52 protein-coding genes, 1 pseudogene and 1 riboswitch (1 of these 54 only partly in view) are annotated in these 55,481 nt (G+C 71.1%); of the genes and pseudogenes, 17 read left to right on the top strand and 36 right to left on the bottom strand.

Annotated elements, in window-relative coordinates; all coding sequences use genetic code 11:
* Positions 1 to 152 precede the first annotated feature (152 nt).
* The 3 genes from ACGFRB_RS00960 to ACGFRB_RS00950 all read right to left on the bottom strand — a co-directional run bounded on the left by ACGFRB_RS00960 (position 153) and on the right by ACGFRB_RS00950 (position 2,204).
* Entirely contained in the window at positions 153 to 584 is a 432-nt protein-coding gene (locus tag ACGFRB_RS00960) for a hypothetical protein (protein WP_363002137.1), read from the bottom strand.
* A gap of 437 nt (positions 585 to 1,021) precedes the next feature.
* Positions 1,022 to 1,687 carry a hypothetical protein gene (locus tag ACGFRB_RS00955; RefSeq protein ID WP_393237277.1) on the bottom strand — a complete coding sequence of 222 codons (666 nt, stop codon included), beginning with the start codon at positions 1,685 to 1,687 and terminating at the stop codon, positions 1,022 to 1,024.
* Between the two features lie 298 nt (positions 1,688 to 1,985).
* The gene (locus ACGFRB_RS00950) at positions 1,986 to 2,204 is read right to left on the bottom strand and encodes a type II toxin-antitoxin system HicB family antitoxin (protein WP_393237274.1); all 219 of its coding nucleotides are present in this window, start codon (positions 2,202 to 2,204) and stop codon (positions 1,986 to 1,988) included.
* Positions 2,205 to 2,587: 383 nt separating this feature from the next.
* Here ACGFRB_RS00950 and ACGFRB_RS00945 point away from each other — a divergent pair, with 383 nt between their 5' ends.
* On the top strand, positions 2,588 to 2,872 hold the full coding sequence (locus ACGFRB_RS00945; RefSeq protein WP_393237271.1) for a hypothetical protein: 285 nt from the start codon (positions 2,588 to 2,590) through the stop codon (positions 2,870 to 2,872).
* Between the two features lie 117 nt (positions 2,873 to 2,989).
* On the opposite strand, the gene ACGFRB_RS00940 is transcribed toward ACGFRB_RS00945, so the two are convergent.
* Entirely contained in the window at positions 2,990 to 3,553 is a 564-nt protein-coding gene (locus ACGFRB_RS00940) for a GNAT family N-acetyltransferase (protein ID WP_393237268.1), read from the bottom strand.
* A 204-nt stretch (positions 3,554 to 3,757) separates the two neighbouring features.
* On the opposite strand from ACGFRB_RS00940, the gene tpx reads away from it, so the two are divergent.
* Positions 3,758 to 4,261: a thiol peroxidase gene (gene tpx / locus ACGFRB_RS00935; protein WP_361235310.1), complete on the top strand. Its 504-nt coding sequence runs from the start codon at positions 3,758 to 3,760 to the stop codon at positions 4,259 to 4,261.
* A 149-nt stretch (positions 4,262 to 4,410) separates the two neighbouring features.
* Here tpx and ACGFRB_RS00930 read toward each other — a convergent pair whose 3' ends face one another.
* The gene (locus ACGFRB_RS00930) at positions 4,411 to 5,208 is read right to left on the bottom strand and encodes a nucleotidyltransferase domain-containing protein (protein ID WP_393237264.1); all 798 of its coding nucleotides are present in this window, start codon (positions 5,206 to 5,208) and stop codon (positions 4,411 to 4,413) included.
* 269 nt (positions 5,209 to 5,477) lie between these two features.
* On the opposite strand from ACGFRB_RS00930, the gene ACGFRB_RS00925 reads away from it, so the two are divergent.
* Positions 5,478 to 6,866 carry an FAD-binding oxidoreductase gene (locus ACGFRB_RS00925; RefSeq protein ID WP_393237261.1) on the top strand — a complete coding sequence of 463 codons (1,389 nt, stop codon included), beginning with the start codon at positions 5,478 to 5,480 and terminating at the stop codon, positions 6,864 to 6,866.
* Positions 6,867 to 6,967: 101 nt separating this feature from the next.
* On the opposite strand, the gene ACGFRB_RS00920 is transcribed toward ACGFRB_RS00925, so the two are convergent.
* On the bottom strand, positions 6,968 to 7,747 hold the full coding sequence (locus tag ACGFRB_RS00920; RefSeq protein ID WP_393237258.1) for an NAD(P)H-dependent oxidoreductase: 780 nt from the start codon (positions 7,745 to 7,747) through the stop codon (positions 6,968 to 6,970).
* A gap of 212 nt (positions 7,748 to 7,959) precedes the next feature.
* Here ACGFRB_RS00920 and ACGFRB_RS00915 point away from each other — a divergent pair, with 212 nt between their 5' ends.
* Positions 7,960 to 8,841 carry a helix-turn-helix transcriptional regulator gene (locus tag ACGFRB_RS00915; RefSeq protein WP_393237255.1) on the top strand — a complete coding sequence of 294 codons (882 nt, stop codon included), beginning with the start codon at positions 7,960 to 7,962 and terminating at the stop codon, positions 8,839 to 8,841.
* Between the two features lie 51 nt (positions 8,842 to 8,892).
* Here ACGFRB_RS00915 and ACGFRB_RS00910 read toward each other — a convergent pair whose 3' ends face one another.
* The 19 genes and pseudogenes from ACGFRB_RS00910 to ACGFRB_RS00820 form a co-directional block, all read right to left on the bottom strand.
* Positions 8,893 to 9,465, bottom strand: a complete 573-nt coding sequence (locus ACGFRB_RS00910) for a dihydrofolate reductase family protein (RefSeq protein WP_393237253.1) — start codon at positions 9,463 to 9,465, stop codon at positions 8,893 to 8,895.
* A 166-nt stretch (positions 9,466 to 9,631) separates the two neighbouring features.
* Positions 9,632 to 10,426: pseudogene (locus tag ACGFRB_RS00905) on the bottom strand (LysE/ArgO family amino acid transporter).
* Positions 10,423 to 10,776 (bottom strand): DUF2087 domain-containing protein, encoded by a 354-nt coding sequence (locus ACGFRB_RS00900; RefSeq protein WP_393237250.1) that lies wholly within the window; start codon positions 10,774 to 10,776, stop codon positions 10,423 to 10,425. Before ACGFRB_RS00900 ends, ACGFRB_RS00905 begins: the two are co-directional and overlap by 4 nt.
* A gap of 77 nt (positions 10,777 to 10,853) precedes the next feature.
* Positions 10,854 to 11,141, bottom strand: a complete 288-nt coding sequence (locus tag ACGFRB_RS00895) for a hypothetical protein (RefSeq protein WP_363002119.1) — start codon at positions 11,139 to 11,141, stop codon at positions 10,854 to 10,856.
* Positions 11,142 to 11,326: 185 nt separating this feature from the next.
* Entirely contained in the window at positions 11,327 to 12,151 is an 825-nt protein-coding gene (locus ACGFRB_RS00890; RefSeq protein ID WP_393237247.1) for an AMP-binding protein, read from the bottom strand.
* A gap of 198 nt (positions 12,152 to 12,349) precedes the next feature.
* On the bottom strand, positions 12,350 to 13,087 hold the full coding sequence (locus ACGFRB_RS00885) for a maleylpyruvate isomerase family mycothiol-dependent enzyme (protein WP_363002115.1): 738 nt from the start codon (positions 13,085 to 13,087) through the stop codon (positions 12,350 to 12,352).
* A gap of 4 nt (positions 13,088 to 13,091) precedes the next feature.
* Positions 13,092 to 14,501: an adenosylhomocysteinase gene (gene ahcY / locus ACGFRB_RS00880; protein ID WP_393237244.1), complete on the bottom strand. Its 1,410-nt coding sequence runs from the start codon at positions 14,499 to 14,501 to the stop codon at positions 13,092 to 13,094.
* The gene (gene metF, locus ACGFRB_RS00875; RefSeq protein WP_393237241.1) at positions 14,494 to 15,462 is read right to left on the bottom strand and encodes a methylenetetrahydrofolate reductase [NAD(P)H]; all 969 of its coding nucleotides are present in this window, start codon (positions 15,460 to 15,462) and stop codon (positions 14,494 to 14,496) included. Before metF ends, ahcY begins: the two co-directional genes overlap by 8 nt.
* Positions 15,459 to 18,953 (bottom strand): methionine synthase, encoded by a 3,495-nt coding sequence (gene metH / locus ACGFRB_RS00870; protein WP_393238182.1) that lies wholly within the window; start codon positions 18,951 to 18,953, stop codon positions 15,459 to 15,461. The genes metF and metH overlap by 4 nt, the downstream gene beginning before the upstream one ends.
* 133 nt (positions 18,954 to 19,086) lie before the next feature.
* Positions 19,087 to 20,070, bottom strand: a complete 984-nt coding sequence (locus ACGFRB_RS00865) for a carbohydrate kinase family protein (RefSeq protein ID WP_363002107.1) — start codon at positions 20,068 to 20,070, stop codon at positions 19,087 to 19,089.
* 16 nt (positions 20,071 to 20,086) lie between these two features.
* On the bottom strand, positions 20,087 to 21,295 hold the full coding sequence (metK, locus tag ACGFRB_RS00860) for a methionine adenosyltransferase (protein ID WP_393237238.1): 1,209 nt from the start codon (positions 21,293 to 21,295) through the stop codon (positions 20,087 to 20,089).
* Entirely contained in the window at positions 21,292 to 21,549 is a 258-nt protein-coding gene (locus ACGFRB_RS00855) for an acyl carrier protein (RefSeq protein ID WP_363002103.1), read from the bottom strand. Before ACGFRB_RS00855 ends, metK begins: the two co-directional genes overlap by 4 nt.
* A 12-nt stretch (positions 21,550 to 21,561) precedes the next feature.
* Complete coding sequence (gene acpS, locus ACGFRB_RS00850) at positions 21,562 to 22,098, bottom strand: holo-ACP synthase (protein ID WP_393237235.1); 537 nt, start codon at positions 22,096 to 22,098, stop codon at positions 21,562 to 21,564.
* 1 nt (position 22,099) lies between these two features.
* Entirely contained in the window at positions 22,100 to 22,987 is an 888-nt protein-coding gene (locus ACGFRB_RS00845) for a hypothetical protein (RefSeq protein ID WP_363002099.1), read from the bottom strand.
* A 46-nt stretch (positions 22,988 to 23,033) separates the two neighbouring features.
* Positions 23,034 to 23,927, bottom strand: a complete 894-nt coding sequence (locus ACGFRB_RS00840; protein ID WP_363002097.1) for a diiron oxygenase — start codon at positions 23,925 to 23,927, stop codon at positions 23,034 to 23,036.
* Positions 23,928 to 24,058: 131 nt separating this feature from the next.
* Complete coding sequence (locus tag ACGFRB_RS00835) at positions 24,059 to 25,102, bottom strand: methyltransferase domain-containing protein (RefSeq protein WP_393237231.1); 1,044 nt, start codon at positions 25,100 to 25,102, stop codon at positions 24,059 to 24,061.
* Positions 25,099 to 25,941, bottom strand: coding sequence for an SAM-dependent methyltransferase (locus ACGFRB_RS00830; protein WP_361235251.1), 843 nt, complete (start codon positions 25,939 to 25,941; stop codon positions 25,099 to 25,101). The genes ACGFRB_RS00835 and ACGFRB_RS00830 overlap by 4 nt, the downstream gene beginning before the upstream one ends.
* A 190-nt stretch (positions 25,942 to 26,131) precedes the next feature.
* Positions 26,132 to 26,737, bottom strand: coding sequence for a MaoC family dehydratase (locus ACGFRB_RS00825; RefSeq protein WP_393237228.1), 606 nt, complete (start codon positions 26,735 to 26,737; stop codon positions 26,132 to 26,134).
* 120 nt (positions 26,738 to 26,857) lie between these two features.
* A complete protein-coding gene (locus ACGFRB_RS00820; RefSeq protein WP_393237225.1) occupies positions 26,858 to 28,030 on the bottom strand; it encodes a trans-sulfuration enzyme family protein in 1,173 nt (390 codons plus the stop codon).
* 265 nt (positions 28,031 to 28,295) lie between these two features.
* Here ACGFRB_RS00820 and ACGFRB_RS00815 point away from each other — a divergent pair, with 265 nt between their 5' ends.
* Positions 28,296 to 29,555 carry an SLC13 family permease gene (locus ACGFRB_RS00815; protein ID WP_393237222.1) on the top strand — a complete coding sequence of 420 codons (1,260 nt, stop codon included), beginning with the start codon at positions 28,296 to 28,298 and terminating at the stop codon, positions 29,553 to 29,555.
* A gap of 4 nt (positions 29,556 to 29,559) precedes the next feature.
* Positions 29,560 to 30,069, top strand: a complete 510-nt coding sequence (locus ACGFRB_RS00810; protein WP_363002087.1) for a universal stress protein — start codon at positions 29,560 to 29,562, stop codon at positions 30,067 to 30,069.
* 182 nt (positions 30,070 to 30,251) lie between these two features.
* Here ACGFRB_RS00810 and ACGFRB_RS00805 read toward each other — a convergent pair whose 3' ends face one another.
* On the bottom strand, positions 30,252 to 31,697 hold the full coding sequence (locus ACGFRB_RS00805; RefSeq protein ID WP_393237219.1) for an MFS transporter: 1,446 nt from the start codon (positions 31,695 to 31,697) through the stop codon (positions 30,252 to 30,254).
* 339 nt (positions 31,698 to 32,036) lie between these two features.
* Between ACGFRB_RS00805 and ACGFRB_RS00800 the strand changes: the two genes are divergently transcribed.
* Positions 32,037 to 32,735 (top strand): hypothetical protein, encoded by a 699-nt coding sequence (locus tag ACGFRB_RS00800; RefSeq protein WP_393237216.1) that lies wholly within the window; start codon positions 32,037 to 32,039, stop codon positions 32,733 to 32,735.
* A gap of 51 nt (positions 32,736 to 32,786) precedes the next feature.
* Here the strand turns inward: ACGFRB_RS00800 and ACGFRB_RS00795 are convergent, their stop codons facing one another.
* Entirely contained in the window at positions 32,787 to 33,116 is a 330-nt protein-coding gene (locus tag ACGFRB_RS00795; protein ID WP_363002081.1) for a hypothetical protein, read from the bottom strand.
* 272 nt (positions 33,117 to 33,388) lie between these two features.
* Entirely contained in the window at positions 33,389 to 34,006 is a 618-nt protein-coding gene (locus ACGFRB_RS00790) for a TetR/AcrR family transcriptional regulator (RefSeq protein ID WP_393237213.1), read from the bottom strand.
* A 71-nt stretch (positions 34,007 to 34,077) separates the two neighbouring features.
* On the opposite strand from ACGFRB_RS00790, the gene ACGFRB_RS00785 reads away from it, so the two are divergent.
* The 3 genes from ACGFRB_RS00785 (at position 34,078) to ACGFRB_RS00775 (ending at position 36,084) form a co-directional block, all read left to right on the top strand.
* Entirely contained in the window at positions 34,078 to 34,275 is a 198-nt protein-coding gene (locus tag ACGFRB_RS00785; protein WP_361235207.1) for a hypothetical protein, read from the top strand.
* Positions 34,272 to 34,532, top strand: a complete 261-nt coding sequence (locus ACGFRB_RS00780; protein ID WP_393237210.1) for a hypothetical protein — start codon at positions 34,272 to 34,274, stop codon at positions 34,530 to 34,532. Before ACGFRB_RS00785 ends, ACGFRB_RS00780 begins: the two co-directional genes overlap by 4 nt.
* A gap of 325 nt (positions 34,533 to 34,857) precedes the next feature.
* Positions 34,858 to 36,084 carry a Cmx/CmrA family chloramphenicol efflux MFS transporter gene (locus ACGFRB_RS00775; protein ID WP_393238179.1) on the top strand — a complete coding sequence of 409 codons (1,227 nt, stop codon included), beginning with the start codon at positions 34,858 to 34,860 and terminating at the stop codon, positions 36,082 to 36,084.
* A gap of 245 nt (positions 36,085 to 36,329) precedes the next feature.
* On the opposite strand, the gene ACGFRB_RS00770 is transcribed toward ACGFRB_RS00775, so the two are convergent.
* The 3 genes from ACGFRB_RS00770 to ACGFRB_RS00760 all read right to left on the bottom strand — a co-directional run bounded on the left by ACGFRB_RS00770 (position 36,330) and on the right by ACGFRB_RS00760 (position 40,559).
* Positions 36,330 to 39,395 (bottom strand): hypothetical protein, encoded by a 3,066-nt coding sequence (locus tag ACGFRB_RS00770; protein WP_393238176.1) that lies wholly within the window; start codon positions 39,393 to 39,395, stop codon positions 36,330 to 36,332.
* A 248-nt stretch (positions 39,396 to 39,643) separates the two neighbouring features.
* Entirely contained in the window at positions 39,644 to 39,955 is a 312-nt protein-coding gene (locus ACGFRB_RS00765) for a DUF4031 domain-containing protein (RefSeq protein ID WP_393237207.1), read from the bottom strand.
* A gap of 247 nt (positions 39,956 to 40,202) precedes the next feature.
* Positions 40,203 to 40,559, bottom strand: coding sequence for a hypothetical protein (locus tag ACGFRB_RS00760; RefSeq protein WP_393237204.1), 357 nt, complete (start codon positions 40,557 to 40,559; stop codon positions 40,203 to 40,205).
* Positions 40,560 to 40,789: 230 nt separating this feature from the next.
* Here ACGFRB_RS00760 and ACGFRB_RS00755 point away from each other — a divergent pair, with 230 nt between their 5' ends.
* The 4 genes from ACGFRB_RS00755 (at position 40,790) to ACGFRB_RS00740 (ending at position 46,159) form a co-directional block, all read left to right on the top strand.
* Entirely contained in the window at positions 40,790 to 41,731 is a 942-nt protein-coding gene (locus ACGFRB_RS00755; protein ID WP_393238173.1) for a MurR/RpiR family transcriptional regulator, read from the top strand.
* Between the two features lie 196 nt (positions 41,732 to 41,927).
* Complete coding sequence (gene murQ, locus ACGFRB_RS00750) at positions 41,928 to 42,869, top strand: N-acetylmuramic acid 6-phosphate etherase (protein ID WP_363002071.1); 942 nt, start codon at positions 41,928 to 41,930, stop codon at positions 42,867 to 42,869.
* 117 nt (positions 42,870 to 42,986) lie between these two features.
* The gene (locus tag ACGFRB_RS00745) at positions 42,987 to 44,651 is read left to right on the top strand and encodes a PTS transporter subunit EIIC (protein ID WP_393237201.1); all 1,665 of its coding nucleotides are present in this window, start codon (positions 42,987 to 42,989) and stop codon (positions 44,649 to 44,651) included.
* Between the two features lie 653 nt (positions 44,652 to 45,304).
* Positions 45,305 to 46,159 carry a class I SAM-dependent methyltransferase gene (locus ACGFRB_RS00740; protein ID WP_393237198.1) on the top strand — a complete coding sequence of 285 codons (855 nt, stop codon included), beginning with the start codon at positions 45,305 to 45,307 and terminating at the stop codon, positions 46,157 to 46,159.
* Here the strand turns inward: ACGFRB_RS00740 and ACGFRB_RS00735 are convergent.
* A complete protein-coding gene (locus ACGFRB_RS00735) occupies positions 46,133 to 46,507 on the bottom strand; it encodes a VOC family protein (protein ID WP_363002065.1) in 375 nt (124 codons plus the stop codon). The genes ACGFRB_RS00740 and ACGFRB_RS00735 overlap by 27 nt on opposite strands.
* A 300-nt stretch (positions 46,508 to 46,807) precedes the next feature.
* Here ACGFRB_RS00735 and ACGFRB_RS00730 point away from each other — a divergent pair, with 300 nt between their 5' ends.
* On the top strand, positions 46,808 to 48,499 hold the full coding sequence (locus ACGFRB_RS00730) for a hypothetical protein (protein WP_393237195.1): 1,692 nt from the start codon (positions 46,808 to 46,810) through the stop codon (positions 48,497 to 48,499).
* Positions 48,489 to 50,234 carry a hypothetical protein gene (locus ACGFRB_RS00725; RefSeq protein WP_393237192.1) on the top strand — a complete coding sequence of 582 codons (1,746 nt, stop codon included), beginning with the start codon at positions 48,489 to 48,491 and terminating at the stop codon, positions 50,232 to 50,234. Before ACGFRB_RS00730 ends, ACGFRB_RS00725 begins: the two co-directional genes overlap by 11 nt.
* A gap of 264 nt (positions 50,235 to 50,498) precedes the next feature.
* On the opposite strand, the gene groL is transcribed toward ACGFRB_RS00725, so the two are convergent.
* From groL to thrC, 4 genes are all read right to left on the bottom strand, one after another.
* Complete coding sequence (gene groL / locus ACGFRB_RS00720; protein WP_363002058.1) at positions 50,499 to 52,121, bottom strand: chaperonin GroEL; 1,623 nt, start codon at positions 52,119 to 52,121, stop codon at positions 50,499 to 50,501.
* A 592-nt stretch (positions 52,122 to 52,713) separates the two neighbouring features.
* Positions 52,714 to 52,917, bottom strand: coding sequence for a cold-shock protein (locus tag ACGFRB_RS00715; RefSeq protein ID WP_015035246.1), 204 nt, complete (start codon positions 52,915 to 52,917; stop codon positions 52,714 to 52,716).
* Between the two features lie 479 nt (positions 52,918 to 53,396).
* Positions 53,397 to 53,675, bottom strand: a complete 279-nt coding sequence (locus ACGFRB_RS00710; protein WP_363002056.1) for a MoaD/ThiS family protein — start codon at positions 53,673 to 53,675, stop codon at positions 53,397 to 53,399.
* 121 nt (positions 53,676 to 53,796) lie between these two features.
* Positions 53,797 to 55,113: a threonine synthase gene (thrC, locus tag ACGFRB_RS00705; protein ID WP_363002054.1), complete on the bottom strand. Its 1,317-nt coding sequence runs from the start codon at positions 55,111 to 55,113 to the stop codon at positions 53,797 to 53,799.
* A gap of 18 nt (positions 55,114 to 55,131) precedes the next feature.
* A riboswitch (SAM riboswitch) is annotated at positions 55,132 to 55,271 on the bottom strand.
* Positions 55,272 to 55,392: 121 nt separating this feature from the next.
* Between thrC and ACGFRB_RS00700 the strand changes: the two genes are divergently transcribed.
* Positions 55,393 to 55,481, top strand: partial view of a glucosyl-3-phosphoglycerate synthase gene (locus ACGFRB_RS00700; RefSeq protein ID WP_393238170.1) — the 5' end (the start) only. The gene runs 856 nt beyond the window's last position; the window shows 89 of its 945 coding nt (coding positions 1–89); the start codon lies at positions 55,393 to 55,395; the stop codon falls past the right edge of the window.

Raw genomic sequence — 55,481 nt, 5'->3', positions numbered from 1 at the left:
GGCGACCAGCCGCGGCCCGTTCGCGTGGTGGTGCGTGGGTGCGTGGTGCGTTCACGCGGGATGCGTCCGCGTGGGATGCGTTCGTGCGTGGTGCGTTCGCGTGGGATGCGTCCGCTCGGCGCCGATCCGAGGGGGACGTCCGCGCGACGCGTCTAGTAGATGGTGAACGAGGTCCCGGTCACGAGGGTGCCGCCGAAGGACGCCGTCGTGTTCGGGCCGAGGGGCTGCTGGCTGCAGGCGCCCGCCCAGCACGCGCCGGCGGTGTAGTCGCCGGTGAAGTAGCCGCTGCGGGAAGGCCAGTTGCCGGTGAACGTACCCGCGCTGCCCCAGAAGCCCTGGTGCGCGTAAGGGATCTGGCCGCTGAGGAAGCAGCCCTCGCCGGTGTTGCAGATGTTGTGGTTGCTGATCGACGGCAGCTTCGAGAGCCCGGCGGTGCCCTTCTCCACCGAGAGGACGCGGCCGGTGGCGGGGTCGAGTTCGACCGTCTTCGGGGTGTCCGAGTTCAGGAGCTGCTGCTCCTGGGCGCTCAGGCCCGCAGCCGGGGTCGAGGTCGGGGCGGCCTCGGCGGCGCCGACCGTGCTCATTCCGAGGGCGGTGGACAGAGCGAGAACCGCTGCGCCAGATGCCAGGCGGCGCGTCAACGTACGCATGACGATGCTTCCCCTTCGTCGATACTCAGGCGAGACCTGCCGTAAAGCGTCAGGAACGTACCAAGGGCTGCGGCCCAACTCCGGCCCTTCGCCTGCCTGTCCGGGGACATTGGCCTGATCGAATACGCGGGTTGTCCGAGCCCGGTCCGACCGCCCCGGCCCGGGCGGGGGCTACGGCGCCGAGTACGCGCCAGCCTGGCCGAAGCGCGGTCAGTGGTCCCGGGCGGCCGGGACGAAACGAATAGATGCCGCCGCCTGCCGCCCCACGGAAGACACGTGGGGAAGGAGGGGAGGTAAGCGTTCAACTGCGGGCCGGATGAAGCCCGTTCGACTGGAAGGTGGGCCCGGGCGCGGCCGCCGGAAGGCCGTCGTCAAAAGCCCGTCCGCGCGCGGCGGCGCTGGACGAGGGTGAAGGCGAGCAGGGCGACCGTCGCCCCGGAGCCCATGGTGACGGCCTCGCCGAAGTAGCGGCCCAGGGCGTCCCGCAGGGAGTCGAGGAGCACGAGCACCGTGATCGTCCCCACGAGGGTCGCCGCGGCTCCGGCGGCCCAGTACGGGGGCTTCCCCCTGCCCCACCCGACCAGGGCGGGGCAAAGAAGCGGCCAGACGTTGAGGACCGAATCGTCGAAGGCGGCGAAGAGGCCGTACGCGGCGCCGCTGAGCGCCCAGCAGACCGCGGCCACGAACGCCGTCTCACCCCAGGAGACCCCCCGCTCCACCCTCGGCGTCATCACGGGCTCACGGGACAGGCCGGCCCTGAGCGGGTCGATCGGGGCCAGCTTCACGTGGCGCCCGGCGACGGCACCGGGGCGCGGCTCCGCCGCCGGCGGGAACACCCGCCGAACCCAGCGCCGGGGCAGTGCCGAGAACACGAGACCGCCCACCGCCACCACGATCCCCAGCCCCGCGGCGGCGACGCAGGCCCGGCCGACCCAGGCGTAGTGATTCTCGTCCGCCCAGGAACCGAGCCAGGCCGAGCCGAGAGCGAGCACCCCGCCCAGGGCCGCGGCCAGAATGCAAAGAAGTCGCCAAACCATGACCGGATCTTCGCATGGAACGCACATTCGGATCCTTGTGCCCGGTGTACATCGGCCCAGGTCACGCCGGTCGACTAGCTCAAGTGCGTCTTCAGATCGTCCACACTCCAGTCGGCCTGGGGCGGAGGATGGACCGGACCGGACCGGACCGGGTGCGAGGTCGCGGTGAAGCGGAATGACAGCCCTCTCCCCTTTGCGATACTTCGCATGGCTGCCGCGGGTCGAGACGTGATCGAACCCGCCCGTTCCCGTGCCTTGGCCACCACGGCGCCGGAGAGCCCCGTCGGAACGACCGGGCTCATGCGGCGTGACGCACCGCGACGGGAGCAGTGATCACCTCGGTGACCTCGGGTGCGGGAGCGTCTTCGAAAGAGAGCTCCAGCGCCTCGCGGAGGTTGTCCAACGACTCCTCAATGGTCTCGCCCTGTGAGGTGACCTCGACTTGGAGACAACGCGCCACGTACCACGCGCCTTCATGAGTGATCGCGGCTGTCAGACGCAGTGCGTCAGTGGTCATGCCGCCAGTCTGGCACGCATCGTCCGGCCTCGTCCCCGTGGCGGGCCCGGCAGAGGCCGCGACGCGTCGGCCTCACCGCTCCAGGACGTGCAGGTGCCCCTTGAGGGGATAGTCCGGCGGGAACGGCGGCAGGATCGCGGCCGGCCTTCTCGGCGACCCGGCAGGAGCCCGTGTTGTCGACTCCACCGGCGCGGTCGCGACGGCTGGACCTCGCTGCCGGGTACTACTACCCCATGCCGTACCGAACCCCCGCTCCAAACAGCCCTGAAGCCGCCGTCCTCGCGATCTGTCATGCCGCCGCACGCCGTTACGGGAACAGGTTCCTCACAGACCGGGATCTCTGCGTGCTGTTGTCTCCGGTGCCGGCGTCAGGCGACGTGGTCGTGACCCACGACGACGAGGGCTGCTCGCTGTCGGTCAACAGCATGCTGTGGACCTCCTACGCGTTCGGCGTCGACCCTGAATGGCAGGAAGATCTCGCGGAAGCGATCGAGAGCGTGCAGGCGGGAGACGGTGCCGTCCTCCTCGCCAGACAAGGTGATCAGCTGATGCCGGTGGGGCTGCGGGTCGGGGAGCGGACCGTGGTCGACGCGGACGCCGGCGGCCGCCACCTGAAGCTGCGCTTCCGCCCCTGGGGAAGGCGCACCCCGGCCGCCGCCGCACCATGAGCGCGGCTGCTCCGCCCCGGTCGGGCCCGGTCGGGGCGGAGCAGCCGGAGCGGTGCGACGCCGACCGAGGCGATCCGCGTCGCGGCCTGCCGGCCGCCGGACCGCGACGCGTCGGCCTCACCGCTCCAGGACGTGCAGGTGCCCCTTGAGGGGATAGTCCGGCGGGAACGGCGGCAGGATCGCGCCGAGGTCGTAGCCGGCCTTCTCGGCGACCCGGCAGGAGCCCGTGTTGTCGACCTGGTGAAGGAGTTCGAGGCGCTTCAGGCCGTCGCCGCCGAAGGCGGCGAACGCCCAGTCCGTCACCGACGCCAGCGCCCGCCGGGCGACGCCCCGGCCGCGCGCACCGGCCGCCGTCCAGTAGCCGACCTCGGCGGACGCGGACCCCGGGGCGGCACGCTTGAGGGCCGCATTCCCCACCAACTTCCCGTCTCCCGCGCCGACTTCAACCTCCAAGACAGCGAAGGCGAAGCGCTCCCCGGACTGCCGGCCTCGCTCCTGGTCGTGGATCCAGCGGGCCGCGTCGGCCTCGTCGTCCACGGCGATGGTCGTACGGCGGCGCAGCTCGGTGTCCTGGCCGCAGCCGGCCAGGGCGGGAGCGTCCTCGGCCGACCAGGGGCGCAGCAGGAGGGCCGGGGCTGAGGAGGTCGCTGCCGCCGTCAGGTGCGTGGGGATCTCGTTCATCCGGCGAGCGTAGGAAGCGCGCCAGGGGGAAGACAACGTTCCGGGAGAGACATCGTGCCAACGTCGGGCGGGCGAGGCGACCGGCCCGATCGTGTCCTCCCCGCCCCATCCCCGGCCGGGAAGGATCATGAAACCGGCGGAATACGATCGTGGGGTCGACAGCTGTTGACGATGACACCATTCAGTCGTAAAAGGAGACACCTCATGGCGCAGGTCGCGCTCAAGGGCACCCCCGTAACCGTCGACGGCATCCTGCCCGCCCCGGGCACCGACGCGCCGGCGTTCAGCCTGGTCGGCGAGGGCCTCGCGGACAAGACGCTGAAGGACTACGCCGGCCTGCGCAAGGTCCTCAACATCTTCCCGAGCGTGGACACCCCGACGTGCGCCGCCTCCGTGCGCAAGTTCAACGCCGAGGCCGCCGAGCTGGCCGACACGGTCGTGCTGTGCGTCTCCGCCGACCTGCCGTTCGCGCAGGCCCGCTTCTGCGGCTCCGAGGGCCTGGAGAACGTGAAGACGCTCTCCACCCTGCGCGGCCGTGAGTTCCACACCGACTACGGTGTCGCGATCGTCGACGGCCCGATGGCCGGTCTGACCGCCCGCGCCGTTGTCGTCCTCGACGAGAACGACAAGGTTCTGCACGCCGAGCTGGTCTCCGAGATCGCCGACGAGCCGAACTACGAGGCCGCCCTCGGCGCCCTGAAGAAGTAAGCGCGACGCGATAGCGATCGCCGCGCCGGTCCGCCCCTCCCGGACGGCCCGCACGCGCACGCCGACGGCCCGCCCTCGTCCCCTTCCTGGGACCGGGCGGGCCGTCGGCGTATCCCCGTTCGCATGGCGCGGGGCGGCGCGGGGCGCGGTCAGCGGAGCCGGTCGACGACCTCGCGAAGGAACCGTACGGCGAGGTCCTCGGCGTGGTGGCGCCGTTCGACGGGCGCTCCGCCCGCGACGGACCACCGGCGGTAGAGCTCCACGGCGGCGAGCAGCGCCCGCCCGGCGTCGTGAGGGTCGTAGCCGCACAGTGTCGCCCGCAGCTCGCGCGCTTCCGCCGGTGCGACGGTCTCCAGGTGGCGGACGCCGCGCGGCGGCGCGCCCGCGCGGCGCGCGGCCAACGGGCCGAGCACGGTCTCGCGCAGGAAGTTCAGGAAGCCGATGGCCTCGAACAGTTCCCCTCGGCCGAGCTTCGTCGCGCCGTAGTGCGTCCAGACCCAGAACCGGTCCTCGATCCACTGGAGATCGAGTGCCGCCGGCCCGGCCGGAGGGCGTCCGGCGAGGGCGCCCGCCAGGAGGCCGTCCCGGTCCCACAGGATCTCCGGATCCTTCGTCCGTGCGGCGAAGTCGGAGGCCCGGACGAACGTGAAGTCGACATGCAGGAGCGGCGGTCCGACGAGGGACACGATCAGGCGCGGTTCGCCGACGTGCTCCCCGGTGAAACCGGCCACCAGGGGCGCCCAGGAGCCGATCAGCGCGAGCCGCTCCTCCATGACCGCGCGGTGCGCGTCGTCGTCGACGACCACGATCAGATCCACGTCCGAGTAGGCGTCGGGCCGGCCTCCCGCGAGCGACCCGGTGAGCGCCACACCGGCCACGCGCGCGTCCTCCCGGATCCGTGGCAGCGTGTCCGCGAGGAACCGGCTGTGCGGGACGGGAACAACCATCTGCTTTCCTTCCGATCGGAGCAAAGCAGATCAACGTAGCAGTCGGGCGACCGGTCCACCGGTCCGCGCGACACGTCTCGCCGTGCGTCTTCGAGCGCGTGGACCGCGCCGGCCGGCCGCGGGGAGAGGGCGCGGCCGTGGAGAGAGGGCGCGGGCGTGCGGACCCGCAGGGTAAGGGCGGATGACCCGACGCGCTCGCGGAGCGTACGGGACAGGGGGAGACTGAAGACGTAGCGCGGCCGTCCGACAGGGGGTGTCCTGGAGGAGTCATGGACGGCACGACGTACGAGACGCTGCGCGAGCGGATGCGCGGCGAGGTGATCACTCCCGAGGACCGCGGATACGACGGCGCCCGGGAGATCTACAACGCGATGATCGACCGCCGCCCGGCGGCCGTCGCCCGGTGCGCGGACACCACGGACGTGAGAGCGGCGATATGGTTCGCCCGCGACGCAGGCATGGACCTGTCGGTGCGCGGCGGTGGGCACAGCGGCGGTGGTCTGTGTCTGGTGGACGACGCTTTGATGGTGGACCTGTCGGCCCTGCGGTGGGTACGGGTGGACCCCGCGGCCCGGACCGCGACGGTCGGCGGCGGAAGCCTGCTGGGGGACCTGGACCACGAGGCGCACGGCTTCGGGCTCGCGACACCCGCCGGGATCATGTCGACCACCGGGGTCGGCGGACTGACCCTGGGCGGCGGGCACGGCTATCTGACCCGGGCCTACGGACTGACCGTCGACAATCTCCTGGCGGCGGACGTCGTCCTCGCGGACGGCACGGCCGTCACCGCATCGGCGGACGAACACCCTGATCTCTACTGGGCGTTGAGGGGCGGCGGCGGCAACTACGGCGTGGTGACGTCGTTCACGTACGCGCTGCACCCGGTCGACGACGTGGGCTTCGCCGTCACCCTGTGGGAGCCGGATCATCTCGACGCCGTGATGCGCTGGTACCGGGAGTATCTGCCCAGCGCGCCCGAGGAGTTGTACGGATTCTTCGCCCTGCTCGTCGTCCCGCCCGGCCCGCCCTTCCCCGAGGAGATCCACGGGAGGAAGATGTGCGGCGTGGTGTGGTGCCACACCGGCGCGACGGACGAGGAGAGTCTGACGAAGGCGTTCACGGACGTCACCGAACCGGCCCCGCCCGCCTTCCACTTCTCGATGCCCGTGCCGTATCCGGCGCTCCAGACGACGTTCGACGGACTGATCCCGAAGGGGCTCCAGTGGTACTGGCGCGGTGACTTCTTCGACCGGATCACGGACGGCGCGATCGGTGTGCACGGCTCGTTCCTCGACAGCATGCCGACCGACCTGTCCACCATGCACCTCTATCCGGTGGACGGCGCCGCGCACCGCCCCGCCCAGGCGGACACCGCGTGGGCGTACCGGGACGCGATGTGGTCCGGCGTGATCGCCGGCATCAGCCCCGAACCGGCCGACGCGGGCCGGATCCGCGACTGGGCCCGCGGCTACTGGGACGCGCTGCATCCGCACTCGATGGGCGGCGGGTACGTCAACTTCATCGGCGCGGAGGAAGGCCAGGACCGGGTCCGGGCCACCTACCGCGGCCACTACGACCGGCTGGCCGAGGTGAAGGCGACGTACGACCCGGACAACGTCTTCCACCACAACCAGAACATCGCGCCCGCGGCGCACTGACCGCCGGCCGAACAGGGGTCCGGGGCGTGGCCCGCGTCCGGGTACGGCCCGGCTGTCTGGATGCCGGGCCGCCGGGCTCCCTGGCCGCCGCGTCACCCACGTCACCCGCGTACATGCAGCCCGAAGCCCGTACGCCCGGCCGGCTCCAGCCCCTCCTTCAGGAGCAGCGAGGGGATCTCGTAATCGCCGAAGTTCTGTCGGCGGAACGCGATCGGCTCGGCCGACTCCAGGGTGAGCAGGCGCTGTTCCCACGCCTCGGCGACGGCCGGGTACTCCTCGGGAGTCATCCGGTCGGCGCCGTACACCACGAACGGCGGCAGCACCTCGATGCCCGGGTAGTAGAGGATCCCGTGGTGGATCGGGAACAGCAGGTCCTCGATGGGGCCGTTGATCCCGCGCGGCGCGTAGTGCGACGCGGGCCCGCCGACCGTCACCGACAGCAGGGCCCGCCGGCCCGCGAGGGTGCCCTCGCCGAAGCGCTCGCCGTACTTGGTGGCACTGTGTTCGCCGACGCCGTACGCGAAGTGGAAGCTGAACACCCGCTCCACCCAGCCCTTGAGGATCGCGGGCATCGAGTACCACCACAGCGGGAACTGGAGGACGAGGGTGTCCGCCCACAGCAGCTTCTCCTGCTCGGCGCGGACGTCCGGGGTGAGCAGCCCGGCGTCGAAGGCCCGGCCGGAGTCGCGGACCACCTGCAGCGGGCTCGACGCGGCGGGTCCGTAGTCCGCGCCGTCCAGGGCGGCCTTCCAGCCCATCGCGTACAGATCGCTCACCCGTACCTCGTGCCCGGCGTTCTCCAGGGTGGACACGGCAAGGTCCTTCAGCGAGCCGTTGAGGGACGTCGGCTCGGGGTGGGCGTGGACGATCAGCGTCTTCACGGGAAGCTCCTTGGGAGGGGTGGGGCGGGAAGGGACCGGGGAGGCCCTGGCCGGTGGATCGGCACCGGCCCGGGCCTGCCGGACGTCCTCGATCCTGGACGGCGCGGCGCCCGGTGTTCAGGGGCGCCGCTTCCATCGGACCGGACTTCCTGGTATCCGCAGGGCCACCCTCACGCCCAACTCCGCCGCCCCAACGGGCGGATACTGGGCGCATGGACGATCTCGCGGGCTTTCTGCGGACCCGGCGCGGCCGGGTCGACCCGGCGTCCGCCGGTATCCCCACCGACAGCCGCCGCCGGGTGGAAGGGCTGCGCCGGGAGGAAGTGGCGCACCTGTCCGGGGTCAGCGTCGACTACTACGTACGTCTGGAGCAGGGCCGCGCGACCCAGCCCTCCGAGCAGGTCCTCGACGCGCTCGCCCGCGTCTTCGGCCTCGACGAGACCGAACGCGACCACCTCCACCGGCTCGCCCGGCAGCCCCGCCGCCGCGCGAAGGCGCCGGGCGGACGGGTCCGGCCGGAGCTGCTGCGCGTTCTCGACCTGATCCCCGAGGCCCCGGCTCTGATCATGGACCACCGGCTCGACGTGATCGCCGGGAACCGGCTCGCCGGGCTTCTCTTCGGCCGGCCGTCGGCAGGCCTCAACACCGCCCGCCATATCTTCCTCGAAGAAGACGAACGCGGTCTCTACGCCGACTGGGAGGCCTGCACCCTCGATGCCGTCGGGCATCTGCGACTGGCCGCCGGAAAGTTCCCCGATGACCCCCGACTGGCCTCACTCATCGGTGAGTTGGCAATGGGCAGCGAGCGCTTCCGCCGTCTGTGGGCCCGCGCGGACGTCCGCGCCCGCACCCACGGCCGCAAGGCGTACCGGCACCCGCTGATCGGATTGCTCGAACTGCACCAGGAGAACTTCGCGCTGCCCGGCGACTCCGGCCTGGAGATGCTGGTGCTGTCGGCGGCCCCGGGCAGCCCGGCGGCGGACGGGCTGCGTCTCCTCGCGGGCCTGGACGCGCCCGAGACCGAGGGCGGCGCTCCCTCTTCGGCGGCCGACGGCGTCCGCGACCGGCGCGGGTCCGGCTTCCCGCCGGGGTAGGACACCCCGGCCCCTCCCCCGGGCCCCCGGGCCCCGGCCCCGGCCCCGGCCTCAGTGGACGACGTCGAAGACCTGCTTCTGGACGCCGTTCGCGTACGCCTCGTGCTCGACCAGCCGCAGCTTCTGCGCGTCCTTGTCCGTGGCGCTGAAGAGGCGCTTGCCCGCGCCGAGCAGCAGGGGGAAGACGAGCAGGTGGTAGCGGTCGATCAGGCCCGCGTCCGACAGCGCCCGGTTCAGGGACGCGCTGCCGTGGACGATGATCGGGCCGCCTTCGGTCCGCTTCAGCTCGGCGACCTCGTCGAGGGACCGCAGGATCGTGGTCTCGCCCCAGTTCGAGACGAGGTCGTCGTCGGTGAGGGTGGTGGAGACGACGTACTTCGGCATCTCCTTGTAGCCGGCGAAGTCCGCCATGTCCGGCCACACGGGGCTGAACGCCTCGTAACTCGTCCGGCCCAGCAGCATCGCCGAGGCCTCCTCCTGCTCCCGTCCCTTGATCTCGAACGCCTCGGGGAGGAACTCGACGTCCTTGAAGGTCCACCCGGAGTTCCGGTAACCGGGCTCGCCGCCGGGGGCCTCGACGACACCGTCGAGCGAGACGAAGGCGGTGGTGATCAGGGTGCGCATCTGGGTTCCTCGTTCCGTGGGGCGGGGTGGGGCGTGGTGCGGTGCGACCGGCGTACGCGGTGGTCTTTTGATCTTTGGACCGTCGTGAGGACAGAAAATCATCGGCCACTGACATCCGCGCCGTATGTGGCCCTGATCGGACGCCCGCCGCCTACGGCCCCTCCCCCTACACCGCGTCCGCCACGAGACGCGCCGCCAGGATCACGATCAGCGTGCTCGACGCCAGCGCCGTGGCGACGCGGCCGCGCGGGCCCGAGAGGGTGCGGCCGAGGAGGGTGCCGCCGGTGGCGAGGAAGAGTTGCCAGGTCGCGGAGGCGGCGAAGGCCGCCAGGACGAAGACGGTGCGGGTCGGCGTGGTGGACGGGGCGGCGGGGCCCGTGGCGAGGACGAGGGCGGCGAAGTAGATCACCGTCATCGGGTTGAGGAGCGTGATGCCCAGGAAGGTGAGGTACGCGCGGAGCGGGCTCGTCGCGCCGGGGCCGGGGGCGATCCGCGGGGCGCCGCGGTAGGTCCGTACGGCTGTCCAGGCTCCCCGGACGGCGAGGGCCACCAGGACCGCCGCCGACACCCACCGCATCGGGGTCATCACCGGGGTGAGCAGCGGGACCAGGGCCGAGCCGCCCGCGACCGCCACGAGGGCGTAGACGCCGTCGGCGGTGGCGACGCCGAGGGGCTGTCCGGTGGATCAGGGTCGGAAAGGCCGGGGCGTCTGGTGCGGTGCATGGCAAGGCGCTGGAGTGTCTTAATAGCGGAGCTATTCAGGCATTTCGGCAACGCGGCCAGGTGCCGTGCCAGGCGTCACGGCCCCGGCCAAGATCCGCCGGACAGCCCCTAAGGCCGCGCCCGCGCCCGTACGCCAGCCGGAACGGGCTGTGAGGGCGACGAGCAGGGCGCCGACCGCGCCGACGGGGATGGCGATGCCGAAGCCGGCGAGCAGGCCGGCCAGTGCCGCCGCGGTCACGCGACGGTGGGGGTCGTTCCCGCCGGGTCGTCGGTGGTCCGCTGCTGTCGGCGGTAGGCCGAGCCGTCGTTCGTACGGGAGAGCTGGCCGCCGGTGATCAGATAGCGGCGCAGGGCCGGGAAGTCGTCGTGCACGGTCTTCAGGGCCTCGTTGACCTCGCGCTCCGTGTAGGCGCGGTCGGTCTCGAAGAGCGTGGCGGCGAGATGGTCGAGCAGCGCGGCGCGGCGGGCGGGCTTGCGCGGGATGGCCTTCAGCCGGCCGTCGGGCGCGAAGAGGTCGGCGGTGGCAGCCGCGGAGGCGGCGGGCGCGGCCGGGCCTGCGGAGGAATCAGCGGGGGAATCGGTGGACATGGGGTCACCCTGAAGTCGAACGGCCCGGCTCCGCAACACAATTACCCCGGCGGCCACCCGGGCGGCAACCACGGCGGCTACCCGGGCGGCGGGACCACCACTTCCACCGCCTCGTCGATCCTCGTCGTGACCGAGGTCAGGCCCGTCTCCTGGAGGATCGGCAGCGTCTTCCGCGCGAACATCCGGTACGCCTCCTCCGAGTCCCAGAAGTCGATCACCCGCCAGCCGCCCGCGCCGTCCGGGCCCGCCGCATGGGCGAGGAAGCCCGGGGTCGGGAACCACGGCGCTCCGGTGATCTTGTCGAAGGTGTGGCGGTAGCCCTCCTCGTCGACGCCGGGGAATTCGAGGGTGACGATCACGGCCATGGTGCGCTCCTGCACTGCGATGCGTTGCCAGGCGTTCGGGACCGATACGGGGTCGGTACGGGGGTCGGAACGGGGTCGGTGCGGGTCGGGGGCAGAGGGGATCAGCGGGGTCCCGGCGCCACCAGCACAGCACCGGCGCCCCCGCCTCGCACCACGGCAGAGCCGAACGGACTACCCCCGCCGCCCTACCTCCCCAGCCCGGACGGAACCCGCTCCGCCACCTCCCCCGCCTTCGACAGCAGCCTCGGCCGGACGCGCACCCCCTCCGGGAAGGGGTGGTCACCCGCCGCGAAGGAGTAATCGTCGTTCCACTCCCCCATTCCGCTCCACGGATACGCCGGCTCGAAGACGACCCGCGCGCCGACGCCGGGGGCGAGGATCTCCCACCGGCCCGCTTCGAAGTCCATCGGGAGCTTCTGGACGACGGTCGCGCCGGGGCCGAGCTCGTGCTCGGCGGACACCCACCCCAACTGGGCCACGATCGAGCGGTGTTCGGTGGCCAGACCCACCACCCGATCGCCGAAGGCTGACGGGTAGACGACATAGGCGAGTTGGGAGGAGTCCGACACGACGTCGGCCAGGGGCCGTTCCGCGCCGGCCGTGCGCCACGCGTACTGCACGGCGTCCTTGAAGGTGACCACGGTGGTGCCGGGCGGGGCGAGTTCGTCGACGCGGGCCCGGAACACCTCCTGGGTGACGACGACCTGGGCGCCGCTGTCCTCGATCACCCGGCGCAGCCGCTCGCCGGAGCGTTCCGGGGAGAGCGGGACGTACGCCCCGCCGGACAGCACCACCCCCCACGTGCCGATCGCCAGTTCGAGCGCGGGTTCGAGGCAGATCCCGACCCGCTGATTGGCGACCACGCCGAGGGTGCGCAGATACGCGGCGAGAACCGCGGCCCCCTCGTGGAGTTCGCGGAAGGTCAGATGGTCGCCGCCGAAGACGACCGCGGTCTCGTCGGGGCGCGACGCCACCTGGGCGCGCAGCATTCGGTCGAGCGTGCCGGGCATGAGGTGTCCTCTCGTGGGGAGGAAGCGTCGAGCCCCGGCCCGTCCGGGGGGAGGTGGACGGACCAGGGCTCGACGCCCCGTCGGGAATCGACGGTCGGGGAAACAGCGGTCGGGAAACGGCGGCGGGGAGACAGCGGACGGCGGAAACGACGGCCGGCGGTCGGCGACCGACAGCCGCCACCGCCAACCACCTGCCCCTCAGCGGTAGATGAGCAGTTCCTGCTCCGTCGCCCCGGTCAGCTCGTACCGGGTACGCACCAGCGGCCGGCCCGAGTAGATACGGATCAGCGTCGCCGCGTCCCCGCTGAAGCGGGCCGGGGGCCGCCCTTCGATGGCGTTGCCGAGCGCCACCTCGCCGGGCCGGTCCGCGAGCGCGCAGACCAGTCGCGGGGTCTCCCGCTTGCGGCTGGTCACCGACAGCAGCGGGAGGGCCAGGTCGAGTGCCTGGCCGCAGTACGCGCCGGGTTCGCCGAACGCCTCCCGTACGTCCCCCGCGTGCACCCACTCCCCGAGGGCGACCGCGTCGAGCCGGCCGTCCTCGCGGGCGGCGATGACCGGTCCGGCCTCGGTCATGCCGCGTTCCAGTTCGTCGAGGACCCGGCCGAGCGGCCAGTCCTCGCGTTCCGCAACGTCGTAGGCGTTGGCTTCGGGCAGGAACACGCCCTCCTCCAGCCGGTCCTCGACGATACGGACGAGCGCCGCCGCGCAGTGGGCGAGCACCTGCCGGGCGGTCCAGCCGGGGCAGGCGGTGCGGTTGGCGTACGCGGACTCGGGCGTACGGCGCAGCAACGGCATCAGCAGGTCGCGTTCCGTCCTCAGCAGACGGTCCGGGAGCCAGGGGTCACGGTCGTGACCGACCTCGTCGTCGGCGACGCCGGGGGCGGCCGGGTCCACGAGGACCCGGAGGCCGGCGGCGTCGGAACAGTCGCTGGGCATCGGATCAGTAGCGGTAGTGGTCCGACTTGTACGGGCCCTCGACCGGAACGCCGATGTAGTCGGCCTGCTCCGGGCGCAGGGTCGTCAGCCGTACCCCGAGGGCGTCGAGGTGCAGGCGGGCGACCTTCTCGTCCAGGTGCTTGGGCAGCGTGTAGACGCCGACCGGGTACTCGGACGTCTTCGTGAAGAGTTCGATCTGGGCCAGGGTCTGGTCCGCGAAGGAGTTCGACATCACGAAGGAGGGGTGGCCGGTGGCGTTGCCGAGGTTCAGGAGCCGGCCCTCGGACAGGACGATGACGACCTTGCCGTCCTCGAAGGTCCAGGTGTGGACCTGCGGCTTGACCTCGTCCTTCACGATCCCGGGGATCCTGGCGAGCCCCGCCATGTCGATCTCGTTGTCGAAGTGGCCGATGTTGCCGACGATCGCCTGGTGCTTCATCCGGGCGATGTCGGACGCCATGATGATGTCCTTGTTGCCCGTGGTGGTGATGAAGATGTCCGCGGTCTCGACCACGTCCTCCAGGGTCGCGACCTGGTAGCCGTCCATCGCCGCCTGGAGCGCGCAGATCGGGTCGATCTCGGTGACGATGACCCGGGCGCCCTGGCCGCGCAGCGACTCCGCGCTTCCCTTGCCGACGTCGCCGTAGCCGCAGACCACGGCGGTCTTGCCGCCGATCAGGACGTCCGTCGCCCGGTTGATGCCGTCGATGAGGGAGTGGCGGCAACCGTACTTGTTGTCGAACTTCGACTTCGTCACGGCGTCGTTCACGTTGATCGCGGGGAAGAGCAGCGCCCCGTCGCGGTGCATCTCGTACAGACGGTGGACACCGGTGGTGGTCTCCTCCGTCACGCCGCGGATGCCGTCGGCGATCTTCGCCCAGTCGAGGCCGGTGTCGCGCAGCAGCTCCAGGATGACCCGGAACTCGTCGTTGTCGGCGGTGGCCGGGTCGGGCACGGCGCCCGCCTTCTGGTATTCCACACCCTTGTGGACAAGGAGGGTGGCGTCACCGCCGTCGTCCAGGATCATGTTGGGGCCGTCGGCGTCGGGCCAGGTCAGCGCCTGCTCCGTACACCACCAGTACTCCTCCAGGGTCTCGCCCTTCCAGGCGAAGACCGGGATGCCGGCGGCGGCGATCGCGGCGGCGGCGTGGTCCTGGGTCGAGTAGATGTTGCAGGAGACCCAGCGGACCTCGGCGCCGAGCGCCACCAGCGTCTCGATCAGGACGGCGGTCTGCACGGTCATGTGCAGCGAGCCGGTGATCCGGGCGCCCGCCAGCGGCTGACGCTCGGCGTACTCCCGGCGGATCGACATCAGGCCGGGCATCTCGTGCTCGGCGAGCGTGATCTCCTTGCGGCCGAACGCGGCCAGGGAGATGTCGGCGACCTTGTAGTCGGTGAACGCCGTGTCAGACATGGACGAAGCTCCTTGACGCTTGTGACGCTTGAGACGTTTGGACGGTGCGGTGGATTTCGAGGGCCGCGGTGGACTTGTTGAGGGTGATGTAGTGCAGGCCGGGCGCGCCCTCGGCGAGGAGCCTCAGGCTCATCCGGGTCGCGTGGTCGACGCCGACGCGGTACGCGGTGTCCGGGTCGTCCTTCGCCGCCTCCAGGCGATGCGCCAGGTCCTCGGGGAAGGCGGCGTCGGAGAGTTCGGCGAAGCGCCGGATCTGCCGTACGTCGGTGGCCGGCATGATCTCCGGGATGATCGGGGTGTCGCAGCCGGCCGCGGCGACCCGGTCGCGCAGCCGGAGGTAGTCCTCCGGGTCGAAGAACATCTGGGTGATCGCGTAGTCCGCCCCGGCCCGGCACTTGGCGACGAAGTGCCGGATGTCGCTCTCCCAGTCGGGCGAGCGGGGATGCCGTTCCGGGAAGGCCGCCACGCCGATCCGGAAGTCTCCCAACGACCTTACGAGTTCCACGAGTTCGTAGGCGTACGTGAAGCCGTCCGGGTGCGGGTGCCACGCGCCGCGCGGGTCGCCCGGCGGATCGCCGCGCAGGATCAGCACATCGCGGATCCCGGCATCCGCGTACCGGCCGATGATCGCCCGCAGTTCGGTGACCGTGTGGCCGACGGCGGTCAGATGGGCGACCGGCCGCAGGGTGGTCTCGGCGCCGATCCGCTCGGTGATGGAGACGGTACGGTCGCGCGAGGAGCCGCCCGCGCCGTACGTCACGGAGACGAAGTCCGGCGCGAGGGCCTCCACCCGCCGGATGGCGTTCCACAGGGCCCGCTCGCCCTTGTCGGTCTTCGGCGGGAAGAACTCGAAGGAGAAGGTGGGGCGTTCGGCCGAGGGGAGCGGAATCCCCGACCTTGAGCCGGGGGCAGGGCCGGAGCCGGGGCCGAAGCCGGGGCCGGGACCAGGTCCTTGGGTCATCGTCGTCCTCCCGCGTTGAAGTAACTCGCCTCCGGGTGATGGACGATGAGCGCGTCCGTGGACTGTTCGGGGTGCAGCTGGAACTCCTCCGACAGCTCGACCCCGATCCGCTCGGGCCGCAGCAGCGCGGCGATCTTCGCGCGGTCCTCCAGGTCCGGGCAGGCGGGGTAGCCGAGCGAGTAGCGGCAGCCCTGGTACTCGGTGCGCAGCATCCCGTCGAGGCCGGCCGGATCGGCGCCCGCGATACCCCACTCGGAGCGGACCCGGGCGTGCCAGTACTCGGCCAGGGCCTCGGCCAACTGCACGGACAGACCGTGGAGTTCGAGGTAGTTACGGTAGGAGTCGGCGGCGAACAGCTTCGCCGTCTCCTCCCCGATCCGCGAGCCGACCGTCACGACCTGCATGGCCAGGACGTCGATCTCGTCGGAGTCCTCGTGCCGGAAGAAGTCGGACAGACAAAGGCGGCGGCCCCGCTGTTGGCGGGGGAAGGAGAAGCGGGTCCGCTCGCCTCCGTCCTCGTCCAGGACGATCAGCACGTCGCCCTTGGACACACAGGGGAAGTAGCCGTAGACCACGGCCGCTTCGAGAAGCCGGTCGGTCTGCAACCGGTCCAGCCAGCCGCGCAGCCTCGGCCGGCCCTCCGACTCGATCAGCTCCTTGTCCTTCAGCCCCCACTGGCCCTTGAACAGGGCGTTCTCGTCGAGCCAGGGCGCGTAGTCGACCAGCGGGATGCCCTTGACGACCTTGGTGCCGAGGAACGGCGGTTCGGGTACGGGCAGATCGGTGGCCACGTCGCTGCGTCCGGCCGGCTCCGGCTCCCGTACGTCCAGCAGGGCCGCGACCGGGTCGGTCGCCGAGGTCTCGGACCGCTCGGGGAGCCGGGGGACCCGTCGCTGCTTCAGCTCGGGGAGTACGGCTCCGGGGACGCCCCGCTTCACCGCCATGAGCGCGTCCATCAGCCGCAGGCCCTCGAAGGCGTCGCGGGCGTAGCGGACCTCGCCCTGGTAGATCTCGTGGAGGTCCTGCTCGACGTACGCCCTGGTCAGCGCGGCACCACCGAGGATCACCGGGAAGTCGGCGGCCATCCCCCGGCCGTTCAGCTCCTCCAGGTTCTCCTTCATGATCACGGTGGACTTCACCAGGAGACCGGACATGCCGATCACATCGGCCCGGTGCTCCTCGGCCGCCTGGAGGATCGCCGAGACCGGCTGCTTGATGCCGATGTTCACGACGTTGTAGCCGTTGTTGGACAGGATGATGTCGACGAGGTTCTTGCCGATGTCGTGGACGTCACCGCGCACCGTGGCCAGGACGATCGTCCCCTTGCCGGCCGCGTCCGCCTTCTCCATGTGCGGCTCCAGATAGGCCACCGCGGTCTTCATGACCTCGGCGGACTGGAGCACGAACGGCAGCTGCATCTTTCCGGATCCGAAGAGTTCGCCGACCGTCTTCATGCCGTCGAGCAGCGTCTCGTTGACGATGTCGAGCGCGGGCCGGGAGGTCAGGGCCTCGTCGAGATCGGTCTCCAGGCCGTTCTTCTCGCCGTCGATGATCCGCCGCTTCAGCCGCTCTTCCAACGGCAGCGCCAGCAACTCTTCCGCCTTGCCGGCCTTCAGCGACTTCGTCGTCGCGCCCTCGAAGAGTTCGAGGAGCCGCTGGAGCGGGTCGTAGGCCGGCTCGTCCCCCTGCTGGGGCCGCCTCCGGTCGTAGATCAGATCGAGCGCGACCTCGACCTGTTCCGGCTCCAGCCGGGCGATCGGCAGGATCTTCGACGCGTGCACGATCGCCGAGTCCAGGCCCGCCTTGACGCACTCGTCCAGGAAGACCGAGTTGAGCACGAGTCGCGCGGCCGGGTTGAGCCCGAAGGAGATGTTGGACAGGCCGAGGGTGGTCTGGACGTCGGGGTGGCGCCGCTTGAGCTCCCGGATCGCCTCGATCGTGGCGATGCCGTCCTTCCGCGACTCCTCCTGCCCGGTGCAGATCGTGAAGGTCAGGGTGTCGATGAGGATGTCCGACTCACGGATCCCCCAGTTGCCGGTCAGATCCGCGATCAGCCGCTCGGCGATGGCGACCTTGTGCTCGACGGTGCGGGCCTGGCCCTCCTCGTCGATGGTCAGCGCCATCAGCGCGGCACCGTGCTCCCGCGCCAGTCCCGCGACCCGGGCGAACCGCGACTCCGGCCCGTCCCCGTCCTCGTAGTTGACGGAGTTGACGACCGCCCGGCCGCCCAGCTTCTCCAGGCCGGCCCGCAGCACCGGAACCTCGGTGGAGTCCAGCACGATCGGAAGCGTGGAGGCGGTCGCGAAGCGACCCGCCAACTCCTCCATGTCGGCGACGCCGTCCCGCCCGACGTAGTCCACGCACAGATCGAGCATGTGCGCGCCCTCGCGGATCTGGTCCCGGGCCATCTCCACACAGTCGTCCCAGCGGCCTTCCAGCATGGCCTCGCGGAACTTCTTCGACCCGTTGGCGTTGGTCCGCTCGCCGATCGCGAGGTACGAGGTGTCCTGCCGGAACGGCACGTGGCCGTACAGCGACGAAGCGCCCGGCTCCGCCACCGGCGTCCGGTCCGGCACCTCGGCGCCCCGGACCCGCTCGACGACCCGGCCGAGGTGCTCGGGAGTCGTACCGCAGCAGCCGCCGACCAGCGCGGCGCCGAAGTCGCGGACGAACCCCTCGTGCGCGTCGGCCAGTTGGGCGGGCGCCAGCGGATAGTGGGCGCCGTCCTTCGTCAGCACCGGCAGACCCGCGTTCGGCATCACCGACAGCGGAACCCGCGCGTGCCGCGCCAGATAGCGCAGGTGCTCGCTCATCTCGGCGGGCCCGGTGGCGCAGTTGAGGCCGATCATGTCGATGCCGAGGGGTTCGAGCGCCGTCAGGGCCGCGCCGATCTCGGAACCGAGCAGCATCGTGCCGGTCGTCTCCACCGTCACCTGCACGATCAGCGGCAGGTCCAGGCCGAGGGAGTCCAGGGCCCGGCGGGCACCGACGACCGCCGCCTTCGTCTGGAGCAGATCCTGCGAGGTCTCCACGAGCAGGGCGTCCGCCCCGCCCGTCAGCAGCCCCTCCGCGTTGCTCCGGTACGCGTCCCGCAGCGGCTCGTACGTCACATGCCCGAGCGTCGGCAGCTTGGTGCCCGGCCCCATCGAGCCGAGGACCCAGCGCGGCCGGCCGTCCTTCGCCGTGTACGCGTCGGCGGCCTCGCGGGCGATCCGCGCCCCGGCCTCGCTCAGCTCCCCCACCCGGTGCTCGACGCCGTATTCGGCGAGCGCGGCCAGGTTGGCGCCGAACGTGTTGGTCTCGACGCAGTCCACACCCACCGCGAAGTACGCGTCGTGGACCGAGCGCACGATGTCCGGCCGGGTGAGGTTGAGGATCTCGTTGCAGCCCTCGAGTTCCATGAAGTCGTCGAGGGTCGGGTCGGCGGCCTGGAGCATGGTGCCCATCGCTCCGTCGGCCACCAGGACCCGGGTACCGATCTCGTCCCGCATCGGACGTCTGCCCCGCGCGCGTACGGACTTCCCGTCACCGCCCGGCCCATGCCCGCCCTGCTCCTGACCGCTCATGACAGCCCCCTCACCACAGCCCGTTGGGCGGCCCGGACGGCAGCCCTCACGACAGCCCTCACGACAGCCCCCTCAGATGAGTGACCAGGGTGGCGGTGCAGCCCACCCCGTATGTGCTCCTGATCCGCTCCAGGAGCGGGTCCCGCCCGAGCCGGTACTCCTGGGTGCCCACCGAGTCGAGCACCGTCGCCGCGATCGCGCAGCCCAGCTGCGCCGCGCAGTGCTCCGGCACGCCCCACAGCGTCGCGGCCAGGAACCCGGCCCGGAAGGCGTCCCCGACTCCCGTCGGATCCACCGCCTCGGCCACCCGCACGGCCGGCACCGCGAGCGTGGTCCGGCTCTCCCCCCGGACCCTCACCCCGTCCGCGCCGTGCGTGGTGACCCAGGTGCCGACGCGCCGCAGCACCTCCGCCTCGTCCCAGCCGGCCTTCTCCATCAGGAGCGCCGTCTCGTACTCGTTGGTGAACAGGAACCGCGCCCCGTCCACCAGCTCCCGCACCTGACCGCCGTCCAGCCGCGCCAGCTGCTGCGACGGATCAGCGGCGAAAGCGATGCCCAGCTCACGGCAGGCGCGGGTGTGCCGCAGCATGGCCTCGGGGTCGTCCGGCGAGACCAGGACGAGCGAAAGCCGCCCGGCCCGGGCCAGCACCTCGCGCAGGTCGATCTCCCGCGCCTCGCTCATCGCCCCGGCGTAGAACGTGGCGATCTGGTTCTGCGCCTCGTCCGTCGTACAGACGAACCGGGCGGTGTGGAGCGACTCGCTGACGCGCACCGAGTCGGTGTCCACACCGTGGTCCTTCAGCCACACCCGGTAGGGCTCGAAGTCGGCGCCGACCGCGCCCACGAGAATGGGACGCAGGCCGAGCACACCGAGCCCGAAGGCGATGTTCGCCGCCACTCCCCCGCGCCTGACCTCCAGGTTGTCGGCAAGGAACGACAGGGACACCTGCTCCAGCCGGTCGGCGATCAGCTGTTCGCTGAACCGGCCGGGGAAGGTCATCAGGTGGTCGGTCGCGATGGATCCGGTGACAGCGATACGCATCTCTTCCAGGCCCCCCTCAGATTCCCGCGGCGCGCTTGAGCTGCTCCACCCGGTCGGTGCGCTCCCAGGTGAAGTCCGCCAGCTCCCGGCCGAAGTGCCCGTACGCCGCCGTGGCCGCGTAGATCGGACGCTTCAGGTCCAGGTCCCGGATGATCGCGGCCGGCCGCAGGTCGAACACCGCGGAGACGGCCTCCTGGATCCGCTCGTCCGGCAGGACACCGGTGCCGAAGGTCTCCACGAACAGACCCACCGGCTCGGCCTTGCCGATCGCGTACGCGACCTGCGCCTCGCAGCGCTTGGCGAGCCCGGCGGCCACCACGTTCTTGGCGACCCAGCGCATCGCGTACGCCGCCGACCGGTCGACCTTCGACGGGTCCTTGCCGGAGAAGGCTCCGCCACCGTGCCGGGCCATGCCGCCGTAGGTGTCGATGATGATCTTCCGGCCGGTCAGGCCGGCGTCGCCCATCGGCCCGCCGATCTCGAAACGGCCGGTCGGGTTGACCAGCAGCCGGTAACCGTCGGACTCCAGCGTCACGCCCTCCTCGACCAGCTCCTTGAGGACGTGCTCCACGACGTGCTCGCGCACGTCCGGGGTCAGCAGACCCTCGACGGAGATGTCGGAGGCGTGCTGCGAGGAGACGACGACCGTGTCCAGGCGGACCGGGGTGTCGCCGTCGTACTCGATGGTGACCTGCGTCTTGCCGTCCGGCCGCAGGTAGGGGACGGTGCCGTTCTTGCGGACCTCCGTCAGCCGGCGCGACAGCCGGTGCGCGAGGGCGATCGGCAGCGGCATCAGCTCGGCGGTGTCGTCGCAGGCGTAGCCGAACATCAGGCCCTGGTCGCCGGCGCCCTGCGCGGACAGCTCGGCGTCCTCGCCGTCCACCCGGACCTCGTGCGCGGTGTCCACACCCTGCGCGATGTCCGGCGACTGCGCGCCGATCGACACCGACACACCACAGGAGGCGCCGTCGAAGCCCTTCGCGGAGGAGTCGTAGCCGATGTCGAGGACCGCCTCGCGCACCAGCGTCGCGATGTCGGCGTACGCGGAGGTGGTGACCTCGCCCGCGATGTGCACCTGACCGGTGGTGATCAGGGTCTCCACGGCGACGCGGGAGGAGGGATCCTGGGCGAGCAGCGCGTCCAGGATGGTGTCGCTGATCCGGTCGGCGATCTTGTCGGGGTGGCCCTCGGTCACCGACTCCGAGGTGAACAGGCGGCGGCTCATGCCTCCACCGCCCCGGCGGTGGCGCCGCTGAAGAAGTGCTGCTCGATGGCGGCGAGGGTCCGGATGGAGTCGACCTCCAGGGTCTCCATCTGGATCGCCGTGCCGCTCTCCTGCTCCAGCAGGAAGACGAACTCGACGAAGGACAGGGAGTCGATGAGACGGTTCTCGATCAGGTCGAGGTCGGCCGCGACGTCGTCGCGCTCCGGGTGACGCTCCAGGATCCAGTTCTTCACCGTCTGCAGGCCGTCGGCCATGGTTCTCTCCTTTTACCTACCGCTGGAAGCGGAAGGGGTGGCAGGGGTGGGAGTTACGAGAGTTGCGGGAATCGCGAGAGCTGCGGGAGCCGCAGCGGTCGCGGAAGCCGCGGGAGGGAGGGAAGGGGTGGGCGCGATGATCGGTGCGGCGACCGCGACCGCGTAGTCGACGTCGTGGCTGATGGACACGGTGACCTCGCAGATACCGGCCTCCTGAGCCATCTCCGCCGCCGGTCCGCGCAGCTCCACCAGCGGCCAGCCGCCGTCGGAGCGCCGTACGACGATGTCGGTCCAGGGCAGGAACCGGCCGCGGACGCGCAGCGTCTTGAACGCCGCCTCCTTGGCCGCGATCCGGCCGCACAGGCTCAGCAGGTCGAGCCCGTCGGACGTGCGGCAGTCGGCGAGTTCGCCGGGGGTGAGCATCCGCTCGAAGAACTTCTCCCCGTACTGCGTGAGAAGCCTCCGCACGCGGGTGACGGACACGATGTCCATGCCGAGGTTCGCCCAGCCCAGGCCGCCCGCCGGCGGGGCGACGGGACGGGCCGGCACGTCAGATCACCGGCCCGGCCGCGTCACTCGCGTCGGCACGCATGCGGGCGTTCGCGTCGAGGACCGCTTCGGCCGCGGCCTCCCAGCTGCCGTAGCGGCGGGTCAGCGCCGACAGCCAGCGCTCCAGACCGAAGGCGACACAGCTGGTGAAGGCCGGCCCGCCGGTCGACGCGAGCGCGATGGAGCAGCGCTCGCCGAAGAAGTTCCGGTGCGTGTTGACGGAGGCGATGGCCAGGTCCTCGTACAGGAACTCGTACTTCACCGGCGTGAGCCGCTGGAGCAGCGCCTTCGAACTTCCCTTGTCGAAGAAGGGATCCGTGGCCGCCTCCCGCCGCAGCGGAAGGTCGAGCGCGGTGGCGTAGGCCTGGATGCGGGCGGTGAAGTCCGCGAGATGGGCCTCGGCGTGCTCCTGGCTGCCCATGGCCACGATCTCCCGCATACGGAAGCCGAGTTGGCGCCGCATGCCCTCGTAGTGCGTCTCCTTGCGGAAGCACCACGAGCAGATCGTCACCAGCGTGTCGTCGGCCACCGTCGTGCCCTGGTGGGTGAGGTACACCGCGTAGCAGGACGCCGACGGCAGGCCGAGCTCGGCCGGCTGAAGAGCCTCGGCCGGGAAGGTACCGGACTCGGCGGAGAACGGCGCGGTCGTCCGGCGCTCCAGATCGAGCGGGGCGGCCACGACGGCCTGGTGCGGGAAGTTGTCGTAGTAGTCGAGCCGGGCCAGATCGGCGGCCGGGAGCAGCGGGGGCATGGTCATCGGGCGGGCGCCCGCGGCCACTCCCCAGCCCTCGAAGGTGTCGTCGAGGAGCCGCAGCAGGCGGGACCCCTCCGGGCCGAGCGTGGGCAGGCCCCTGGTCGCCCCGACGTTCTCGGGGGTCGTCACGGTCATGGTCGGTGCACCTCTCGGGGTGGGTTCGCGCACTCGGGACCGGGCTTCAGAGGACGGGAAGGGTGTCGTCCGAGAAGATGCCGGTCTTGAGGAAGAAGGAGAGCGGCTTGCGGATCGCCTTGCGCTCGTGGGCCCGGCGGGCCTCGTCGGCGATCAGCGCGTTGCGCAGTCCGAGCGGGTCGGCGATGCCGGCGTCCTTGTACACGTGCGGGTTGTAGAGCGAGTTGATGCTGTAGACGACGTAGCGCTTGACGTACGCCTCCACCTCGCGGATCCGCTCGGCGCTCACGGCCTCGGTCATCCGCTGGAACAGCAGCGAGACCAGCTCACGGCCGAAGGCGATGTGGCGCGACTCGTCCTGGTGGTGGATCCGGTTGACCTCGCGGATGGTGTGGCACAGGGAAGTGTCCTTGGCCATCCGGGAGTTGTAGTGGTCGACCAGCTCCTCGAAGAAGAGGATGCGGGTGAAGACCAGGAAGTTCTCGACCTCGGGCTCCCAGACCGCGTCGGCGCGCATGCCGGCGCTGCCGTAGATCTTGCTGCCGTAGCGGCGGCAGAACTCCGAGAAGAACCACATGTGTTCGTTCTCTTCGCCGATGAAGTGGTGGAAGAAGTCCGAGGGGACCTCGAAGCCCGGCATGTGGATCCGGCCGATGACCTCGATGAGGAGTTCGCGGATGCCGTGCACGTTGAGGCTGTAGAAGTTGACGGACTCCCACCGCGACAGGCGCTGGAGCGTCTCCTCGTCCAGGGTCTCGAAGTGCTTCGTGCCGTAGACGGTCAGCAGCTCCGGGGTCATCCAGTACTGCTTCTCGTCCAGGGCGTCGGGCCACTGGAAGGTCTGATACGGGTTGTAGTAGTCCTCGACGGAACGCTCGCTCAGGCGCTCCAGGACCTCCATGAACCGGTCGGTGACGGGCAGCGCTGCGGTGGCGCCCATGTTTCATCTCCTCGTGCTGGGATGGACTGGCCGGGGGGCCGGGTCCGGAGGATCCAGGGGTCCGGAGAGGGCCGGGGGCCGGGGTGACGGCGGGGTCCCGGGGTGGGATCCGCGGGGTCGGGTCGGTCGGGTCAGGGGCGGACTTCGTAGACCGCGTTCACCGGGGTCTCGTTCGCCCGGCGCCAGCGGGTGAAGCCGGCCTCCTCCGCGATGGCGCGGAAGGCCTGCTCGCCGGAGTGGTTGCCGAGCGCGTGCGGGCCGCGCTGGGCGACGGCGACGGGCAGGCACATCACGGCCGACAGGGCCATGAACATCCGGGCGGCCGGGGTCTGGGTGTCGATGTCCTCGGGCGAGACGTTCGACTCGACGAGCATCCAGGTGCCGTCGGAATCAAGGGACTTGAGGACGTGCTCGGCGGCGGCCACCGGGTCGCCCATGTCGTGCAGGGCGTTGAAGAAGCAGACCAGGTCGTAGCCGGCGCCCGGGTAGTCGTCGGCCGAGGCCACCTCGAAGACGACCCGGTCGGACAGACCGGCCTCCTCGGCGAGCTGCCGGGCCAGCGAGATCGCCTCTTCGGAGTAGTCGAAGCCGTGGATGGTGGCGTTCGGGAAGGCGCGGGCGATCAGCAGCGTGGTGTGGCCGACCCCGCAGCCCACGTCGGCGACCGTGCCGCCGTTGGTCAGCTTGGTGGTGACATCGCGCAGCGAGGGCAGCCACTCGGCGACCAGCTTGTGCTCGTACGTCGGCTGGAAGAAGGAACCCATGCCGGTGTCGAGGGCCGCGTCGTGCTCGGCCCAGCCGACCCCGTCACCGGTCTTGTACGCCTCGGCCAGCAGGTCCTCGGTGGCGTACAGCGCCTTGAGGGCGGTGAAGAACCCGGCGGCGAACGTCACGGACTTCGCGTCGGCCAGGACGGCGACATGCTCGGCGGGCAGGGTGTACGCCTGCGAGCCGGGGTCCCGCTCCACGTACCCGGCCGACAGCTGGGCGTGCAGCCACTCCTCGATGTACCGCTCGTTCGTGCCGGTGCGGTCCGCCAACTCGGCGGCCGTCAACGGGCCGTGCTCGGCCAGGGCCTTGTAGAGCCCGAGGCGCTCACCGAGCGCGACGGTGACACCGCGTACGGCCGCACCGGCGTCGGTGATGACCTTCTGGTGGAACTCCTGGACGCTCATGCCGCCGAACCCTCCTCGTATGCCGGGACATCGCAGGTGAACAGGAAGGACCGCGGCAGCCGGGGGACGGAGCGGTCCGGGACCGGGTAGGGCCACCGCTCGAAGTGGGCGCCGTCCTCACCCGGCTGCCTGACCTCGCGTACGGCCCAGCCGCAGTCGGCGAGCAGCTGCTCGGGCTCCTCGGTGCCGAAGAGCCACGGATTGCCGTCCTCCTCCAGCGCCTTCATGAAGGAGCGGGCCAGCGGGTTGCTCAAGGCGGCCTTGGAGATGACGTCGCCGAGCAGCACGGAGCCGGGCGCCGCGTGTGCCGACAGCGTCGAGATCAGGGTGCGCACGGCCTGCTCGGGCAGGAAGAACAGCAGTCCCTCCACCACCCACAGAACGGGCTCGTCGCTCTTCCATCCCGCCTCCTTGAGGGGGCCGGTCCAGTCCTGGGTGAGGTCGACCGGGACCGTGATCCGGGTCCGGCCGGCCGGCTGCGGCTCGTCCTTCAGCATGTCCGCCTTGGCGTCGAGCAGGGCCGGGCGGTCGAGTTCGTAGACGGTGACGCCGTCGGGCCAGGGCAGCCGGAAGAACCGGGTGTCCATGCCCGCGGCGAGGAAGACCACCTGGCGGATGCCGCGCTCCTGGACCGTCTTCACGATGGCGCGGTCCAGGTAGGTGGTGCGGATGGCGAGGAACGGAACGGTGCCACCGCCCGCGTAGCGCTCAAGCAGTTCGAAGCCGATCTGGTCGGCGACGGTGCGCGCGTAGGGATCGGCGAACAGCCGGTCCTCGCGCTCGGTCTCCAGGGCGCGCGCTGCGGCGGTCCACTGGGCGGTGCGGGATACGGCCTCCACAGGAGGTCCCCCTTTTCGCTGGTGGGTGGGAGAGGCGGGCGGCCTTGCTCGGTCGCCGCGCTCGATTGCCGTGCTCAAATGCCTTGTTCTGGTGTGCTGTTCAGGCGCCTTGCTCGGGCGCCTTGTGCGGATGCCGTGCTCCGGTGCCGTGCTCCGGTGCCGTGCTCCGGACTGATCCGGAAGACGGCTCCTAGGCGCTCATCGCCGGGCTGCGCCCGCCGGCCGCTTCGGCCCCGGCCCCGGCCCCGGCCTTGCCGGACGCGGGAGCGGCCTCGCCGCCCTCCGGTCCGCATCCGCAGCACCCCGCCGGATCCTCGGCCGCGGACATCGACGACAGATGGCGGACCTCGGCGCCGGCGGGGCGCCGCTGGAAGATGCTGTGCAGGATCATGCTGAACACGGGCGCCCCGTCGGCCCCCACGAACGTGCACCGCGGCTTGACGGTGCCGGTGGTGGGGTTGAACGGCGACGGCGTGGCGCCGAGGATCTCGACGCGTGCCGTGAGGACGTCCCCGGGACGGACCGGCCGCAGATAGCGGACCTCGTCGATACCGGGCGAGCCCATGCACACGCTGTAGGCGAGCAGCCCGTCCACGTACCGGCGCATGAACATCGACTGGGTGTGAAATCCGCTGGCGATCAATCCCCCGAACGGGGAGTCCTCGGCACGCTTGGGGTCCGTGTGGAAGGGCTGCGGGTCGAAGCGCCTGCCGAACTCCAGCACCTCCTCCGCCGTGACGGTAACGCTGCCCAGCTCGTGGACATCGCCGGGCCGGAAGTCCTCGAAGTAGCGCATCCCGCGCCCTCCTTGACCTAGGAGTGGTCGTTTCCTGGCATCACCTAATCTACGAATCAGTCGTTTATTTTGTCAACCCAAAAGAAGCCTCAAGGTCCTTCGGGTTTCCCCGAACTGCCCTTACTTCAGGGCCTGTTCGATGTCAGACCACAGGTCCTCGACGTCCTCGATGCCGACCGACATCCGCACCAGCCCGGCTCCGATGCCTGCCGCCACCAGCGCGTCCGCGTCCAGCTCGCGGTGGGACGTGGACGCGGGATGGGTCACCAGCGACTCCACGCCGCCGAGCGAGAGCGCGAGCCGGGCGACCCGGACCCGCTCGATGAAGGCCCGGCCCGCCTCCCGGCCGCCCGCCAGCTCGAAGGAGAGCAGCCCGCCGCCCCCGGAGAGCACCGCGCGCGCGGTGTCGTACGAGGGATGGCCGGCCAGCCACGGATAGTGGACCGCCACGACGTCGTCGCGGGCCGCGAGCCGCTCGGCGAGCACGGTCGCGTTCGCGCAGTGCTGCCGCATCCGCAGCGGCAGCGTCGGGATCCCGCGCAGCGTCAGCCAGGCGGCGAACGGGTCGGCGCTCGCGCCGAGTTCGACGGTGCGCGGCCACACCGCCCGCCGGAGTGCGTCGTCGGCGAAGACGGCGGCGCCGCCGAGGACGTCCGAGTGCCCGGAGAGGTACTTGGTGGTGGAGTGGACGACGACGTCCGCGCCCAGCTCGATCGGGCGGCACAGCACGGGCGAGGCAAGGGAGTTGTCGACCATGCTGGTGACGCCGAGGCGGCGGGCAGCGGCCAGCAGGCCCGGGAGGTCGGCGACCTGCCCGGTGGGGTTGGCCACGGTCTCCAGGACGAGTAGCTCCGGCCGCCCGCCCGCGTCCACCGCGTTCTCGAACTCCGCCACGCTGTCGCCGGAGATGTAGGTGACGTGAACGCCGAAGCGGGCGGCGAGGTCGGACAGGACCGCGTACGTCCCCCCGTACAGACACCGCTGTGCCACCACCCGGTCCCCCGGCTTCAGCCGCGCGAGCAGCACCCCGCTGATCGCGCCCATGCCGGAGCCGAAGGCGAGAGCGCCGGCGCCGCCCTCCAGGCCGGCGAGCGTGGCCTCCAGGGCCCGTACGGTCGGGTTGCCGCGGCGGCTGTACACGTACTGCCCGTCGGGCCCGCCCATCGCCTCGGCCAGCTCGTCGGCGGAGGCGAACGCGAAGGCCGAGGACTGCACGATCGGCACGGAGAGCGGCGTACCGCCCTGGTCCAGCGGCGGGTGGGAGACGTGGACGGCGCGGGTGGTGATGTCCATGAGCGGTTCCTTCCGAGAGGGGTGAGCGAGAGGGTGGGCAAAGGGTGAGCGAAGGGGCGGACAGGGGACCGTGAGGACCGGCTGTCGACGCCTGCCCGACGGCCGGTCGTGCGGGAGGGGGCACGGGAGGGGAATCCCGGGCGGCGGGAACGCGGGGGCAGGGAGCGCGGGGGCAGGGAGCGCGGGGGCGGCGGGATCGCGCCGGAGAGGGCAGCGGCTCGAACTCCACCGCGGTCGCCAGTGACCGCTCGGGGAGGATGTGCCGGTGAGTACTGCGCTGGCGGAGGCCCTGTCCGTCGTTCTTCTCGTGGTGGTGCTGGCCTGCGCCGTCATCCGCCCGTTCGGCCGGCCGGAGGCGGTCGTCGCCGTCCCCGCCGCCGGTCTCGTCGTCGCCACCGGGGCGATCTCCCTCGACCACGCGGCCGCCGAGGCCGCCCGCCTCGGTCCGGTGATCGGCTTCCTCGCGGCCGTACTGGTCCTTGCCAAACTCTGTGACGACGAAGGGCTGTTCCACGCGTGCGGGGCATGGATGGCCCGCACGGCGGCGGGCCGGCCCCGCCGGCTGCTGGGGCAGGTGTTCGTCCTCGCCTCGGCCATCACCGCGGTGCTCAGTCTGGACGCCACCATCGTGCTGCTGACCCCGGTGGTGTTCGCCACCGCGGCCCGGCTCGGCGCCCGCCCGAAGCCGCACGTCTACGCCTGCACCCATCTGTCGAACACGGCGTCGCTGCTGCTGCCGGTCTCCAACCTGACCAACCTGCTGGCGTTCGCGGCGAGCGGGCTGAGCTTCACCCGGTTCGCCGCCCTGATGACGCTGCCCTGGCTGGTGGCCATCGGGATCGAGTACGTCGTGTTCCGCCGGTTCTTCGCCACCGACCTGGACGCCGGCGCCACGGCCCCGGCCGACGCCGAACCGCCGGAGGTGCCGGTGTTCGCGCTGGTCACGGTGGCGTGCACGCTGGCCGGCTTCGTGGCCGCCTCCGCGTTCGGGATCGATCCCGCCTGGGCGGCGTTCGCGGGCGCCGCCGTGCTCGCCGTACGGGCCCTGGCCCGGCGCCGTACCACTCCCGCGGCCCTCGTCCGCGCCGGCGCGCTGCCATTCCTGGCCTTCGTCCTGGCCCTCGGCATCGTGGTCCGCGCCGTCGTCGACAACGGCCTCGGCACGGCTCTGGGCCGGCTGATCCCCGAGGGCACCGGCCTGGTCGCGCTGCTGGGCATCGCGGCGCTGGCCGCCGTCCTCGCGAACATGATCAACAACCTGCCCGCGGTGCTGGTGCTGCTGCCGCTGACCGCCCCGTCGGGGCCCGGCGCCGTCCTGGCGGTGCTGCTCGGGGTGAACATCGGCCCGAACCTGACCTACGCCGGCTCGCTGGCCACCCTGCTGTGGCGGCGCATCGTGCACGCCCACGACAGCGAGGTGGAGCTGCGGGAGTTCACCCGGCTCGGCCTCTCCGCCGTGCCGGCCGGCCTGCTCGGCGCGGTCCTGGCACTCTGGGTGGCGCTGAACGCGATCCCGGGAGGCTGACCGCGTGACCGTGCTGGTCTGGATCGTCGAGGGCACCTGGCCCGCCTGCGTGGACGCCGTCCGCGCGCACGCGCCCGACGGCGCGGACATCACGCTGCTGCACGTCACCCCGGCCGACGTTCCCGGCGCGGCGCACGGCGCGTTCGCCGGGCTGCTCGGCCGGGGCCACGGCGCGCACGATCCCGGCACGCGGCTGGAGCAGCTGGCCGCCGCCTTCGCCGACCGGCTGCTCTCCGACGCCGCGGAGCGGCTGGGACGCCCCTGCACCCGGCGGGAGCTCACCGGTCGCGTCGAACGGGAAGTGGTCACCGCGGCCGAGGGCGCCGACCTGCTCGTCCTCGCCCGCGACGGCGACCGTACCCACCTCGGGCCGCACAGCCTCGGCCCCGCCGGACGCTTCATCGTCGACCACGCCCCCTGCCCCGTTCTGCTGGTCTGGCCGGAGATCGCGCCCGGCATCGCCACGGTCCCGCCGCCGTTGCCCCCGCCGTCCCCGCCGCCCCCGCATCAGTAGCTCTGCGGGACGCGGGGGCCGGGGGCGGTTCTGGCATATGCCCGCATGTCAGGCATATGCCCGTACGGGAAGCGCGCCCGTACAGGAAGCCGGTGCGCGCACACGTCCGTAAGACCGGATACGTAAAAGAAGGGCCGCCCGAAGTCCGGGGAGGAACATCGGGCGGCCCAGGGGAGGAGAGGTCAGACGCCGACCTTGTCACCCTGCGGGGCGGCGTCGGCCGGGGCCGAGGCCGCGGCGGCCAGGGCCTTGTCGCCCTTCATGACCAGGAGCGTGATCACACCGCCGACGGCGGCGATGATCGCGGCGCCGATGAAGGCGGCCGAGAAGCCCTCGGTCAGCTTCGGCAGGTTGTGGATCTCGGCGGCACCCTGCGACATGGCGACCGCGGTGAGGGCGGCGAGGCCGAGGCCGGAGCCGACGTTGTAGGTGGTGTTGACGATGCCGGAGGCGAGACCGGCCTGCTCCTGCGGAGCGTGGGCCATCGCGGACATCATCGTCGGGATGTAGGCGAGGGACATGCCGAGCGCGGCGACGAGCGAGGCCGGCAGGACGTCGACCAGGAAGGTGCCGGTGGGCTCGGCCACCGACAGCCAGACCAGACCGGCGGCCAGGACCAGCAGACCGATGCCGATGAGCGGCTTCGCGCCGACCTTCGCCATGAGACGGGCGGTGATGGCCGTCATGAAGATCATGAGGAGCACGGTCATCGGGAGCAACGCGGCGCCGGAGGCGAACGCCCCGTAGCCGAGGACCTGCTGGAGGTAGAGGTTCAGGAAGTACCACATCGGGATCCAGGCGGCGCCGAGCAGCGTCATGGCCAGGTTGGCCGAGCCGAGGCGCGGGACCCGCCAGACGCTGAGCGGCATGAGCGGCTCGCGCAGGGCCTTTTGGATCACGAAGAACAGGATGAGCAGGACGACGGCGCCGGCCAGCTCCAGGATGGTGGTGGTCGAGCCCCAGCCGACCTCGGGGGCGCGGACGACGGCGAACACGGCGAGCGCGAGGCCGGCGGTCACGGCGATGGCGCCGAGGATGTCGACGGAGCCGCGGCGGGCGTCGACGTTCGGGAGGATCTTGGTGGCGGCGAGGGTGGCCAGGCCGATCGGGACGTAGATGATGAAGCACCACTGCCAGGCGGCCCACTCGGTGAAGACACCGCCGAGGAACACACCCGCGGTACCGCCGGCCGGGGCCGCGGCGCCGTAGAGGGCCATCGCCTTGCCCAGCTCACGCGGGTCGTGCATGAACAGCATCATGAGCAGGGTCATCGCGGACGGCGCGATGAGCGCGCCACCGACACCCTGGATGGCGCGGCCGGCGATCTCGACCCAGGCCGTCTGCGCGGCGGCGGCGACGACCGAACCGGCGATCATGACGGCCCAGCCGGACACGAAGATCTTCCGGGCTCCGACAAGGTCGGAGAGGCGTCCGCCGAGGAGCAGCAGACCGCCGAAGACGATCACGTAGGCGTTGAAGACCCACTGCAACTCGCTCTGCGAGAAGCCGAGGTCCTTCTGCATTTCCGGAAGTGCGACGCCAATGATTGACGTGTCCATGATAACCATGAACTGTGCGGCGGCGAGCACGACAAGTGCCCACCAGCGCCGGGGATTGACGGTTGACATTGCCCTGACCCTTCGCTCGCTATCGATGTTCGGAGACGGTGACAGATACCCCTGGAGTTACCTCTGGGGATACCCCTGGGGGGTACCTGTGCGCTGCACCGTAGCATACCCATGGGGGGTATGTAAGAGAGCGGTAAGGCCCCGACCGCGACCTCGGCAAGAGTCACGGTCACGTCGCGGTCACAACCTGGTCGCGACCTGATCAAGCCCTGGTTTCACGGGACTTGGGACGGCGCGGGGCGAGGGGCATACCGGGCACGGGCACGGTCTCGACGCGGGCGCGAAGAAGGGCGCGCGCCCGCACGCCCGACGTACGCGCGAGGGCGGGAGAATGCCCGTATGACCGCCGAGCTGACGCCCCGCGAGGAGCAGGATCTCCTCGCCCGCTGGACCTCCACCCTGCTCGCCGCCCGGGCCGGCCGCGAGGGCCCGGACCCTCTCCCGTACGGCCGGAATCTGCTGGCCCGCTGGACCGAGCCGCAGCGCCGCTACCACACCGTCGCCCACCTGCGGGCGGTCCTCGACCGCATCGACGAACTCGCCGATCAGGGCGGTGGGGGCGGGGAGTTGGAGCTGGTGCGACTGGCCGCGTGGTTCCACGACGCGGTCTACCGGCCGGACCGTTCGGAGAACGAGGAGCGCTCGGCGGCCCTGGCCGAAAAGGCCCTCGCCGAGGCGGGCCTGACCTCCCACGAGGTCGCCGAGGTCGCCCGCCTCGTCCGCCTCACCACCCTCCACGACCCGGCCCCCGGCGACCTCGACGGCGAGACCCTGTGCGACGCCGACCTCGCGATCCTGGCCACCGGGACAGATACCTATACGGGGTATACGGCGGCGGTCCGTGAGGAGTACGCCTTCGTCCCGGACCCCGACTTCCGCGAGGGCCGCGCCGCCGTACTCCGGCACCTCCTCGCCCTGCCCCGCCTCTTCCGCACCCCCTACGGGGCGGCGGCCTGGGAGGCGCGGGCGCGCGCCAACATGGAACGCGAACTGAAGGAACTGATGGGGACGGCGGGGATGGAGGGGACGGAGGGCTGAGGAAGATCGCGGCCATGGGGGGCATGGGGGCCACGAGACCTCGGGTACGCCTCAGCGCTCCCGCACCCTCGCCCACCACCAGTCGGGCAGCCAGTCGCCCGCCGGCCGGGGCTCGGGCAGCGTCCGGCGCTCGAACTCCTCGTCGATGCGGCCGATCAGCCGCCCCAGATCCCGGCGGGCCCCGGAAGGCAGATGCCGCATGATCTCCTCCAGGGTGTCCCGGGCGGCCTCCACCTCAAGCCCCACGTCGAAGCAGGTCTCCAGATATCGCCCGGCGTGCCGGAAGGCCCGCTCGAACCGGTCGAGCGCCGCGACGACCGCGCCCTGCCACATCCGCTCGTCCTCGACCCGCCGGATCGCCACCCGCGTCAGGGCGGACACTCCTCGCACCCGCTGTACGGGCCCACACGCTCTCGGCCGCCACCTCTCGGCGCGGACGGCCTTCGGCCGCCTACGCGGCATCGCTCCCGGATATCGACATGGCCCGATCATGGCATGGCGGATTCCACGCCAACCACTGGAATACGAAGCGGAGTTCGGGCAGGGCAAGAGGGTGGGGGCGCGGCGCAACGGGCGAGGGCGGGGCAAGCCGGGCGGGGGCGCGGCGGGCCGGGGTGCGCCGGGCGCCGTGGCGGCGGCCGCGCCGCGGTGGGTCAGCGGGTCAGGCCCTTGAGGTGTGCGCGCAGAACGGCGAGGCAGTCGTCCGGGTCAAGGACCTCGGGGTGGAGGACGCCGTTCATGCCGAGGCCGTCGACGAGGGACGCGAGCCTCTCCGTTTCGAGGGCGCGGTCGAGGCCGGGGCGCAGGGTGCCCGCGTCCTCCAGGCGGTCGAGGACCCGGCGTACCAGATCCCGTACGCCCTCGGCGGTCTGCCGGGACAGATCCGCGAGCGACGGGTCGGTGCGGGCGGCGGTGTTGAAGTCAAGGAAGACGGTGACCTCGGCCCGCCTGCGGGCATCGAGCGGCAGCAGTTCGGCCAACAGGTCGGTACAGAGCGCGAGTTGCTGCCGACGGGGGTAGTCGATCAGCTCGCCTATCTCCTCGACCCGGTCGACCAGCCGGGCCGCCACCCGTTCGAGCATCGACCCCATGGCGAACCGCATCAGTTCCTGCTGCCCGGAGAAGTAGTGGCGCAGCGAGCCGATGTTCAGCGCGGCCTCGTCGGCGACGGCGCGCAGCGAGGTGCGCTGGAGACCGTCCCGGACCACGACACGGAACAGCGCGTCGACCACGTGCCGACGACGCGCTTCCGGATCCACCTGCTTGGGCATGCGGCATTTTTATCACGCGCGTGATACAAAGGATTTATCACAGTCGTGATAAAAAGCTGGAGGTCGCTCTCATGGACACGGTTCTCACACTCCTGCTCATCCGGTTCGGCCTGGTCGTCGGCGGTCTCGTCGTCCTCGCCCTGGTGGTCTTCGCCGTCGCCCTCCACCTCAGACGTACGGGCCGGCTCGACGAGGTCCGGCGCCACGCGACCCCCGCTGTGAAGGCGGCCGCGCGCGCCGCCGCCCGTCATCTGGAGAGCCACCGATGATCCCGTTCACCCTCGCGCCCCTCACCCCCCTGCCCCTCGCTTCCCTGCCGTTCGTCTCCGTGCCGCTCACCTCCGTGCCGCTCGCCTCCCGGTCGGCCCAGCTGATGGAGTCCTCGGAATTCCTCCACCACGTCCTCGTGGATCTCGTGCTCAGGACCGGAATCGTCATCGCCGCCGTTGTCGTTCTCGCGCTCGGCATGCGCGCGATGTGGCGCAGGTCGGCGGAACGCCGACACCCGCCCCGGCAACGTCCGTGATCACCCGGGATCTTTCGGCGGTGACCCGCCGCCCGTGACTGCCGGCGGTGGCCGCCGGTGGCGCCCCGTCGAGTGGCCCGGGGTGACGGGGAGCGGGCGGCGAGGCCCGGCCGGCGAGTCACCGCCCGCGGGTCCCCGCCCGTGGGTCACCGCCGGGGGCCGTCGCGCCAGGTCACAGCCGACCGGAGGCCGGCGACACGCGCCACGCCGGCATCCGTATCCCGAGAAAATTCCGCGCGGCGGAATGAACCGCCGCGAACGACGGGTTGCCCGTGTCATGCCGTCTTCCTCCGCCGCGTCACCTCCGCCCGCCGCACGGGCCCGGATGCCCCTCGCCGTCTACATCCTCGGTCTGTCCGTCTTCGCCCTCGGCACCAGCGAGTTCATGCTCTCCGGACTCCTGCCGCCGATCGCCGAGGACATGAACGTCTCCATCCCCCGCGCCGGACTGCTCATCTCCGCCTTCGCCATCGGCATGGTCGTGGGCGCCCCGCTGCTCGCCGTCGCCACCCTGCGGCTGCCGCGCAAGACCACCCTCACCACCTTGATCGGCGTCTTCGGCCTCGGCCAGATCGCCGGCGCGCTCGCGCCGAACTACGCCGTCCTCTTCGCCTCCCGCGTCGTGAGTGCCCTCGCGTGCGCCGGATTCTGGGCGGTCGGCGCCGCCGTCGCCATCGCGATGGTGCCCGTCGGGGCCCGTGCCCGGGCCATGGCCGTCATGATCGGCGGGCTGTCCATCGCCAACGTCATCGGCGTCCCCGCCGGCGCCTTCCTCGGCGAACACCTCGGCTGGCGCGCCGCCTTCTGGGCCGTCGGCATGGCCTCCGCCATCGCTCTTGTGGGTGTCGTCACCCGCATCCCGCGCATACCGCTGCCCGAGAACCGCCCCCGCCTCGCCGGCGAACTGGTCATCTACCGCGACCGCCAGGTCCTGCTCTCCGTCGTCATCACCGCGCTCGCCGCGGGCGGCGTCTTCTGCACCTTCTCCTACCTGGCCCCGCTGCTCACCGACGTCTCCGGCCTCGACAAGGGCTGGGTCTCGGGCGTCCTCGCGCTGTTCGGCATCGGCGCGCTGATCGGTACGTACATCGGCGGCCGGGTCGCCGACGCCCACCTCTTCGGCGTCCTGCTCAGCGGCCTCACCGCCTCCACGCTCTTCCTGGTGGGCCTGGCCCTGTTCGCGAGCAGCTCGGTCGCCACCATCGTGCTGACCTTCCTGCTCGGCGTCTCGGCCTTCTACACGGCGCCCGCGCTCAACGCCCGGATGTTCAACGTGGCCGGCGCCGCCCCCACCCTGGGGGCCGCCACCACCACCGCCGCCTTCAACCTCGGCAACACCAGCGGCCCCTGGCTCGGCGGCGCCGTCATCGACGGCGGCCTCGGCTACGCCTCCCCGGCCTGGGCGGGCGCCGCGATGACCCTCGTCGGCGTCGGCGCCGTCGCCCTCTCCCTGCGCCTGAGCCGTACCCCCGGCACCGCGAGCCGTGTGGTCGCCCGGGGCGAGACCACCACCACCGAGAGCGCGAAGAACACCACCGCCGACTGCGTCTGACGCGGGCCACCACGGCGAACGGGAGCCGGCTCACCGGAGGCGGCTCCCGATTCCCCGGCTCCCCTACGCCCCTACGCCCCTACGGCCGGACCGCCCGACCGGCTCACCTCGGCCCGGTCGCCGCCCCCGCCCCTCCTTCGCCGGGTGTCTCCGGCACAAGCCCGGTGTCCCCGGCACAAGGACAGGGGGCCCGCCGCCATCGGCGAGCCCCCTGTCAGTGGCTCCTCACTTCGTTCAGGCTCCGGTCACCTGCGGGCCCTCTTCGGGAGCGCGGCGGGTGCCGGGGCGTCGTCGTGGTCGTCACCACCGTCGTGGTCGTAACCGTCGCCATGGTCGTAGCCGTCGCCGTAGCCGTGGGGCGGCTTCCCGCCGGGGGTGAGTTCGACTGTGCAGGCGGGGTCGGTCGAACCAGGCGGGCAGTTGCCTCCCGGGTCGACGCTGCTGACATGGTTGGCGACCTTGGGGCTGGCGGGCAGCTCGCTGGTGATGGTGACCGAGTAGCGGATGGTCACCGTGCCACCGACCGGCAGCGGGCCCTGCCAGTGCAGGGTGTCGCCGGTGACGCTCACCGTGCCGGAGGTGGCCGTCGCGTCACCGTTGTACGTGGCGTGCCGCAACACCTCCGACAGGTCGTCCTCGACCCGCATCTCGGTGTAGGGAACCTCACCGGTGTTGCGCACGGTCACCGTGTACTCGACCGTGTCACCGACCGAAGCGGTCTGCGGGGTGGCGGTCTTGGAGATCGTGTGCGTCGGCTCGCTGAGCTTCACCACCCGCGCGGCCACCCACGGCGGCTCGGCCGGCAGCAGTTCGCGCGTGGTGCCGCCGGCCTCGACGACCTCGGCCTGGGCGGCGACCTTGTTCCAGTTCATGTCGCCGTTCTGGAGCGCGGTGTGGTCGGCGCGGGTGACCGGAACCGTCATCTCCCACTCGAAGGTGAGGATCTGGCCGGGTTCGAGAACGGTGTCGCCGAAGTCGAAGCGCAGGGACCGGATCAGGGTCCAGTCCGTGACCTCGGAGGCGGGGACGAACGAGGGGTCGACCTGTCCGCCGCACCAGAACGGAGCGGTGCCCCGCGTGGCGTCCATCTCGGGCCGGCAGGGGTCTTCCTTCGTGGAGTAGGTGATGGTGACGGGGGTTCCGGTGGTGTCGATGGGACCGGTGAGCACAGGGGTCCACACGGTGTTGGTGGTGTCGTTGTAACGGCCGTCGGTGACTCCGTGGCTGGTGGGAGTGCCGAGGAGGTCGTAGGCGACGAAATCGGTCAGCTGCCGGTTGCCCTGGTTGCCCAGCCGCACCCGGTAGTCGAACGTTCCGCCGGAGGTGACCGGGGCGACCTGGTCCTCCTGGCCGGGCACCTCCGCCGAGTCCTTCCACTCGCCGTCGTCGCCTCGGACCTGCTTGTAGACGAACATGTCGGCGGCGTCGGCGACCGAGTAGTCGTCGGCGGCGAAGTAGACCTGCTCGGTGGTGTTGCCGTTCCGGTTGATGTCGTACCTGTCGGCGATCCTGTCGTAGCGCGGCACCAGGATGGTCTGCTCGGCGTCGAAGAGCCAGGACAGGTTGCCGAGATAGGTGTCCGGGCTTTGGGGGTCGCCGCCCTTGACGCCGGCGCTCGTCCCGGCCTTCACCTTGCCGCTGATGGTGTACCTGCACGCGAGGGCGCCGAGGTACTCGATGGGCTGGGAGGAGGCGGGGGCCTTCCAGATCACGGCCGTACGCCCGAACTGGTAGTCCGGGGTGACCGTGACGTCGGCGGCGGCCACCTCGGGGCACCTGTTGGCGGTGGCGGGGTCCGCCAGCCGCAGCGAGCCGGGCACGTAGTCCACGTCCGGGGGCAGCAGGTCGAAGAGGTGCGGGAACAGCTGGGAGTTGGTGCCGTTGTTGCGGATGCCCAGGTCCCAGTCGACGACGCCGCCGGGGGCCACCGGCACCTGGTCGTTGACCTTGGTCAGGATCGGGTCGGGCTTGCTCCGGTCCAGAAAGGTCGTCCTGCAGACGGTGTCGGTGAACTCGCCGCCGGTGCCGGAAGCGGCGGCCAGCGTGCCGGTCATGCAGTTCTCGATCTCGGTGGGGTTGCCGCCGGGGATGTCGGAGAGCACGACGTCGGAGGTGAAGGCGAGCAGGGCGTACTGGTACGGCTCGATGGAGGGGAGCGTGGCCTGGATCCGGGTGACGCGGGTGCCTGCCGGGCCGGCCGGGATCGGGGTGTCCACGTTGGTGGTGGGTACGTTGAAGGTGGCGGTGCTGCCGTCGCTGTAGGTCACGGTCACCGGGACCTGGCCGACCGGGGCCGTCCCTCCGTAGCGGATCCGCACGACCCTGGGCCGCAGGCCGGCCGGGACCGTGTCGTCGAGCGTGGCCGAGGCGGCGACGTTGCTGCGGTTGAAGGCGTCGAGCTCGTAGCCGTACGCCTGGCCCTCGAACCCGGCCGGGTTGCCCGACTTCACGAACTCGCCTTTCACCCCGGGATCCGTCGCGGTGATCATGGTGGTGAAGGTGGTGTCGTCCTCGTGGGTCGTCGTGGTGCCGTGGCCGGTGCCGGAGACGGACGCGGTGTCCGTCATGGTGTCGCCCGGAGAAACGGCGGACGACGGGTACCGCACGCTGACGGTGTTGCTGAAGGCGGTGTCCGCGAGGGTGGCGACCTGCCAGGTGACGGTGCGCGTGGCCGGGTTGTACGTACCGCCGCCCGAGGCACCGACGAATTCGGCGCCCACCGGCAGCACGTCCTCGATCGTCACGTTGTCGAGCGCCAGCGTGCCGCGCGGCCGGTCAGGGTCGACGGGGCGGTTGGAGACGTAGACGGTGTACGAGACCGTGGTGTCGGGGGCCGTCTGTGACGGTCCCGTCTTGATGAGCACGATGTTCGGCGCGGCCCTCAGGTTGATCGTCGCGGTGGCCTCGGAGGTACCCGTACCAGAGGGGGTCTCGGCGGTCACCGTGACCGGCTGCGCGCCGGGCGGCGTGGTGTAGTTCGCCGTGGGCCAGGAGACCACGGCGTTGACGCTGTCACCGGCGGCCAGGTTCGCGGTCACCACCAGCCGGCCGCTGACCGTCTGCACATTGGTGACCTGGCTGGGCCACGGCTCGGACAGCGCCCCGTCCCCGGAGGCGCCGGGCGGACGGCTGAAGGTGAGCGTGGTGTTCGGGCAGCCCGTCGGAATCGAGCAGGCCACGTTGACTTCGTAGATCAGCCGGTCACCCGCGTCGACCACCGTGTTCGACGCGCTCAGGGTGACGGGAAGCCGGGGGTCGGCCGAGGCCGGCCGTGGGGAGAGCAGGGTCGCACCGATGGCCAGCAGCACCACCAAGAGCCACGAGAGTGGGCGAATGCGAGGGAGGGCAGGGGTCATGGAATCATATTTACTTACCCTTTATGTCCTGAATGTCAGACACGCCTGACACAGACTCATGTGCCCCTCATTGCGTGGTCCCGCAAGAGGGTGCCCGCCCCGCGCCGCTCGCACCCGGCACGGGGAACCCGCCCCCGCGCGCGGGCCGCGGAGTGGACCGGGGCGCGGGCGGGGGCGCGGGCGGGGGGCGTGAGGGCCGGCCGCTACCGCGCTTCGTACGGGAAGAGACAGCCGCCGCCCGGCAGGCCCGGGCCCGGCCGGCCCTTGGGGCGGCGCAGGCCCGCGACGGTGAGGCGGCGGAGGAGTTCCTTCGAGCCGACCTCGACCGCGCCGGCCGCGACGGCGGACGCGTAGTAGTCGGACGGAACGTCGTAGTGGTCGCGCTCGAACGCGCGGGGCGGGCAGCCGATGCCGGTCGCGAAGACGTGCAGTTCGTCGAAGGACACGTCGCTGACCAGGTGCGACCACATGCGGCCGTGGCCCGGCCAGGTGGGCGGGTCGATGTAGAGGGTCATCGCCGGACCTCCGCGGTCGCCGGGCCCGGCGGACGGGCCGGGGCGTGCGGAGACCGTACGTCCTGCCGGCCTCGTACGTCACCCCGTACGTGGAGGTCACCACGCGCGCGTACGCCCTGCCGGTCGCTTACGTCCCGCCGGTCGCTTACGTCGTACCGATCCCGTACGTCACCACGCGCGCGTACGTCTCGCCGACCGCGCACGTCCCCCACGCACCGCACGACGCGCGCCCGCCCCGGGCCCGGCGTCACGTCAGGCCGCCCACCGGCGCGACGACCACTCCCTGCTTGCCGCAGACCCAGTGCGGGTCGGGGCCCAGTTCCGGTTCGACGTCGAGGGCGTGCGGGTCGGCCGAGGAGCAGACGGGGCACAGCGGCCAGCGGCCGTAGCGTTCGAGGAGGGCGTCCTGGACGTCCTGGGCGACCAGGCCCGCGACGAAGGAGCGGCCCTCGGGCCACTGCTCGACCCACCAGCGGCGGTGGGTCACGGCGTCCTCGACCATCGAGACGACCTCGGCCATGGCGACGTCACGCGCCGCCAGGTCGGCGAGAACCAGGGCGCGGGCGGCGTGGAGCGACTGCTCCACGGGGTCGATCTCGTCCATGTTCACATTGTCACCCCGGCGGCGCCCCGGGGACGAACCTCCCGCGCGCCCCGTCCGCGCCCCCTGTTCCGCGCCCACCGCTCCCCCGCCGCCCTATTGACGGTCCAGACGGCCGAAAATATCTTTCAGATGTGACCCATGACGTGAAGGAAAGTTTCATCGGCGTCCCGGAGCAGCCTTCCACGGCCACCCCCACGGCCACGGTCGCCGCCCCGGTCGCCACAGCCCGCATGGCGACCCCGACCCTGGCCCCGACCCTGACTCCGGCCGCGGGCGCCGCCGCCGCACCGGCCCCGCCCGCCCCCGCCGCGCTCGCGGCGAAGGTCCGTACCCTCGCGCCCTCCATGACCCGCTCCATGCAGCGGGTCGCCGAAGCCGTCGCCGGGGACCCGGCCGGCTGCGCCGCCCTCACGGTCACCGGACTCGCCGAGCTCACCGGCACCAGCGAGGCCACCGTCGTCCGCACCGCGCGACTGCTCGGCTACCCCGGCTACCGCGATCTGCGGCTCGCCCTCGCCGGGCTCGCCGCCCAGCAGCAGTCGGGCCGCGCGCCCGCCGTGACGGCCGACATCGCCGTCGACGACCCGGTCGCGGACGTGATCGCCAAACTCGCCTACGACGAGCAGCAGACCCTCGCCGACACCGCCGCCGGGCTCGACACGGTCCAGCTCGGCGCCGCCGTCGCCGCCCTCGCCACCGCCCGCCGGGTCGACATCTACGGTGTCGGCGCCTCCGGTCTGGTCGCCCAGGACCTCGGCCAGAAACTGCTCCGGATCGGCCTCGTCGCCCACGCCCACAGCGACCCGCACCTCGCCGTCACCAACGCCGTACAGCTCCGTTCCGGGGACGTCGCCATCGCGATCACGCACTCGGGTTCCACCGGCGACGTCATAGAACCGCTGCGGGTCGCCTTCGACCACGGGGCCACCACCGTCGCCATCACGGGCCGCCCGGACGGGCCGGTGGCGCAGTACGCCGACCACGTGCTGACCACCTCCACGGCCCGCGAGAGCGAGCTGCGCCCGGCCGCGATGTCATCCCGGACCAGTCAACTGCTGGTGGTGGACTGCCTGTTCACCTGCGTCACGCAGCGTACGTATGAAACGGCCGCCCCGGCCCTCGCGGCTTCGTACGAGGCCCTGGCGCACCGCCACACCCCCCGCGGCCGCTGACCGCCGGGATCCGGAGCAGGGCCCCCGGGGGGGCCACCGGCCGTTCCCTGCTCCCCTACCGCTCACCCGAACCCCGAACGCTCGCCCGACCCACCCGGCCCGCCAGGTGTCCGAGGCACCACCTCATCGCCTCGGCAACCCGCCGACTCGCCGGACCGACCACCCCCCGACCCGCTCGAACCGCTGAGAGAGCACCGTGTCCACGACACCCACGTACTCCGAGCTGCGCGCCCAGCTGGCCACCCTCACCACCGAGGCGTTCCGGCCCGAGCTCGCCGACATCGACCGGCTGCCCACCCTCGACATCGCACGGATCATGAACGGCGAGGACCGGACCGTCCCCGCCGCCGTGGCCGGGCAGTTGCCCGCCATCGCCGCCGCCATCGACGCCACCGCCGCGCGCATGGCCCGCGGCGGCCGCCTGCTCTACCTGGGCGCGGGCACCGCCGGGCGGCTCGGCGTACTCGACGCCAGCGAGTGCCCGCCCACCTTCAACACCGACCCGGCCCAGGTCGTCGGCCTCATCGCGGGCGGCCCCGGCGCCATGGTCCAGGCCGTCGAGGGGGCCGAGGACTCCAGGGAACTCGCCGCGGCGGATCTGACCGCGCTCGGGCTGACCCCCGACGACACCGTGGTCGGCGTCTCCGCCTCGGGCCGCACCCCGTACGCCGTCGGCGCCGTCGAACACGCCCGCGCGCACGGGGCGCTCACCATCGGCCTGTCGTGCAACGCGGACAGCGCGCTCGCGGCGGCGGCCGAGCACGGCATCGAGATCGTGACCGGGCCCGAACTCCTCTCCGGATCCACCCGGTTGAAGGCGGGAACGGCGCAGAAACTCGTCCTCAACATGATCTCGACGATCACCATGATCCGGCTCGGCAAGACCTACGGAAACCTGATGGTCGACGTCCGCGCCTCCAACGACAAGCTCCAGGCCCGCTCGCGCCGCATCGTCGCCCTCGCCACCGGTGCGCCGGACGAGCGGATCGAGATCGCGCTCAAGGCGGCGGACGGAGAGGTGAAGACCGCCGTCCTCATGATCCTCGCGGGAATCGACGACGCCGCCGAAGCGGAGCGGCGGCTCGCCCGGACCGACGGCCGTCTGCGCGCGGCGCTGGAGCCGTCCGAGACCCCGTAGCCCCGCCGCGCCGACGCCCCGGCCCGCCCGCCCCCTGCCCGCCCGTCGATCGGCCGGACGGGTGGACCGGCGGGCCGGAGCGCGTACCACCCCCACGCGGCATGGCACCACCGCACCATGAGCACAGACGACAAGTACCGCGCCCTCGCCGCCGCGATCCTCCCGCTCGTCGGCGGCGCCGGGAACATCGAGTCCGTGGCCCACTGCATGACCCGGCTCCGGCTGGGTCTGCGGGACCGCGCCCGTGTACGGGACGAGGAGCTGCGGGCGCTGCCGGGCGTGCTGGGGGTGGTGGAGGACGACACGTACCAGATCGTCCTCGGGCCGGGCACCGTCGCCCGGGTGGCGCCGGAGATCGAGACGCTGGTGGAACGGGCGGCGCCGGGGACCGGGGGCGCGGCGGCGGGAACCCCGGCGGTAAGGCCCTTTGAAGCCGGGCCCCCGGCCGACGACGCCGAAGCCGAGACCGGAACCGATACCGAAACCGACGAAACCAAGGCCCCCGGCGAGCCCGGTCACGACGCCGCCGCCCTCGCCGGCAAGGGCGCGGCGATCCAGGCGGCCCGGAAGGCGAAGAACGCCACCCCCGTCAAACTCCTCCTCCGCCGGATCGCGAACATCTTCGTCCCGCTCATCCCCGCCCTCATCGGCTGCGGCATCATCGCCGGGCTCAACGGCCTTCTGATCAACCTGGGTTGGCTGCCCGGCCTCACCCCGGCCCTCACCGCGCTCGCGAACGGCTTCATGGCCCTGCTCGCGGTCTTCGTCGGCTACAACACCGCCAAGGAGTTCGGCGGCACCCCCATCCTCGGCGGCGCGGTCGCGGCGATCATCGTGTACGCGGGGGTCGCGAAGGTCGAGGTCTTCGGCCGGCCGCTCGCCCCCGGCCAGGGCGGGGTGCTCGGCGCGCTCGGCGCGGCGGTGCTCGCCGTGTACGTGGAGAAGTGGTGCCGCCGCCGGGTGCCGGAGGCCGTGGACGTCCTGGTCACCCCGACCGTCACCGTGCTCGCCGCCGGTCTGGCCACGCTCTACGGCCTGATGTTCGTGGCCGGTGAAGTAGCCCGATTCATCGGGGAGTTCGCCGACTGGCTGCTCTCCCACGCGGGTCTCGGCGCCGGCTTCCTCCTCGGCGGGCTGTTCCTGCCGCTGGTGATGCTCGGTCTGCACCAGGCCCTCATCCCGATCCACACCACCCTCATCGAGCAGCAGGGCTACACGGTGCTGCTCCCGATCCTCGCGATGGCGGGCGCGGGCCAGGTCGGCGCGGCCGTCGCCGTCCATCTGCGGCTGTCGCGCAACCGCTCGATCCGCCGCACCATCCGATCCGCGCTTCCGGCGGGCCTCCTCGGCATCGGCGAGCCCCTGATCTACGGGGTGTCGCTGCCCCTCGGCCGCCCGTTCGTCACGGCCTGCGTCGGCGGCGCGTTCGGCGGCGGCTTCGTCGGACTCTTCGACATGCTCGGCCACACGGTGGGTTCGACCGCCATCGGCCCCTCCGGCTGGGCCCTCTTCCCTCTCCTCGCCGGTACCGGGGGCCTGGGTACGACGGCCGCGATCTACGCGGGCGGGCTGCTGGTCGGCTATCTGACGGGCCTGATCGCCACGTACTTCTTCGGCTTCGACAAGGACCTGCTCGACACCTTCAACGTGGCGACGGAACCGGAACCGGAGAAGAGTTCACTGGCCACTCCTGCCACTCCTGCCACTCCTGCCACTTCTGCCACCCCCGCCCCGTCCTCCGATCCGGACTCGCCGCCCCGCCCCGAACCGGCCGGCCTCTGAAACCCTTCGGTCACGGGAACCGTTCGGCCACCCATCCCCAACTCCCGCGCGGTTGCACGACTTCCCGTCATCGCGTCCCGCCCCTTCACGCCATGATTCCGCCCCGCCCCGGAGGCATGGCCTCCATCACAGACAACCCGCCGCCGCCCGACTCCCCATGGGGCATGACCGACACCCACACAAGTGGCGGTCGCCCTCACCTACTTCTACGCCTTCGCATACTCCTAGACTCCGCGCCACGCCCGACTCCCCCGAGTGCGTCGACGCCTTCGGGAAACGGAAGTTGGAGGTGGGGGCCGGGTCCGGCAGGCCGTCGGCACGACGACCGGACGGGCGGGCGCCGGAGATGGTCGCGTATCTGCGGGCGGCCATCGAAGAGTTGAAGGAGAACGGCTTAGTCGCCGCGTCCCTTCGCCGTTTCGGCCAGGACCCGAACCTGCTGGCTCCACCGGCGAATTGATGCCTCCGACGCACCCCGGGAACGCCCCGTGACGGGTCTGCGCGCCCCCTTCCCGACCCGCTCGCCGGGGTGCGGGACAGGGCCCGCCACACCCGTACGCGTACGCCCGCGCAGGCCCCCCAGCCCTTCCCCCCGGACCCGCCACACACCCTCTGACCTGGCTTTATCCCCTCCCCGGCCATAGCGTTCAGCCATGGACACGGATCTGGATCGCACCACCCGTACCGCCGCCCCTACCTCCCTCCGTACCACCCGGACGACCGAGGACACCCTCCTGCTCCTGGATGGTCTGTTCGCCGACGACCACGCCAAATGGCAGGGCTTCTACAAGGACCGGCAGCGACCCGTCCCCTTCTTCGCCGACAAGCCCGACGAGAACCTCGACGACCACCTCGGCGAAGGACCGCTGCCCGCCTCCGGCCGCGCCCTCGATCTCGGCTGCGGCCCCGGCCGCAACACCCTCCACCTCGCCCGGCACGGCTACGAGGTCGACGCGGTCGACCTCTCCGCCGACGCGCTCGCCTGGGCCCGGGAACGCGCCCGCGAGACGAGCCCGGACATCCGCGCCCGGGTCCGCTTCCTGCACGGCGACGCGTTCGGGTCCACCCGGCCGGACCTGCCCGGGGTCGGTGCCGGGATCGGTGCCGGCGGCCCGTACGACCTGATCTACGACTCCGGCTGCTTCCACCATCTCGCGCCCCATCGGCGCGCCACCTACCTGGGCTTTCTCGCCCGCCACCTGGCCCCCGGCGGCCACTTCGCCCTCACCTGCTTCGCCGCGGGACCCGGCGGGATGGGCTCCGAACTCCCCGACGCCGCCTTCTACCGCGACCGCAGTCTCCACGGCGGGCTCGCCTACACCCTGGCCGATCTGCGCGCCCTGTTCTCCCCGGCGGACCCTGCCCCTGACGCCCCTGGCATCGCCCCTGACACCCCCGACCTGACAGAGATCTCCCTGCGTCGCATGCGCGAGCAACCCGCCGACTCTCCTCACTTCGGCGAGTCGTTCCTCTGGACCGGGCTATGGCGCCGTCGCGACCCGCGGTGACAGACAGAACGGGTGCCCCGCCGGGTCCGTGAGGACGAGGAAGCGCTCCGGATCCGGCTGGTGGGCGGCCCGTACGGCACCCAGGGCGACCAGCCGGGTCTCGGCCGACGCGAGGTCGTCGACATCGAAGTCCAGATGGAGCTGCTGCGGGACGTCCTGGCCGGGCCAGACCGGAGCGCGATACCCGTCGACCCGCTGGAAGCCGAGGAGCAGCCCGCCGGCCGGCTGGACGACACCCGCGAACTCGGCGTGGCTCCTGGGATGCAGCGGCAGACCGGTGGCCCGGTGGTAGAAATCGGCGAGCGCCGGCGGGTCGGAGCAGTCGAGGGTGATCGCGGAGAGCTGCATGATCCTCACACTAGAGACGCCGCACCGCCCGCCCGCACGTTTGCCGCTCCCCCGCGTGTTCCCACCCGCGGAACACCCCCGGAGCGGACCCTGCGCGAACCCGGAGAGGCACCGGAGCGGACCCGGAGCGCCCACTCCAGTCGCCCTATCGGAATATTCAGGGCATATCCCCGGCCATATGAGACCCCCATGGGAATCCGGTGAACATGTTCAATCGGCGGGCGCTATCGTGCTACCACGCGGCCCGTCGGCATCACTGAGCACGTGCGCCGCCGCATTCATAACCTGTGGGGGGTTACCTTGACGCGCTCTACGCGCACGCTGCCGCATGCCCTCGTGCGTGCGGCCACCGTTTTCGCACTGTCGGCGGGACTGACTCTGCCGGCCCTGGCGACCGCGCCCGCGGCCTACGCCATCGACATGACCCGTACGGTCACCTACGACGACGGACGGCTGGCCGTCGACCTGCCGTCCCAGGCGCTGTGGGCGAAGGTCTCCGTCCTCGCCTCCACGGCCCCGGACGCCGCCGTCCTCGCCTCCAGCGACGACCTCCGCTTCGAGTCCGGCGACTGGGCCACCGAGCGCATCTCCGGCTGGGTGACCTCGGAGGCCCTGAAGCTGCCCGAGGGAACGGCACTCGGCGACTACCCGGTCGTCGTCGAATACCGGATGCCCTCCGGCGCCACGCAGACGTGGACCGGCGGCACCTACAGCTACAAGCTGCACACCGGTGTCGACAAGCTGGCCTTCGACCGCAAGACGACCGACTACGAAAACCGGAAGGTCATCCTGTCCGGTACGGCGACCGCCTGGGACCCGTCCACCGGGGCCCGTACGCCGGCTCGCGCGGGCACCAAGATCCAGGTGACCGTCAATGTGCACGACCTCGACTACAAGCTGCGCCTGGCCAGCCTCACCGCCACCACCGGCGCCGACGGCACCTTCTCGATGTCGTACATACCGGAGGGGGAGATCAGCGGCGGCAAGGCCACCGTCGTCGATCCCGCCGCGGACACCGACCCGGACGTCGGACGCCCGCTGCCCACTGTCGGCATCGAGAAGCTGACGTACCGGATCAGCGCCGGCCAGAACAAGTACCGCGTCGCCAAGAACACCGATGTCACCATGAGCGGCACGGTGCAGCGGCTCACCCAGGACGGCTGGAAGCCGTTCGCGTACGCCCCGGTCGTCACCGCGAACACCTACCCCCGCGGAGACCTGACCGTCCCCGGCCAGATGGGCAGCGGGACGACCGCCGCCGACGGCACCTTCAAGTACGGCGCCCGGGCCACGTACGCCACGCAGACCTACACCTACCTGCGGCCCTCGTCCTACTTCGAGGACATCCCCTACGACCAGGGCGAGATCGCGGTCCCGCAGCCGCTCACGTACAGCGTTCTCAAGATGTCCATGGACCAGTACGGCGAGGTCCACGCCACCGCCCACCTCAACGGCGGCGACTGCGCGAACGAGCCGTACCAGCTCCAGGTGTCCTTCGACGGCGGACACAACTGGCAGTGGCTGAAGAGCGGCAAGGCGCAGTACGGGAACGGCTACTCCTACTGCAAGGTCGACATCAAGACCTGGGGCTACGTCAGCGCCACGTACCGACTGCACCACTACGAGACGGACCGTTACGCGCCGAAGGACTCCTCGGCGGTCAAGCTCTCCCGGGTCGACACCCGTTTCTCGGCGTTCTCCATCACTCCGAGCCGGCCCCGCGTCAACAGCAAGATGACCGTCACCGGCACCCTCCAGAAGAACACCGGCGGCACCTGGAAGGCCCTCTCGGGCGCCAAGGTCACCCTGGTCTTCCGCCCGAAGGGCGACTCCACCTGGTACTGGGTCACTCGCGATGTGCCCACCAACTCGTACGGAAAGTTCAGCTTCAAGGCCACGAACTACGGCGACGGCACCTGGGGCGTGTACAAGCAGGAGCAGGCCGGTTACTTCTACAGCCAGTCCAAGGACAAGTACATCGATGCGATCTGACCTCCGCGCATCCAGCGCTTCCCGAGCCCCCCGGGTCTCCCGGGTCTCCCGGACCTCCGTGATCGCCGCGGTGACCGTGCTCGCCCTCGCCGCCGGCACGGCCCAGGCCCTCGCGGACGACCCGGCCACGCCGTCCCCTGTCGGCGTCGGCCGCGCCACCACCGACACGTTCCAGCGCGGTAACTTCACCGTCAACGCGTGGACGGACGCGCCGCAGGCCACCGTGACCAAGGTGTCGGCGAAGATCCGCAAGGGCGACACCGTCGTCACCGAGATCGCCCAGCTGTCCCCGGTCGCCTACAACCCCGGCCGTTTCCAGGCGCCGACCGTGCTCAAGCTCGCCGAGGACGGCGGCACGATCCAGGACCTCGGCAAGTACGCCATCGACGTCACGGCGACCGACTCCCTCGGCAACACCGTCACCCGCACCGACGCCGGCACGCTCGACTTCACGCTGACGCCGCAGCTCGACTTCGGTCTGTCGACGCCGAAGTGGAACGACCGGACCTCCCGCCCCACGGGCACGCTCGTCGGTGCCCAGCCCGGCTCCGGCGACCTCGTCCCGATCAACGGGCGCGGCATCTCCGTCCTGCGCCTCGGCGTGGCCGACGAGGCGGCGCGTACGGTGGCCACGGACGACCTGGGCATCTTCAGCGGTGAGCCGTACACCGACGTCAAGGTCGGCGAGGAATTCCGCGTCTCGTACAACGAGGACAGCGAGCAGGTCCACGGTTCGTTCGACTTCGTGAAGTCGATCTACAGCCTGGTCCCGCGCAGCATCAAGGCGACCGCCACGGCCGACCGGACCCGTGTCCTGCCCGGCCAGCAGGTCACCGTCACCGGCACCCTGAACGACCCGAACGCCCCCGCCACGCCGGCCGAGGGCACCCCGCAGGTCGACACGTCGCTCGCCGGCCAGCAGGTCCGGGTGGGCTTCGGCAGCTTCGGGCGGGAGGACGGCCGCGTCACGCGCACCGTCACGACCGACGCGAACGGCCGCTTCACCGCGAAGCTGCCGTTCGTCCCGGGCCTCAACCTGGACAGCTGGGTGGTCACCCCGGTCGACCCGTACCTGAGCTTCCCCAAGGTCACCGGCAAGCTGGCGATCCCCCAGGAAGGCCGTATCACCCTGGAGACCGTCGCGCTCGCGGCGGACGGCACGGGCACCCTGACCGGCACCTTCCGTTCCTGGTACAACCCGTGGAACGCCCAGTGGCAGACCGGCGGGCAGAAGCTGGTCCTGGAGCACTCGGCCGACGGCCGCACCGGCTGGCGCACCCTCGCCTCCGGCACCTCGAAGACCTACCCGGGCTTCTACGCCCTCAGTGGCAAGGGCTTCAGCGGCTACTACCGGGTGCGGCACCCGCTGAGCGACCAGTTCCTGGAGAGCTCCACCGCCATCTGGGGCATGTACCGCTCCTCCACCCGGATCCTCAATGTGAACGCCTCGCCGGAGCCGGTACGCAAGGGCAAGACCGTGACGGTCACGGGCAAGCTCCAGCACCAGGTCGGCGGCACGTGGAAGACCTACGGGAACGCTCCCGTGACCGTGTGGTTCAAGGCCAAGGGCTCGAAGACCTGGAACAAGCTGGGCTCCGCCAAGACCAACTCCAGTGGTGTCGCGACCTACAAGAAGGCGGCGACGGTGGACGGCTGGTACACCATGCGGCACAGCGGTGACGGCTACCACTTCAACTCGTCGAACGCGTACGAGGACTACGTCGACGTGCGCTGACGCGCGCCGACATGTGCTGACGTGCAGCGCTGACGTCCGTGCCGTACATACGGCACGGACGTACGGCACGGCGGCAGGTCACTGACGTACGGCATGGAGTCAGGTTGCCGACGTACCTCGCCGACCTGCTTCACCGGCCCTGCTCCACCAGGCCCGCGTGACCGGCGTGACCGCGCAAGGCGCGGGAAAAAGCCCGAGGGCGGCACCCCCACTGGGGGTGCCGCCCTCGGTCGCGTTCAGCGATGAACCACCGATCCGTCAGGATCAGAAGTCCATGTCACCGCCCGGCATGCCGCCGCCGGCCGGCGCGGACGCCTTCTCCGGCTTGTCGGCGATGACGGCCTCGGTGGTGAGGAACAGGGCCGCGATGGAGGCCGCGTTCTGCAGAGCGGAACGGGTCACCTTGGCCGGGTCGATGATGCCCTCGGCGATCATGTCGACGTACTCACCGGTCGCGGCGTTCAGGCCGTGACCGACGGGCAGGTTGCGGACCTTCTCCACCACGACGCCACCCTCAAGGCCGGCGTTCACGGAGATCTGGGTCAGCGGGGCGGCCAGGGCCTTGCGGACGATCTCGGCACCGGTGGCCTCGTCGCCGTCCAGCTCCAGCTTCTCGAAGACCGAACCGGCCTGCAGCAGCGCCACGCCACCACCGGCGACGATGCCCTCCTCGACGGCCGCCTTCGCGTTGCGAACGGCGTCCTCGATGCGGTGCTTGCGCTCCTTGAGCTCGACCTCGGTCGCGGCACCGGCCTTGATGACGGCGACGCCACCGGCGAGCTTCGCCAGGCGCTCCTGGAGCTTCTCGCGGTCGTAGTCCGAGTCGCTGTTCTCGATCTCGGCGCGGATCTGGTTGACGCGACCCGCGACCTGCTCGCTGTCACCGGCACCGTCGACGATGGTGGTCTCGTCCTTGGTGATGACGACCTTGCGGGCGCGGCCCAGCAGGTCCAGGCCGGCGTTCTCCAGCTTGAGGCCGACCTCCTCGGAGATGACCGTGCCGCCGGTAAGGATGGCGATGTCGTTCAGCATCGCCTTGCGGCGGTCGCCGAAGCCCGGGGCCTTGACGGCGACGGACTTGAAGGTGCCGCGGATCTTGTTGACGACCAGGGTCGACAGGGCCTCGCCCTCGACGTCCTCGGCGATGATCAGCAGCGGCTTGCCCGACTGCATGACCTTCTCCAGGAGCGGGAGCAGGTCCTTCACCGAGGAGATCTTGGAGTTGACGATGAGGATGTACGGGTCCTCGAGCGCGGCCTCCATGCGCTCCATGTCGGTCGCGAAGTACGCCGAGATGTAGCCCTTGTCGAAGCGCATACCCTCGGTGAGCTCCAGCTCCAGACCGAAGGTCTGGGACTCCTCGACGGTGATGACGCCTTCCTTGCCGACCTTGTCCATGGCCTCGGCGATGAGCTCGCCGATCTGGGTGTCGGCGGCGGAGATGGAGGCGGTGGAGGCGATCTGCTCCTTCGTCTCGACCTCCTTCGCCTGGTCGAGCAGCGCACCGGAGACGGCCTCGACGGCCTTCTCGATGCCGCGCTTCAGGGCCATCGGGTTGGCACCCGCGGCCACGTTGCGCAGGCCCTCGCGGACCAGAGCCTGGGCGAGAACGGTGGCGGTGGTCGTACCGTCGCCGGCGACGTCGTCCGTCTTCTTGGCGACTTCCTTGACCAGCTCGGCGCCGATCTTCTCGTACGGGTCCTCGAGCTCGATCTCCTTGGCGATGGAGACACCATCGTTGGTGATCGTGGGGGCGCCCCACTTCTTCTCGAGGACGACGTTGCGGCCCTTCGGGCCGAGGGTGACCTTGACGGCGTCAGCGAGCTGGTTCATGCCGCGCTCGAGACCGCGCCGGGCCTCCTCGTCGAACGCGATGATCTTGGCCATGTGAAGTGGTCCTCCCGGACATGGGGTGGATAACGCTCCAGGACCGCGCCGACGCCCGCGACGGACGGCCGGCGCATGCCCCGTGGTTCCTTGCCCCACGCGGTTCGGCGGCCTCGTCTGCCCGATCCTCGTAGCACTCTCACCTTCAGAGTGCTAACGCCAATGATTAGCACTCGACCCATGCGAGTGCAAGCGACTCTCGACGATCGGTAGCTTCGCGGTCACCTCCGGCGGCCTCCGGCGGGCCCCCGAACAGACCCTCGGCAGACCTCCGGCGGGCCCCCCGGCGGGCCCCTGGCGGACCCTCAGTCGCACCCCGACCGGGACCCGACCGGGACCCGCGCGGGCCTGCCGTGACCTGCCCGCCGAGTACGTCACCCACCCGCACACACCCGGGTGCGGCGCGGGCGCGCGTACCCGCGCGGAACACGCCCGCGTACCCGCGCGGAACACACGCCGCCCGCGCACCCATACGCCTCCGCTCGCGCACCCGCGCATCCGCGCCCGCCCGCACACGCGCGAGGGGCCCGCGTCCCGGATCCGGGATGCGGGCCCCTCGACAAAAATGCGTCGGTGGCCGATCGCGCCGCGCTCAGACGGCGAGCTTGACCATGTCCGCCTGCGGACCCTTCTGGCCCTGCGAGATCTCGAACTCGACCCGCTGGCCCTCTTCGAGGGAGCGGTAGCCATCCATCTGGATCGCGCTGTAGTGGACGAAAACATCCGCTCCGCCGTCGACCGCGATGAAGCCGTAGCCCTTCTCCGCGTTGAACCACTTGACGGTGCCCTGAGCCATGCCTAACTCCCCTATTACTGGCCCTTGCGCGGGGCCGCACTTCGCGGACCCGGGTCAGACCCTGCGCCGGAACGCGTCGACCGCCGCTGAATGTATCTGCCCAACTGCCCTCTGCAACAGGTCAGTCGGACGAGAATTCTGGGCGCACCTGAATGGGGAATCGGGGCGAATACGCCGAATTACCGGGCAAATCGGGCCCGTCAAAACCGTGCACAAGGTGCAGAAGCCCTGGCCTTATTGACCGTATCTTGTCGCGAGTCGCCGCATTCTCATATGCGTCTGGCATGGGCGGCGGAGGGGGCTTCCCCAACTCTATCGCGCTCAACCATGCAGAATTACCCCTTCCGCTTCTTCTTGCGGAAGGGGTAATTCCGTATTGCGCGTGGTGAGGCGGAAGGGGCCGAAGGGGCATACGAGCCACATTGACGAATCCCCCGCCGGAACCGCCCGAGAGGCAGCCCGGCGGAGGAAAGCCCGGCTCAGCAGCCGCCGGCGACCGCCGGGATGATCGAGACGCCGGCGCCGTCCGGCGTCACCGTCTCCAGGCCCTGCTCGAAGCGGACGTCGTCGTCGTTCACGTACACGTTGACGAAGCGGCGCAGCTTGCCCTGGTCGTCGAGGACGCGGGCGGCGATGCCGGTGTGGTTCTTCTCCAGGTCCGCGATGACCTCGGCGAGGGTCGCGCCCTCCGCCGGGACCTCGGACTGCCCGCCGGTGTAGGTGCGGAGGATGGTGGGGATGCGGACGTTCACGGCCATGGGTTCACGAACCTTTCGAAGAAGGCGGAAGAAGAGAGGACGAAGAGGGAGGGGGAGGGGAAGAAGACGGGAGACGGCGGCGGGAGACGGCGGCGGGAGACGGCGGCGGAAGCCGGGACGCTCAGTGCGCCAGTCCGGCGGCGCGGAAGGCGTCGAGGCTCGGGCGGATGGTCGCGGTCGCCTGTGAGCCGTCGGCCACCGCGTCCAGGGTCTTCAGACCGTCCCCGGTGTTGAGGACGACGGTCGTCAGGCTCGGATCGATGAGCCCGCTCTCCACCAACTTCCGTGCCACGCCCAGGGTTACGCCTCCCGCCGTCTCGGCGAAGATGCCCTCGGTACGGGCGAGCAGCCGGATCGCGTCGACGATCTGCTCGTCGTTCACGTCCTCCACGGCGCCGCCGGTGCGGCGGGCGATGTCGAGGACGTAGGGGCCGTCGGCCGGGTTGCCGATGGCCAGGGACTTGGCGATGGTGTCCGGCTTTTGCGGGCGGACCACGTCGTGCCCTGCCTTGAAGGCGGCGGAGACCGGGGAGCAGCCCTCGGCCTGGGCGCCGAAGATCTTGTACGGCTTGTCCTCGACGAGCCCGAGGGCGATCAGCTCCCGCAGCCCCTTGTCGATCTTCGTGAGCTGCGAGCCGGACGCGATCGGGATGACGAGCTGGTCCGGGATCACCCAGCCGAGCTGCTCGCAGATCTCGTACGCCAGGGTCTTGGACCCTTCGCCGTAGTACGGGCGGAGGTTGACGTTGACGAAGCCCCAGCCCTCGCCGAGCGGGTCGCCGATCAGCTCCGAACAGAAGCGGTTGACGTCGTCGTAGTTGCCCTCGATGGCGACGAGGTCGCCGCCGTAGACACCGGCCATGACGACCTTGCCCTGCTCCAGGTCGTGCGGGATGAAGACGCAGGAGCGGAAGCCGGCCCGGGCGGCGGCGGCGCCGACGGCGCCGGCCAGGTTGCCGGTGGAGGAGCAGGACAGGGTGGTGAAGCCGAAGGCGCGGGCGGCCTCGATGGCCTGGGCGACGACCCGGTCCTTGAAGGAGTGGGTCGGGTTTCCGGAGTCGTCCTTGACGAACAGCTTGCCGGGCTCGATGCCGAGCTCGCGGGCCAGGTTGTCGGCCTTGACGAGCGGGGTCCAGCCGGGGTTCAGGTTGGGCTTGCCGGCGACGTCGGCGGGGACGGGCAGCAGCGGAGCGTAACGCCAGATGTTGGCCGGACCGGCCTCGATGGTCTTGCGCAGCGCCTCGGGGTCGCCGGTGGGCAGGTCGTAGGCGACTTCGAGCGGGCCGAAGCAGTGCTCGCAGGCGAAGATCGGTCCGAGGGGGAAGATCTCTCCGCATTCCCGGCAGGAAAGGCCGGACGCGGGGCCGAGATCGACCGTGCGGGGGGCAAAAGCGGAAGCAGCGGGGGCGGTGGACGCATCCGTCGGTGCAGCAGCCATGGCAGGCGAGGCCCTTTCTCCTCATCTTCCTCACGACGTGTTTCGCCATGAGACGGATTTGGCACCTTCCCAAGCCGGGGACCTCGCGCGAACGAGAACCGACTGGAGGGTTGCCGGGGCTTCAACGGGCCGTGTCCCTCTGCCCCTCTGGATGAGCGGTATTCGGTTGTGGAACGCGGTCGGTACCCCGACATGCAGCGGGCCGCCGCGTTGTTCAAGACTGTAACCGAAGCCTTCGCAGCCGGAGAGGCGCGTCCGATCCGCGAGATGGAGATCATGTTGCTGGAAGAAGTGGAACGCTGGCTGGCCCGGCGGTCCTGGTCGGTGGCCGACCGCCCGCTGGAGCGGATCCTCGCGGCCAAGCGGGG

It is taken from the genome of Streptomyces sp. NPDC048718 (assembly GCF_043198875.1).
Taxonomy (GTDB): Bacteria; Actinomycetota; Actinomycetes; order Streptomycetales; family Streptomycetaceae; genus Streptomyces.
Note: the sequence above shows the minus strand (reverse complement) of the source record. Positions and strands in the feature narration are given on the sequence as shown.

Excerpts from the sequence above, each read along its gene's own strand:
- ahcY (WP_393237244.1), bottom strand. The coding sequence starts at position 14,501 with ATGTCTGACACGGCGTTCACCGACTACAAGGTCGCCGACATCTCCCTG.
- ACGFRB_RS00840 (WP_363002097.1), bottom strand. The coding sequence starts at position 23,927 with ATGGGCGCCACCGCAGCGCTGCCCGTCACCGACCGGTTCATGGAGGTC.
- ACGFRB_RS00765 (WP_393237207.1), bottom strand. The coding sequence starts at position 39,955 with ATGACCCTCTACATCGACCCGCCCACCTGGCCGGGCCACGGCCGCATG.
- ACGFRB_RS00785 (WP_361235207.1), top strand. The coding sequence starts at position 34,078 with ATGGACACGGTTCTCACACTCCTGCTCATCCGGTTCGGCCTGGTCGTC.
- ACGFRB_RS00885 (WP_363002115.1), bottom strand. The coding sequence starts at position 13,087 with ATGCCCAGCGACTGTTCCGACGCCGCCGGCCTCCGGGTCCTCGTGGAC.
- ACGFRB_RS00925 (WP_393237261.1), top strand. The coding sequence starts at position 5,478 with ATGGACGGCACGACGTACGAGACGCTGCGCGAGCGGATGCGCGGCGAG.
- metF (WP_393237241.1), bottom strand. The coding sequence starts at position 15,462 with ATGACCCAAGGACCTGGTCCCGGCCCCGGCTTCGGCCCCGGCTCCGGC.
- ACGFRB_RS00805 (WP_393237219.1), bottom strand. The coding sequence starts at position 31,697 with ATGTCAACCGTCAATCCCCGGCGCTGGTGGGCACTTGTCGTGCTCGCC.
- ACGFRB_RS00890 (WP_393237247.1), bottom strand. The coding sequence starts at position 12,151 with ATGCCCGGCACGCTCGACCGAATGCTGCGCGCCCAGGTGGCGTCGCGC.
- ACGFRB_RS00940 (WP_393237268.1), bottom strand. The coding sequence starts at position 3,553 with ATGAACGAGATCCCCACGCACCTGACGGCGGCAGCGACCTCCTCAGCC.
- ACGFRB_RS00710 (WP_363002056.1), bottom strand. The coding sequence starts at position 53,675 with ATGGCCGTGAACGTCCGCATCCCCACCATCCTCCGCACCTACACCGGC.
- thrC (WP_363002054.1), bottom strand. The coding sequence starts at position 55,113 with ATGGCTGCTGCACCGACGGATGCGTCCACCGCCCCCGCTGCTTCCGCT.
- ACGFRB_RS00755 (WP_393238173.1), top strand. The coding sequence starts at position 40,790 with ATGGCGACCCCGACCCTGGCCCCGACCCTGACTCCGGCCGCGGGCGCC.
- metH (WP_393238182.1), bottom strand. The coding sequence starts at position 18,953 with ATGCGGGACGAGATCGGTACCCGGGTCCTGGTGGCCGACGGAGCGATG.
- groL (WP_363002058.1), bottom strand. The coding sequence starts at position 52,121 with ATGGCCAAGATCATCGCGTTCGACGAGGAGGCCCGGCGCGGTCTCGAG.
- ACGFRB_RS00745 (WP_393237201.1), top strand. The coding sequence starts at position 42,987 with ATGAGCACAGACGACAAGTACCGCGCCCTCGCCGCCGCGATCCTCCCG.
- ACGFRB_RS00915 (WP_393237255.1), top strand. The coding sequence starts at position 7,960 with ATGGACGATCTCGCGGGCTTTCTGCGGACCCGGCGCGGCCGGGTCGAC.
- ACGFRB_RS00800 (WP_393237216.1), top strand. The coding sequence starts at position 32,037 with ATGACCGCCGAGCTGACGCCCCGCGAGGAGCAGGATCTCCTCGCCCGC.
- ACGFRB_RS00910 (WP_393237253.1), bottom strand. The coding sequence starts at position 9,465 with ATGCGCACCCTGATCACCACCGCCTTCGTCTCGCTCGACGGTGTCGTC.
- ACGFRB_RS00950 (WP_393237274.1), bottom strand. The coding sequence starts at position 2,204 with ATGACCACTGACGCACTGCGTCTGACAGCCGCGATCACTCATGAAGGC.
- ACGFRB_RS00900 (WP_393237250.1), bottom strand. The coding sequence starts at position 10,776 with ATGTCCACCGATTCCCCCGCTGATTCCTCCGCAGGCCCGGCCGCGCCC.
- ACGFRB_RS00955 (WP_393237277.1), bottom strand. The coding sequence starts at position 1,687 with ATGGTTTGGCGACTTCTTTGCATTCTGGCCGCGGCCCTGGGCGGGGTG.
- ACGFRB_RS00820 (WP_393237225.1), bottom strand. The coding sequence starts at position 28,030 with ATGGACATCACCACCCGCGCCGTCCACGTCTCCCACCCGCCGCTGGAC.
- ACGFRB_RS00775 (WP_393238179.1), top strand. The coding sequence starts at position 34,858 with ATGCCCCTCGCCGTCTACATCCTCGGTCTGTCCGTCTTCGCCCTCGGC.
- ACGFRB_RS00960 (WP_363002137.1), bottom strand. The coding sequence starts at position 584 with ATGAGCACGGTCGGCGCCGCCGAGGCCGCCCCGACCTCGACCCCGGCT.
- ACGFRB_RS00930 (WP_393237264.1), bottom strand. The coding sequence starts at position 5,208 with ATGGTTGTTCCCGTCCCGCACAGCCGGTTCCTCGCGGACACGCTGCCA.
- ACGFRB_RS00740 (WP_393237198.1), top strand. The coding sequence starts at position 45,305 with ATGGACACGGATCTGGATCGCACCACCCGTACCGCCGCCCCTACCTCC.
- ACGFRB_RS00865 (WP_363002107.1), bottom strand. The coding sequence starts at position 20,070 with ATGCGTATCGCTGTCACCGGATCCATCGCGACCGACCACCTGATGACC.
- ACGFRB_RS00825 (WP_393237228.1), bottom strand. The coding sequence starts at position 26,737 with ATGCGCTACTTCGAGGACTTCCGGCCCGGCGATGTCCACGAGCTGGGC.
- ACGFRB_RS00780 (WP_393237210.1), top strand. The coding sequence starts at position 34,272 with ATGATCCCGTTCACCCTCGCGCCCCTCACCCCCCTGCCCCTCGCTTCC.
- ACGFRB_RS00760 (WP_393237204.1), bottom strand. The coding sequence starts at position 40,559 with ATGGACGAGATCGACCCCGTGGAGCAGTCGCTCCACGCCGCCCGCGCC.
- ACGFRB_RS00790 (WP_393237213.1), bottom strand. The coding sequence starts at position 34,006 with ATGCCCAAGCAGGTGGATCCGGAAGCGCGTCGTCGGCACGTGGTCGAC.
- ACGFRB_RS00715 (WP_015035246.1), bottom strand. The coding sequence starts at position 52,917 with ATGGCTCAGGGCACCGTCAAGTGGTTCAACGCGGAGAAGGGCTACGGC.
- ACGFRB_RS00845 (WP_363002099.1), bottom strand. The coding sequence starts at position 22,987 with ATGACCGTGACGACCCCCGAGAACGTCGGGGCGACCAGGGGCCTGCCC.
- ACGFRB_RS00735 (WP_363002065.1), bottom strand. The coding sequence starts at position 46,507 with ATGCAGCTCTCCGCGATCACCCTCGACTGCTCCGACCCGCCGGCGCTC.
- ACGFRB_RS00725 (WP_393237192.1), top strand. The coding sequence starts at position 48,489 with ATGCGATCTGACCTCCGCGCATCCAGCGCTTCCCGAGCCCCCCGGGTC.
- metK (WP_393237238.1), bottom strand. The coding sequence starts at position 21,295 with ATGAGCCGCCGCCTGTTCACCTCGGAGTCGGTGACCGAGGGCCACCCC.
- ACGFRB_RS00835 (WP_393237231.1), bottom strand. The coding sequence starts at position 25,102 with ATGAGCGTCCAGGAGTTCCACCAGAAGGTCATCACCGACGCCGGTGCG.
- ACGFRB_RS00855 (WP_363002103.1), bottom strand. The coding sequence starts at position 21,549 with ATGGCCGACGGCCTGCAGACGGTGAAGAACTGGATCCTGGAGCGTCAC.
- tpx (WP_361235310.1), top strand. The coding sequence starts at position 3,758 with ATGGCGCAGGTCGCGCTCAAGGGCACCCCCGTAACCGTCGACGGCATC.
- ACGFRB_RS00895 (WP_363002119.1), bottom strand. The coding sequence starts at position 11,141 with ATGGCCGTGATCGTCACCCTCGAATTCCCCGGCGTCGACGAGGAGGGC.